The 57,671-nt window shown below is 68.5% G+C and carries 51 protein-coding genes, 1 tRNA gene and 3 rRNA genes; 8 read left to right on the top strand and 47 right to left on the bottom strand.

The window, feature by feature from the left end:
- Nucleotides 1-20 precede the first annotated feature (20 nt).
- From AC1MEY_RS09040 to AC1MEY_RS09030, 3 genes are read right to left on the bottom strand one after another with little or no spacing between them, the layout of a single operon-like run.
- Nucleotides 21-731: a polyamine aminopropyltransferase gene (locus AC1MEY_RS09040; RefSeq protein ID WP_480230316.1), complete on the bottom strand. Its 711-nt coding sequence runs from the start codon at nt 729-731 to the stop codon at nt 21-23.
- 13 nt (nt 732-744) lie between these two features.
- Nucleotides 745-1,209, bottom strand: a complete 465-nt coding sequence (locus tag AC1MEY_RS09035) for an SRPBCC family protein (protein ID WP_480230315.1) — start codon at nt 1,207-1,209, stop codon at nt 745-747.
- Nucleotides 1,210-1,257: 48 nt separating this feature from the next.
- Complete coding sequence (locus AC1MEY_RS09030; protein WP_480230314.1) at nt 1,258-1,824, bottom strand: dihydrofolate reductase family protein; 567 nt, start codon at nt 1,822-1,824, stop codon at nt 1,258-1,260.
- Between the two features lie 165 nt (nt 1,825-1,989).
- Between AC1MEY_RS09030 and AC1MEY_RS09025 the strand changes: the two genes are divergently transcribed.
- Together AC1MEY_RS09025 and AC1MEY_RS09020 are read left to right on the top strand one after the other, a co-directional pair.
- Nucleotides 1,990-2,379, top strand: coding sequence for a nitroreductase/quinone reductase family protein (locus tag AC1MEY_RS09025; RefSeq protein WP_480230313.1), 390 nt, complete (start codon nt 1,990-1,992; stop codon nt 2,377-2,379).
- 558 nt (nt 2,380-2,937) lie between these two features.
- Nucleotides 2,938-4,350 carry an ATP-binding protein gene (locus tag AC1MEY_RS09020; protein WP_480230312.1) on the top strand — a complete coding sequence of 471 codons (1,413 nt, stop codon included), beginning with the start codon at nt 2,938-2,940 and terminating at the stop codon, nt 4,348-4,350.
- Here the strand turns inward: AC1MEY_RS09020 and AC1MEY_RS09015 are convergent, their stop codons facing one another.
- Together AC1MEY_RS09015 and AC1MEY_RS09010 are read right to left on the bottom strand one after the other, a co-directional pair.
- Nucleotides 4,351-4,488, bottom strand: a complete 138-nt coding sequence (locus AC1MEY_RS09015; protein WP_480230311.1) for a hypothetical protein — start codon at nt 4,486-4,488, stop codon at nt 4,351-4,353.
- Nucleotides 4,489-4,756: 268 nt separating this feature from the next.
- Nucleotides 4,757-5,002: a hypothetical protein gene (locus AC1MEY_RS09010; RefSeq protein ID WP_480230310.1), complete on the bottom strand. Its 246-nt coding sequence runs from the start codon at nt 5,000-5,002 to the stop codon at nt 4,757-4,759.
- A gap of 270 nt (nt 5,003-5,272) precedes the next feature.
- On the opposite strand from AC1MEY_RS09010, the gene AC1MEY_RS09005 reads away from it, so the two are divergent.
- Nucleotides 5,273-5,542 (top strand): hypothetical protein, encoded by a 270-nt coding sequence (locus AC1MEY_RS09005; protein WP_480230309.1) that lies wholly within the window; start codon nt 5,273-5,275, stop codon nt 5,540-5,542.
- Nucleotides 5,543-6,488: 946 nt separating this feature from the next.
- Here the strand turns inward: AC1MEY_RS09005 and AC1MEY_RS09000 are convergent.
- Entirely contained in the window at nt 6,489-6,866 is a 378-nt protein-coding gene (locus tag AC1MEY_RS09000) for a hypothetical protein (protein ID WP_480230308.1), read from the bottom strand.
- A 53-nt stretch (nt 6,867-6,919) separates the two neighbouring features.
- Here AC1MEY_RS09000 and AC1MEY_RS08995 point away from each other — a divergent pair, with 53 nt between their 5' ends.
- From AC1MEY_RS08995 to AC1MEY_RS08985, 3 genes are read left to right on the top strand one after another with little or no spacing between them, the layout of a single operon-like run.
- Nucleotides 6,920-7,336, top strand: a complete 417-nt coding sequence (locus AC1MEY_RS08995; protein WP_480230307.1) for a site-specific integrase — start codon at nt 6,920-6,922, stop codon at nt 7,334-7,336.
- 58 nt (nt 7,337-7,394) lie between these two features.
- On the top strand, nt 7,395-7,547 hold the full coding sequence (locus AC1MEY_RS08990) for a hypothetical protein (RefSeq protein ID WP_480230306.1): 153 nt from the start codon (nt 7,395-7,397) through the stop codon (nt 7,545-7,547).
- Between the two features lie 41 nt (nt 7,548-7,588).
- Nucleotides 7,589-8,053: a hypothetical protein gene (locus tag AC1MEY_RS08985; protein WP_480230305.1), complete on the top strand. Its 465-nt coding sequence runs from the start codon at nt 7,589-7,591 to the stop codon at nt 8,051-8,053.
- Between the two features lie 118 nt (nt 8,054-8,171).
- On the opposite strand, the gene AC1MEY_RS08980 is transcribed toward AC1MEY_RS08985, so the two are convergent.
- Nucleotides 8,172-8,245: transfer RNA gene (locus AC1MEY_RS08980), tRNA-Pro, on the bottom strand.
- Between the two features lie 111 nt (nt 8,246-8,356).
- Here AC1MEY_RS08980 and AC1MEY_RS08975 point away from each other — a divergent pair.
- Nucleotides 8,357-9,847, top strand: a complete 1,491-nt coding sequence (locus AC1MEY_RS08975) for a cryptochrome/photolyase family protein (RefSeq protein ID WP_480230304.1) — start codon at nt 8,357-8,359, stop codon at nt 9,845-9,847.
- Between the two features lie 9 nt (nt 9,848-9,856).
- Here AC1MEY_RS08975 and AC1MEY_RS08970 read toward each other — a convergent pair whose 3' ends face one another.
- The 28 genes from AC1MEY_RS08970 to AC1MEY_RS08835 form a co-directional block, all read right to left on the bottom strand.
- Complete coding sequence (locus AC1MEY_RS08970; RefSeq protein WP_480231383.1) at nt 9,857-10,624, bottom strand: sulfite exporter TauE/SafE family protein; 768 nt, start codon at nt 10,622-10,624, stop codon at nt 9,857-9,859.
- Nucleotides 10,625-10,674: 50 nt separating this feature from the next.
- Nucleotides 10,675-11,601 (bottom strand): sulfite exporter TauE/SafE family protein, encoded by a 927-nt coding sequence (locus AC1MEY_RS08965; protein WP_480230303.1) that lies wholly within the window; start codon nt 11,599-11,601, stop codon nt 10,675-10,677.
- 259 nt (nt 11,602-11,860) lie between these two features.
- A complete protein-coding gene (der, locus tag AC1MEY_RS08960; RefSeq protein WP_480230302.1) occupies nt 11,861-13,267 on the bottom strand; it encodes a ribosome biogenesis GTPase Der in 1,407 nt (468 codons plus the stop codon).
- Entirely contained in the window at nt 13,264-13,965 is a 702-nt protein-coding gene (gene cmk, locus AC1MEY_RS08955; protein ID WP_480230301.1) for a (d)CMP kinase, read from the bottom strand. The genes der and cmk overlap by 4 nt, the downstream gene beginning before the upstream one ends.
- Nucleotides 13,962-14,708 (bottom strand): pseudouridine synthase, encoded by a 747-nt coding sequence (locus tag AC1MEY_RS08950; RefSeq protein WP_480230300.1) that lies wholly within the window; start codon nt 14,706-14,708, stop codon nt 13,962-13,964. Before AC1MEY_RS08950 ends, cmk begins: the two co-directional genes overlap by 4 nt.
- 1 nt (nt 14,709) lies before the next feature.
- The gene (scpB, locus tag AC1MEY_RS08945; protein WP_480231382.1) at nt 14,710-15,342 is read right to left on the bottom strand and encodes an SMC-Scp complex subunit ScpB; all 633 of its coding nucleotides are present in this window, start codon (nt 15,340-15,342) and stop codon (nt 14,710-14,712) included.
- Between the two features lie 98 nt (nt 15,343-15,440).
- On the bottom strand, nt 15,441-16,274 hold the full coding sequence (locus AC1MEY_RS08940; RefSeq protein ID WP_480230299.1) for a segregation/condensation protein A: 834 nt from the start codon (nt 16,272-16,274) through the stop codon (nt 15,441-15,443).
- The gene (locus AC1MEY_RS08935) at nt 16,271-17,134 is read right to left on the bottom strand and encodes a ParA family protein (RefSeq protein ID WP_480230298.1); all 864 of its coding nucleotides are present in this window, start codon (nt 17,132-17,134) and stop codon (nt 16,271-16,273) included. Before AC1MEY_RS08935 ends, AC1MEY_RS08940 begins: the two co-directional genes overlap by 4 nt.
- A 181-nt stretch (nt 17,135-17,315) precedes the next feature.
- On the bottom strand, nt 17,316-18,242 hold the full coding sequence (xerD, locus tag AC1MEY_RS08930) for a site-specific tyrosine recombinase XerD (protein WP_480231381.1): 927 nt from the start codon (nt 18,240-18,242) through the stop codon (nt 17,316-17,318).
- A 17-nt stretch (nt 18,243-18,259) separates the two neighbouring features.
- Nucleotides 18,260-18,874 (bottom strand): NUDIX domain-containing protein, encoded by a 615-nt coding sequence (locus tag AC1MEY_RS08925; RefSeq protein ID WP_480230297.1) that lies wholly within the window; start codon nt 18,872-18,874, stop codon nt 18,260-18,262.
- On the bottom strand, nt 18,867-20,606 hold the full coding sequence (locus AC1MEY_RS08920) for a CTP synthase (protein WP_480230296.1): 1,740 nt from the start codon (nt 20,604-20,606) through the stop codon (nt 18,867-18,869). Before AC1MEY_RS08920 ends, AC1MEY_RS08925 begins: the two co-directional genes overlap by 8 nt.
- A 127-nt stretch (nt 20,607-20,733) precedes the next feature.
- Entirely contained in the window at nt 20,734-21,675 is a 942-nt protein-coding gene (locus AC1MEY_RS08915; protein WP_480230295.1) for a copper transporter, read from the bottom strand.
- Between the two features lie 49 nt (nt 21,676-21,724).
- The gene (gene steA, locus AC1MEY_RS08910; RefSeq protein WP_480230294.1) at nt 21,725-22,909 is read right to left on the bottom strand and encodes a putative cytokinetic ring protein SteA; all 1,185 of its coding nucleotides are present in this window, start codon (nt 22,907-22,909) and stop codon (nt 21,725-21,727) included.
- 125 nt (nt 22,910-23,034) lie between these two features.
- Nucleotides 23,035-24,801 carry a DNA repair protein RecN gene (gene recN / locus AC1MEY_RS08905; RefSeq protein WP_480231380.1) on the bottom strand — a complete coding sequence of 589 codons (1,767 nt, stop codon included), beginning with the start codon at nt 24,799-24,801 and terminating at the stop codon, nt 23,035-23,037.
- On the bottom strand, nt 24,801-25,724 hold the full coding sequence (locus AC1MEY_RS08900) for an NAD kinase (RefSeq protein WP_480230293.1): 924 nt from the start codon (nt 25,722-25,724) through the stop codon (nt 24,801-24,803). Before AC1MEY_RS08900 ends, recN begins: the two co-directional genes overlap by 1 nt.
- A complete protein-coding gene (locus AC1MEY_RS08895; protein ID WP_480230292.1) occupies nt 25,721-26,527 on the bottom strand; it encodes a TlyA family RNA methyltransferase in 807 nt (268 codons plus the stop codon). Before AC1MEY_RS08895 ends, AC1MEY_RS08900 begins: the two co-directional genes overlap by 4 nt.
- 6 nt (nt 26,528-26,533) lie before the next feature.
- Complete coding sequence (locus AC1MEY_RS08890) at nt 26,534-26,734, bottom strand: hypothetical protein (protein ID WP_480230291.1); 201 nt, start codon at nt 26,732-26,734, stop codon at nt 26,534-26,536.
- 8 nt (nt 26,735-26,742) lie between these two features.
- Nucleotides 26,743-27,765, bottom strand: coding sequence for an HAD-IIA family hydrolase (locus AC1MEY_RS08885; RefSeq protein WP_480230290.1), 1,023 nt, complete (start codon nt 27,763-27,765; stop codon nt 26,743-26,745).
- A gap of 1 nt (nt 27,766) precedes the next feature.
- Complete coding sequence (locus tag AC1MEY_RS08880; protein WP_480231379.1) at nt 27,767-28,588, bottom strand: proline-rich domain-containing protein; 822 nt, start codon at nt 28,586-28,588, stop codon at nt 27,767-27,769.
- A 179-nt stretch (nt 28,589-28,767) separates the two neighbouring features.
- Nucleotides 28,768-28,880, bottom strand: a 5S ribosomal RNA gene (gene rrf, locus AC1MEY_RS08875).
- Between the two features lie 149 nt (nt 28,881-29,029).
- Nucleotides 29,030-32,155: ribosomal RNA gene (locus AC1MEY_RS08870) — 23S ribosomal RNA — on the bottom strand.
- A 460-nt stretch (nt 32,156-32,615) separates the two neighbouring features.
- Nucleotides 32,616-34,136: ribosomal RNA gene (locus AC1MEY_RS08865) — 16S ribosomal RNA — on the bottom strand.
- The 16S, 23S and 5S rRNA genes sit together here, the layout of an rRNA operon.
- A 384-nt stretch (nt 34,137-34,520) precedes the next feature.
- The gene (gene tyrS, locus AC1MEY_RS08860; protein ID WP_480230289.1) at nt 34,521-35,804 is read right to left on the bottom strand and encodes a tyrosine--tRNA ligase; all 1,284 of its coding nucleotides are present in this window, start codon (nt 35,802-35,804) and stop codon (nt 34,521-34,523) included.
- Between the two features lie 41 nt (nt 35,805-35,845).
- The gene (locus tag AC1MEY_RS08855) at nt 35,846-36,457 is read right to left on the bottom strand and encodes a DNA-3-methyladenine glycosylase (protein ID WP_480230288.1); all 612 of its coding nucleotides are present in this window, start codon (nt 36,455-36,457) and stop codon (nt 35,846-35,848) included.
- Nucleotides 36,458-36,499: 42 nt separating this feature from the next.
- A complete protein-coding gene (locus AC1MEY_RS08850; RefSeq protein ID WP_480230287.1) occupies nt 36,500-37,015 on the bottom strand; it encodes a DUF302 domain-containing protein in 516 nt (171 codons plus the stop codon).
- A 55-nt stretch (nt 37,016-37,070) separates the two neighbouring features.
- Entirely contained in the window at nt 37,071-37,286 is a 216-nt protein-coding gene (locus AC1MEY_RS08845; protein WP_480231378.1) for a Trm112 family protein, read from the bottom strand.
- Nucleotides 37,283-37,858 (bottom strand): hypothetical protein, encoded by a 576-nt coding sequence (locus AC1MEY_RS08840; RefSeq protein ID WP_480230286.1) that lies wholly within the window; start codon nt 37,856-37,858, stop codon nt 37,283-37,285. The genes AC1MEY_RS08845 and AC1MEY_RS08840 overlap by 4 nt, the downstream gene beginning before the upstream one ends.
- Before the next feature lie 81 nt (nt 37,859-37,939).
- On the bottom strand, nt 37,940-40,915 hold the full coding sequence (locus AC1MEY_RS08835; protein WP_480230285.1) for an acyl-CoA synthetase: 2,976 nt from the start codon (nt 40,913-40,915) through the stop codon (nt 37,940-37,942).
- Between the two features lie 123 nt (nt 40,916-41,038).
- Here AC1MEY_RS08835 and AC1MEY_RS08830 point away from each other — a divergent pair, with 123 nt between their 5' ends.
- Nucleotides 41,039-42,787, top strand: coding sequence for an ABC-F family ATP-binding cassette domain-containing protein (locus AC1MEY_RS08830; RefSeq protein ID WP_480230284.1), 1,749 nt, complete (start codon nt 41,039-41,041; stop codon nt 42,785-42,787).
- Nucleotides 42,788-42,796: 9 nt separating this feature from the next.
- Here AC1MEY_RS08830 and argH read toward each other — a convergent pair whose 3' ends face one another.
- The 12 genes from argH to AC1MEY_RS08770 form a co-directional block, all read right to left on the bottom strand.
- Nucleotides 42,797-44,212, bottom strand: coding sequence for an argininosuccinate lyase (gene argH, locus AC1MEY_RS08825; protein ID WP_480230283.1), 1,416 nt, complete (start codon nt 44,210-44,212; stop codon nt 42,797-42,799).
- 94 nt (nt 44,213-44,306) lie between these two features.
- The gene (locus AC1MEY_RS08820) at nt 44,307-45,509 is read right to left on the bottom strand and encodes an argininosuccinate synthase (protein WP_480230282.1); all 1,203 of its coding nucleotides are present in this window, start codon (nt 45,507-45,509) and stop codon (nt 44,307-44,309) included.
- A gap of 39 nt (nt 45,510-45,548) precedes the next feature.
- A complete protein-coding gene (locus tag AC1MEY_RS08815; protein ID WP_480230281.1) occupies nt 45,549-46,046 on the bottom strand; it encodes an arginine repressor in 498 nt (165 codons plus the stop codon).
- A 7-nt stretch (nt 46,047-46,053) separates the two neighbouring features.
- Nucleotides 46,054-46,995, bottom strand: coding sequence for an ornithine carbamoyltransferase (gene argF, locus AC1MEY_RS08810; RefSeq protein WP_480230280.1), 942 nt, complete (start codon nt 46,993-46,995; stop codon nt 46,054-46,056).
- Complete coding sequence (locus AC1MEY_RS08805) at nt 46,992-48,206, bottom strand: acetylornithine transaminase (protein ID WP_480230279.1); 1,215 nt, start codon at nt 48,204-48,206, stop codon at nt 46,992-46,994. Before AC1MEY_RS08805 ends, argF begins: the two co-directional genes overlap by 4 nt.
- On the bottom strand, nt 48,203-49,069 hold the full coding sequence (gene argB, locus AC1MEY_RS08800; RefSeq protein WP_480231377.1) for an acetylglutamate kinase: 867 nt from the start codon (nt 49,067-49,069) through the stop codon (nt 48,203-48,205). The genes AC1MEY_RS08805 and argB overlap by 4 nt, the downstream gene beginning before the upstream one ends.
- Nucleotides 49,070-49,089: 20 nt before the next feature.
- Nucleotides 49,090-50,343 (bottom strand): bifunctional glutamate N-acetyltransferase/amino-acid acetyltransferase ArgJ, encoded by a 1,254-nt coding sequence (gene argJ, locus AC1MEY_RS08795; RefSeq protein WP_480230278.1) that lies wholly within the window; start codon nt 50,341-50,343, stop codon nt 49,090-49,092.
- Nucleotides 50,298-51,344: an N-acetyl-gamma-glutamyl-phosphate reductase gene (argC, locus tag AC1MEY_RS08790; RefSeq protein WP_480230277.1), complete on the bottom strand. Its 1,047-nt coding sequence runs from the start codon at nt 51,342-51,344 to the stop codon at nt 50,298-50,300. Before argC ends, argJ begins: the two co-directional genes overlap by 46 nt.
- Nucleotides 51,345-51,401: 57 nt before the next feature.
- A complete protein-coding gene (pheT, locus tag AC1MEY_RS08785) occupies nt 51,402-53,900 on the bottom strand; it encodes a phenylalanine--tRNA ligase subunit beta (protein WP_480230276.1) in 2,499 nt (832 codons plus the stop codon).
- Nucleotides 53,900-54,922 (bottom strand): phenylalanine--tRNA ligase subunit alpha, encoded by a 1,023-nt coding sequence (pheS, locus tag AC1MEY_RS08780; RefSeq protein ID WP_480231376.1) that lies wholly within the window; start codon nt 54,920-54,922, stop codon nt 53,900-53,902. The genes pheT and pheS overlap by 1 nt, the downstream gene beginning before the upstream one ends.
- Before the next feature lie 67 nt (nt 54,923-54,989).
- A complete protein-coding gene (locus AC1MEY_RS08775; protein WP_480230275.1) occupies nt 54,990-56,453 on the bottom strand; it encodes a sensor histidine kinase in 1,464 nt (487 codons plus the stop codon).
- Nucleotides 56,454-56,506: 53 nt separating this feature from the next.
- Nucleotides 56,507-57,280, bottom strand: a complete 774-nt coding sequence (locus AC1MEY_RS08770; RefSeq protein ID WP_480230274.1) for a response regulator transcription factor — start codon at nt 57,278-57,280, stop codon at nt 56,507-56,509.
- Nucleotides 57,281-57,671: the final 391 nt, after the last annotated feature.

Raw genomic sequence — 57,671 nt, 5'->3', positions numbered from 1 at the left:
TCACCCTCGGCGGTGCGTCCTCACCTCGCGACGTAGACCGTGTTCGTGGAGTGACCGCCGGTGAGCGGATTGGCGAATCGGACGACGGTCGACTCCGACCGGTCGAAGACCGTGGCGAGAACGTCCTCGAACGCCGGGTCGGGCGGATCGTCTGACCATAGCGCGAAGACCCCACCCGGATGGAGGTGCCGGGCGAGTTGCGTCAGGCCGGGAGTCGTGTAGAGCGCGGAGTGGCTCGGATGCAGGACGTGTCGCGGCGTGTGGTCGATGTCGAGAAGCACGGCGTGGAACCGCCGCCCAGGCGTCTCGGAGTCGAAACCGGCGTCACCGGCTGCCAATTCGAAGAAGTCGCCGCGCTGCAGGCGGACCCGTGGGTCCGAGGCGAGTTCGGCGGTGTCGGGCAGGAGCGCGCGCTGATGCCAGTCGATGACCTCGCCGAGGGCCTCCACGACGAGGAGCGATCGCAGACGCGGATCCTCGAGCGCTGCCTGCGCGGTGTAGCCGAGGCCCAATCCGCCGACGACCACGTCCAGGTCGCCGTCCACCGCCTGGGCCAACCCGAGTCGCGCCAACTCGACCTCGGCGACGGTGAACAGGCTGGACATCAGGAACTCGTCGCCGAGTTTGACCTCGTACACGTCGACGTTCAAGGTCGGTTCGAGCCGCCGACGCAGGCTGATGACGCCCAACCGGGTCTCGGTCCAGTCGAGCACCTCGAACCGGGCGCTCATCGCCGCACGCGCGCTAGGACGAGGCGGCGGTTGCGAGCCGTGACAGCGTGTCGTTCAGCTGGTCCTCGGTCACCAGCGGGAACTTGACCTTCTCGAGCAGCTTCTTGTCGGTCACCTTCGACCAGTCGTAGGTATGGCGCACCAGCGTCTCCTTCGGCCCCTGAGACTCCAGTTCCCACAACCATTCCCATCCGGGCGGGTCGGTGCCCTCGGGCGCGGTCTTCCACGCCAGCAGCTTGTCCTTCGCGTACCCGGAGACGTGGTTGTCGGTCTTGTACTCGCCGCCCATGTGGTCGCCCTGCATGTTCATCGTGAACTTCTGACCCACCTCTTGGATGCGGTCGGCATGGTCGACGCTGCGGACGAAGCCCGAGCCGTCGAGTTCCTGATGCCGCTGCGGGTTGGAGAGAATGTCGAAGAGTGCGTCGACCGGCGCGTCGATGGTTCGTTCCACGGTGACCGTTCCGTCGTTGCTCATACCTGCACAGTGCCCCGCGAGGTACGACCGCTAAACCCCGGGGCCCGTTCAGTCGTGTGTCGCCTCGTAGCGAAGCAGGACCGTGCCGCCCGGGAAGATGCGGTTCTCCACCAGTCGCAGTGCGATCCAGGACGGCAGTGTCGGGAAGAAGGGTGTGCCCCCGCCGAGGGCCGTCGGCGCGATCACCAGCCGGTATTCGTCCACCAGTCCGGCGCGGACGATCGGTGCGGCCAGGGTCGCGCCGGCGACCTCGAGATCGCCGTCGGTCTCCGCCTTCAACCTCCCCACCACCTCGACCGGATCGCCGCGTTCCAGGCGGGTGTTCCAGTCGACGGACTCCAGGGTGCGGGAGAACACGACCTTGGGCATGTCGCGCCAGGTGCGCGCGTAGTCGACGATGAAGGGGGTCGCGTCCGGGGCCTCGTCGGCCGTCGGCCAGTACGCCGACATCAGGTCGTAGAGCCGCCGCCCGTACAACGACACCGCAGTCTGCCGCTCGAAGTCGTTCCAGTACTGGTGCAGTTCTGCACTCGGACCGGACCAGTCGATGCTTCCCTTCGCGTCGGCGATGTAGCCGTCCACCGAGACGTTGAATCCATAGATGAGTCTGCCCATGCGGGTAGGACTTCCCCGGCGGCCGGATCTCATCGCGGTACGACGATCACCCGGTGCCCGGCGGAACGGTTCGGTGCATCCTCGAACCACTTCGATCACGACGTGCGACGCTGACCGGGACGCGTGACCGTCACCAGAGTTCACGGCGTCTTGGGAGGTGGGATCGTGAAGCGTCGCTTCCTTCAGCTGCTGAGCCGGACCGTCAACCCGCTGGCCCTGCGGGCGGCACACACGGGACGAGGACCCTTCGCCGAGCTGAGTTACGTCGGGCGTCGCACGGGTAGGACTTATCGGACGCCGCTGATCCTCGCGCGCGTCGACGACGGTTTCGTCGCCGAACTGACCTACGGCGACGGAGTGTCCTGGTACCGCAATCTTCGAGCCAACGGCCGCGGCGAAATCCTGGTGGGTGGCGTCCGATACGAGGTCACCGGCATCGACGACTATCCGGCGGCGGCCGGGTTCGCCGCCTATCCCCTACCTGCCCGAACCATCCTGAAGATCCTGCGCCGTCGGCAGTTTCGCCTCATCCGGGCGAAGCGGGAGCGGCCGTAGCGGCGACACGGTCGCGCCGTCGGGCGCCCGGCCGACACGAGGACTCCGGCTCTCGAGGCGGCAAGGCAGGCGTCGACGCCTACGCACGAAAAAAGGCACCTTCCGAATCTCCGGAAAGTGCCTCTGACCTGCGTCGGGCTGACAAGATTTGAACCTTCGACCACTTGACCCCCAGGCTATCCGGCGACGCCCGCGCGTCCATGCCGAGGCCTCCTTACTCGTCGCTCGATCGCTCTGTTTGCCGAGGTCGTAGAGCGGTTTTTTGGTCTCGGCGGGCACTTACGGGCGTCGGCGGGTGTCGGGAACGTTCGCAACGGTTTTCGACTCGGGTTGTTCATACCGGTTGTCGTGTACCAAACGCTTGTGCGACCGCACCCCGCCACGCGGTTGATCCGCGCCCACCGTCTCGGTGAAGTGACGCAGCATGGAACGGCCTCCTCAGCGGGAGCAGCCAATGACAGTCCATCAACGAGGATGTCAACGTGTGATCGATCCACTCGTAACACTGCCGCACGGCCTACGGCCTGCGCGTCGCCCCCTCGTGTCAGAGTGGCACCCATGAGTTTCGATGTCGTCGAGATCGACGAAGTGGGGCGAACTCAGCTCCTGGCGATCGAGGAGTCGCATATCGCGGACCTCAAGGGCCGTGCGGTTTCGCCAAGCAAGCTGACGAAGGCGCTCTCCGGGTTCGCCAATGCCGAGGGGGGTGAGCTCTACATCGGCATCGAGGAGAACGGACCGGCCAAGGTTCGTGAGTGGCGGGGGTTCGAGGACGTCGAGGCGGCGAACGGTCACATTCAGGCGCTAGAGGCAACGTTCCCGCTCGGCCAATTTGTCGACTACCAGTTCTTGCGGGTATCGGACGCGCCGGGCGATGGCCTCGTCCTCAAGGTCTCTGTGTTGAAGACGCCGGACATTCGTGCGGCGGCGGATGGGACGGTCTACGTTCGCAGAGGAGCGCAGTGCCTTCCAATCTCGGGAGATGCGCTGAAGCGTTTGGAGTACCTAAAAGGTGTCTCAAGCTTCGAGACACAGACGGTCGATGCTCCAATCGACATGGTAAGTGATTCACTCACCGCAACGCAGTTCGTGATGGAGGTCGTGCCATCCGTAGACGCAGTAGAACCTTGGCTCAGTAAGCAGTTGTTGGTGCGGGACGGTAAGCCGACAGTTGCTGCGCTTCTGCTCTTCTCAGATGAGCCGCAAGCCGCACTTCCGAAGCAGTCCGCAGTGAAGTTGTATCGATACGCGACTGCCGATGCGGAAGGCTCGCGCGCGAACCTAGTCGGGCAGCCGCTCACGATCGAGGGTCCTGCCTACGACGTGATCAAGGAAGCTGTCACTATCGCCGTCGACACTGTGCAGGGCATTAGGATTCTCGGGGCCGCGGGGCTTGAGGAGATCTCCTACCCCCAGGTGACCTTGCACGAAATCATCACCAATGCGGTGCTGCATCGTGACTACAGCATTGCCGACGACATCCACGTGCGAATTTTCGATAACCGGGTGGAGGTTGAGAGCCCTGGCGGCCTTCCGGGTCACATCACGCCGGAAAACATTCTCGATCAACGATATTCACGTAACGGCAACATCGTCAGGTGGATCAATAAGTTCCCTGATCCGCCCAACAAAGACGTCGGCGAGGGACTTAACACCGCGTTTCACGCAATGAGCGAGCTCAAATTGAAGCCGCCCGAGGTGGAGGATCGAAAGACGTCGGTTCTTGTGATCATTCGGCACGAACGCCTTGCGTCGCCCGAAGAGATCATCACCGAGTACTTGCAGACCCACGACGAGATAACGAACATGACGGTGCGGCAGCTCACCGGCATCGGTTCTGAGAATCAGGTAAAGCGCATATTTCAGCGCATGATCAAAGCCGGTGCACTCGAATCGATTCCGGGCAGAGCTCTAACGAAATACGGATATAGACTCCCGACCCCTGAGTCCGGTGGCGATGAAGGGTCTTAGCTACAAACGTTGATCGGCCAGCCACCGATCGCCGTCGAGGTCCTGGCAGAAGTCGACATGCCCGGCCGCGGTGACGATTGCCCGGCTCCACCAGTGCGCCACCAGCCCGGCCCGCGCCCACTCGGGCAGTTCTCCCACTGGCACGTCCACGGGCAGCCCGGCGCGCGGCGTCAAGCCATTCGTCAACTCCGGGCGTCACCAGCATGTGCGAAGCGTCAACTTTGGCTTGCCGGAGCAGGGCGACGTAGAGCGCACCGCGGCGTTCGGCTGGGACCGCGTCGCGGGCCACTACGCCGGGTCCCGGCGGCCCCGTGCGGGGTCCCGTCGCGACTGTGCGGGTCCCGGTCTCACCGGGACCGGGCGCGCCCCGAACGTCTTTCGCTCTTCGCGGCGACCGACCCCTGGTTCACACGCGCCAGCAGATCGGCGGCGTTTTTTCATGTAGCCCGATTTCGGCGGCGATCTTGACGACCACCAAGGCGCGGGTCTCGCCGGACATCTCGGTGCGCAGCAGGGCGCGCGACTCCTCGGCACGGTCGGCGGTGGCCGCCGCGCTCGCGATGATCTGCGCTTCCAGTGGCCGCTCTGCATCGGCACCGGCGTGCTCGATGGCACGGGCCATCGCGGCCCGTAGCGTCTCACCTGCGGTCATCGATTGTCCTTTCGGAAGTAGTAAACCAATCCGGCATCGGTCGTAAGGTGATGGGACTCTGGGAGGGAGATCGCCATGACGTTGGAGAGAGTCGCTGTTGCAGCTGCTGCCGTTATGACGTTGACCGGGTGCGGAAGTGGAACTCAGCCAGTCGCATCCACGGTGACGGTGACCGCGACACCTGCCACAGTGACCGTTACGGCCGCTGCGAGTACACCCGTTCCGATGCCCCCGCCAATATCGTCGACGGTCAACGAACCGACCACATCGGTGGCAGCTCAGTATGGAGATGGCGCCTACGCGGTCGGCCAACCCCGTGGTGGCCTGACGCAAGTGATCCCACCAGGGCGCTACCGGATCGAGGGCAAAGAGGGTTCCGGCTTCGTGAAGTTGTGCAGCAGCGTGGTCTGCGACATGACGAACACTGAGAATGTCATCGACTCGACGATCACACAGGAGGGTGCGCCGACGATCATCGACATCGAAGCGAACGTTACCGCGGTGTACCTGTTCTATACGACAGCCACTCCCGTCGGGTGAGGTCAGCGCGCGTTGCACGGCCCGATAGTTCACAGTGCAGTGCACTGTGGCAGGAGGCTATGCTCATCGGCGCGCTGGCGGCCACCAGGGGGGACCCTCCCCAGGGATCGAGGTGACGGCGGCGGCGGCCCCGATTACCGCTCCGTTGGCCAAACTAAACAAGGTTCACTGCCAACAGATTTGATTGAGCAGGATGCCCAACCGTCGCCGCCGTCACGTCTGCGGGATCCCGAATAGGATTCGGCCGCCGCGATCGTGAACGTTCCGATTCGATCGGGCCGGACGACCGTGGGGCCGAATCGCCATGGGGCTTTGAGCAACACGGAGTCTTACGCGACGCGGCGTGCTCGAAGCTCGCCACCTCCGCCGGACCCATGGCACTCACGACGGCGTTGCGATCGAGATCCCCCGGTGTAATCCGGCACGGCCGGGTTCACGATCACCGGCAGGCTTCGCAGGACCTGCTGCGCATCGGTGACTCCGGCGCCGAGGAGACTGGACTTGTATCCGCGTCCATAGGCGCCGAGGCGGTGACATCGGGTGCCCAGGCTTTCGCGCTTGTGACTGATGTCTGAGTGGCCATTCGCCGGCCTTTCAACGGTGGCTGCGGGCACGCTGGCGCCGCTGCACGGTTGCGTTCACGGGCGTCGCCGCCTCCGGCGCGAGCCTGGGACTGGAGTCCGTCGACATAGTCGGCGATCAACTGCGTGAGGACGAATCTCCGGCTGTCGATCTTCACCTTCGTGAGTCGCCCGGTTCGCAGGAGGTCGTCCAACGTGGACTGTCCGATGTTGCCGAGAACGCGGCACGCCTCGGTGTAGTTCAAAATCAGCCGGTCCGTCATCGCGTGTAATGTTGCAGGACAAGTTGCAGAGTGGACAACATTGGAACGCCGTACCAAGTTGGGCCTCGCGCGCGGCGAGTTGGGCTACGGTGCGCTTCACCATCAGACCCGTCCCGCCCGCCGGCCGATTTCCTCGCAGATGAGACGGAGGTCTCGCTCATACCGATCGCCTTGTGAGATCAGCGAATCGACGGAATAAAGGAACGCCCGACCGTCGAGCGGAAGCGGAATAGGCAGGACGGCCGGTACGGCGTTGAGATCCGTCACCCCGGCGCGGGTGGCGAGTTCCGTTCGGACGAAACCCACCAAGCGCGCCTCGGTGTCCCGGGCGGTGACCAGTTGCGCAGTGGTGAGCGCGGTTGGGTCAAGGTTGTCCCGGGAGAGCAGCTCTGCCAAATAGCTCACGTCGTTCTGGAGGACGCGGAATCGGTTGGCCTCCTGAACGGTTCCGTCAGCGCGCGCCCACAGAGTGAACTCCACCTGACCAGAATTGGCCTGCGAGTGCGGGTTGACGGTGAAGGTGAAGCGGCCAGGTGTCGCGCACGGAGGCCAAGTACTTGCCGGCTCCCGACGTCGCCCGCCTACTGGAGGCTGGCACCGGTCTGCGATACCACGCAGCACTCGTAGTGATGGCGACCACGGGCCTCCGCCGGGGGGAGGTTGCCGGCCTCCGGTGGTCCGACGTCGACCTCGGCAAGGGTGAGCTAATGGTCCGGCACACCCTCTCGCGAGTCGACGGGGACCTCGTACTCACCGAGCCGAAGACGCAACGATCCCGCCGCCGAGTGCCGCTGCACGCGGGTGTCGTGACAGTGCTCAAGGGATGGCGGACACAGCAGCTCCAGGAGCGTCTCGCGGTCGGGGATCTGTGGACCGATACGGGCCTGGTGTTCGCCACCGAGTTTGGCTCGATGCTCGATCCCGCAACCTTCTGCGCACCGTGGAACTAGCGGCGCCGAAGGCCGGCATCGGGACGTCGGCGCGCACTCACTCCGTCACAGTGCTGCCGTGGCGTGGCTGGAATCGGGCGTCCACATCAAAGCGACGGCCGACCTGCTCGGGCACTCGTCGATCGCCATCACTGGCGACCTATATGGTCACACCTCCGACGACACGGCGCGAGCAGCGGTCGACGGTTTGGGTAGCGCGCTCGGGCTTTAAGTCGTTGCCCCTAACGCATACTGCAAGGTGTGTGGGCAACTGTGTTCTCAGGGCTGGCTGTCGTTGGAACTATTGTCAACATTCTATACACCCAATGGGCGACGACCCACCGGGACACCGTCAAGTGGCGGCGAGAAGAGCTGCAGAAGCTTGTAAGCAATCTGCTCCAGCTTTCTCGAGACCGGCAGAGTGACCTCGATGACGAGTACGAGGTGTTCGAGTCGAACTTCGGCTCCCGCTTGCCGGGCCGAGAAGAACGCATAACAAGGCAGCATGTCTGGCAGATGGAGCTGATCGTCGAGCAGATTCGGCTGCTCGATAATGGTCTTGCCGAGAGTGCTGGGGCCGTGTGGAAAGCCCACTCTGACGGTGAAAGAGCACTCGCATCGACCCACGAACAGATCGACCCAATGACTGAAATCGAGTTGCTCTCGGCGAAGGGGCTGGACGAGCTTCATCGAACACTCATCGCGGACTTCCGTCGCGTCGCCAAGTTGCCGTCGTAGCGCGTGGGTAGAGCAAGCAAGGCGTGTGAACGCCCGTTCGAACTGGTTTGGGTACGGGGTTTGGGTAAGCAAGGAAAAAGGCACCTCCCGAACTTCCGGAAAGTGCCTCTGACCTGCGTCGGGCTGACAGGATTTGAACCTGCGACCACTTGACCCCCAGTCAAGTGCGCTACCAAGCTGCGCCACAGCCCGCGGCGCTGCCGGGATCGCCGGCAGCGGTCGAAATGCTACCCCACGGTCCGCCGTCTCCCCGAATCGCACGGACCGTGCGTCGTGACCGCCCCACCGGGGTAATACGGACGGGTGACGAAGGTTGGCGATGACACCCCGCTCTGGCTGTTCGCCGACCAGCTCGGCACCTCGACGTACGGCGGCGAGCACGCCCACCGCGAGGTGTTGCTGGTCGAGGCGCAGTCCGCGCTCCGCAAGCGGCGCTACCACCGCCAGAAGCTGCACCTCGTCCTCTCCGCGCTCCGGCACGCCGACAAGGGCCTCGGTGACCGCGCGACGCTGCTGCAGACCGACGACTACACCGACGCCCTCGAGCAGTTCGGCCGACCCGTCCTCGTCTACCAGCCGACGTCGTTCGCCGCCGAACGCTTCGTCAACGAGCTGAGCGAGCAGGGTCTGGTCGCCGACGTGTTGCCCACGCCGACGTTCGCGCTGCCGCGCAGCGACTTCGAGGAGTGGGCCGGCGAGCGCACCCGCTTCCGCATGGAGGACTTCTACCGCGACCAACGCCGCCGCTTCGACGTGCTCATGGAGGGCAAGGACCCCGTCGGCAATCGGTGGAACTACGACGAGGAGAACCGGGGATCACCCCCGAAGAAGCAGAAGACCCTCGGCGTCCCCAAGCCCTATCAGCCGCGCGAGGACGAGATCGACGAACGGGTCCGCGCCGACCTCGACGCGATGGACCTCGACACGGTTGGCGTCGACGGACCGCGCCTGTTCGCAGTGACGCCCCTCGAGGCCAAGCGCGCGCTGGACCGCTTCATCGAGCAGCGTCTGCCGCTGTTCGGCCAGTACGAGGACGCGATGATGGGCGACGACTGGGCCATGTCGCACTCTCTGCTGTCGGTCCCGCTGAACCTGGGCGTCCTGCACCCGCTCGACGCCGTGCACGCCGCCGAACGCGCCTACCGCGAGGACGGTGCACCGCTGTCCGCCGTGGAGGGCTTCATCCGGCAGATCCTCGGCTGGCGCGAGTACATGTGGCACCTGTACTGGCACTTCGGCGAGGAGTACGTCGACGAGAACGAACTCGGAGTTCATCAGCCGCTGCCGGACTGGTGGACCGACCTCGACGCCGATGCAATCACGGCCGAGTGCCTGCGCCAGGCGATGGCAGGTGTCCGGGACCGCGGCTGGACCCACCACATCCAGCGGCTGATGATCCTGGGCAACCATGCGCTGCAACGCGGATACCAACCGCGGGACCTCACCGAATGGTTTTCCACCGCGTTCGTCGACGGCTTCCGCTGGGTGATGCCGACCAACGTCGTGGGCATGAGCCAGCACGCCGACGGCGGCAAGCTCGCCACCAAGCCCTACGCCTCGGGCGGCGCGTACATCAACAAGATGAGCGACCACTGCGGCGACTGCCAGTACGACCCCAAGAAACGCCTCGGCGACGATGCGTGCCCCTTCACGGCCGGCTACTGGCAGTTCGTGCACCGCAACCGCGACCTGCTGGCCGGCAACAACCGCACCCAGCGCGCCGTGTCGTCGATGAACCGGCTCGCCGACCTCGAACCCGTCCTCGAGCAGGAAGCCGAACGCACCCAGTTCTAGCCGCAGCCGCTAGACGGTCACCAACCGGTAGAGCCCGATCAGGCCGACCACCACGATCACGGCGCGCAACGCGTTGGGCGACAGGCGGCGGCCGTAGTGCGCGCCGAGGAACCCACCGATCAGCGATCCGATCGCGATCAGCCCGGCCGCAGCCCAGCTGATGCGGTCGAACGCCACCAGCGTGTACGCCACCGCCGCAACGACGTTGACGATCAGCGACAGCAGGTTCTTGGCGGCGTTCATGCGCTGCATGTCCTCGGGCAGCAGCGCACCCATCACGGCGATGAGCAGGATCCCCTGCGCGGCGGTGAAGTACCCGCCGTAGACGCCGACGGCGAACGTGCCGACCACCAGGGCGGCCATCCGGCCTCGCGAGATGTGCTCCAGTGAGCGGCCGGCGCGCTCCGAGCGCGCCCGGGCCCACGACTGGATCCTCGGCCCGACGAGCACCAGGATCAGCGCGCCGATCAGCAGGATCGGCACGACGGTGATGAACACCTTCTCGGGCAGGTGCAGCAGCAGCCACGCGCCGCCGATCGCGCCGAGGAACGAGCCGGGGATCTGCCACTTCAGCCGATGCCACTGACCCCGCAGTTCCCGGCGATACCCCCAGGTGCCGGAGACGCCGCCGGCCACCAGGCCGACCGCGTTCGACATCGTCGCGGTGACCGGCGGATAGCCGAGCGCGACAAGCGTGGGAAACGTGATCAGGGTGCCGGATCCCACGACCGCGTTGATGGCACCGGCCCCCACGCCCGCGAGGGCGATGAGGATCATGTCGACGACGGGCACCGTCCAGAGGTTAGCGGGTCATCCTGAGCCGACCGTCAGCGAGGATCGTCGACCGTCGCCGTCGGCCGCGCCACGTCCTCGAATTCGCCGGGCACGAACCGCGGCGCCTTCGAGAGCCGCCACGCGAGGTACACGAAGGCCGCCCACGCGACGACGATCCCCCCGTATATCAACGTGGACCACGGACTCCCGACGCCGAAGTACGTCACCAGCTTCTGCGAGTTCGTCAGCACGATGACGCCGCCCACCGCGGTACCGAGCAGCGCGGGGCTGACCCGACTCACCAGCCATGCGGCGAGCGGCGCGGCGATCACGCCGCCGACCATCAGACCCAGCACGATCGGCAGGTTGTCGAAGAACTCCTCGCGCAGCCCGATCAGGAATCCCAGCGACGCCGAGACCGCCACGAGGAACTCCGACGCGCTGACCGAGCCGATCACCGTGCGCGGCGCGGTCTTGCCGCTCGACAGGAGCGTGCTGGTGGTCACCGGACCCCAGCCACCGCCACCGGACGCGTCGATGAACCCGCCGAAGAGCCCGAGCGGGGCCAGGAACTTGGCACCGTGCTTCGTGGTCCCGACCTTGACGGCCGGCGGATGGCGCAGCGAGAAGCGCAGCAGGACGTAGAGACCGATGGCCAGCAGGATCGCGGCCATCACCGGCGCGGCGTCCTCGGTGGACAGGGACGACAGCACCGTCGCACCCGCGAATGCGCCGACCGCACCGGGCACACCCAGCTTCAGCACGATGTGCCAGTCGATGTTCCTGAACTTCCAGTGCGACAGCCCCGACGCGAACGTCGTGCCGACCTCGGCGAGGTGCACGGCGGCGCTGGCCTGGGCCGACGCCACGCCGCTGAGAACCAGCAGCGTCGACGCGGTGACGCCGAACGCCATGCCGAGAGCGCCGTCGACGAGCTGCGCGCCGACGCCGACGAGGGTGAAGATGATGAGCGAACGCATGGGTTCGTCGACTTTCGATGGAGAGGCCGACCGTCACGGTCGACCAGATGAGTGTGAGCGCGTATCAGCTACGCGGACAACACCATTCATCGAAGGCCATCAGACGCCGAGAGGGCCAGAACGGCTCCAGCGCGAACGCCGACGAGGGCGCCGTGCGATGGTCGCTCTCAGCCACCAGCCATCCCCCGTCGTCGAACGTTCCCACCACTGTACGTGCGGCTCGCGCCGACGTGCTCAGCGCGCTAGCGCTTCGCTCCCACTAGCGCTTCGCTCCGCGCTTCTCCCGCACCCGCACGTTGATCCGGATCGGGCTGCCCTCGAAACCGAACGTCTCGCGCAACCTCCGCTCCAGGAACCGGCGGTACCCGGCCTCCAGGAAGCCGGACGTGAACAGTACGAACGTCGGCGGCCGCGACGCCGCCTGCGTCGCGAACAGGATCCTGGGCTGCTTGCCGCCGCGGACCGGCGGCGGCGTCGCGGCCACGATCTCCTTCAGGAACGTGTTGAGCCGCCCGGTCGAGATGCGGGCGTCCCAGGACGCGAGCGCGCCCTCGATCGCCGGCGCCAACCGCTGCAGCGCACGTCCGGTCTTCGCGGAGATGTTGATCCGCTGCGCCCACTGCACCTGCGCGAGTTCGCGGTCGATCTCCTTGTCGAGGGTGTAGCGCCGTTCCTCGTCGACCAGGTCGGCCTTGTTGAACGCCAGCACCAGGGCGCGGCCCGCCTCGATCACCATGGACAGGATCCGCTGGTCCTGCTCGGTCAGCGTCTCCGACGAGTCGATCAGGACGACGACCACCTCGGCGGCGTCGATGGCCCCGCGGGTCCGCACCGAGGCGTAGAACTCGTGCCCGCTGGCCTGGCCCACCTTGCGTCGCAGTCCTGCGGTGTCGATGAAGCGCCACGTCTTGCCGTCGAGTTCGATCAGCGAGTCCACGGGGTCGACGGTGGTCCCGGCCACGTCGTGCACCACCGACCGCTCGTCGCCGGCCAGCCGGTTCAGCAGCGAACTCTTGCCGACGTTGGGCTTGCCGACGAGCGCCACGCGACGCGGTCCCCCGCCGCTGGTCGCGACGGCCGACGCCTCGGGCAGCGCCTCGAGCACCACGTCGAGCAGGTCGGCGACGCCTCGACCGTGCACGGCACTCACCGAGTGCGGCTGGCCCAGTCCCAGCGACCACAGCGCGGCGGCCTCGGACTCGACGCGTTCGGTGTCGACCTTGTTGGCGGCGAGGAACACCGGCTTGCCGGATCGCTGCAGCCGCTTGGCGGCGGCCTCGTCGGCCGTCGTCGCGCCGACCACGGCGTCGACCACGAGGATGATCGCGTCGGCGGTCCGCATCGCGACCGTCGCCTGCTCGGCGACCAGCCCCTGCAGTCCCTTCGCGTCGGGCTCCCAGCCACCGGTGTCCTGCACGACGAACCGGCGTCCGAGCCAGTTGGCGTCGTAGGACACGCGGTCCCTGGTGACGCCCGGGATGTCCTGCACCACCGCTTCGCGACGGCCCAGGATCCGGTTCACCAGCGTCGACTTGCCGACGTTGGGGCGCCCGACCACCGCCACCACCGGCGGTGGTGCGAAGTCCTCCTCCAGATCGACGGTGAACTCCTCGGAGCCCAGCTCCCAATCACTCTCGTCGGCCCACGTGCCGTCGTCGTCGCTCATCTGTTCCTCACTCCGGCCCCCTGCTGGGCGGCCCTCTGCTGGACGAGCTCCACGAGGTGCGCCACCACCTCGGACTCCGTCATGTCACTGGAATCGACCACCACCGCGTCGTCGGCCGCGCGCAGCGGCGACGTCGCACGGGTGGAGTCGAGGTGGTCGCGGCGGCGCACGTCGGCGAGCACCGTCTCGTAGTCGCCCGGCAGGCCGTTGGCCACGTTCTGGTCGTCGCGACGCTTGGCGCGTTCCTCCGCCGAGGCGGTCAGGAAGATCTTCAGGTCGGCGTCGGTCAGCACGACGGTGCCGATGTCGCGTCCCTCGACGACGACGCTGCCGGGGCCGTCGGCGAGTTCGCGCTGCCGGCGGACCAGCCGGGTGCGCACGGCCGGGACGGCCGACACCGCCGACACCGCCTTCGTCACGGCGTCGCCGCGGATCTCGGCGGAGACGTCCTCGCCGCCGAGGTAGGACCGGCTGTCGTCCGGGTCGTAGCCGACCGACAGGTCGACGTCACCGGCCACCGCTGCCACCGCGTCGGCGTCCTCGGGATCGACGCCCGCCCGCAGCACCGCGAGCGTGACGATCCGGTACATCGCACCGGTGTCGAGGTAGCGGGCGCCCAGTCGGCGCGCCAAACCCCGTGACACGGAGGACTTTCCGGTACCGGCGGGTCCGTCGATGGCGACGGTCGCGTCACTCACATCCCCACCGCCTTGTACAGTTCGCCGACCTCTTTGCTGGTGAGCACCCGGATGCTGCCCGGACGCTGCTCACCGAGCGTGACGGCGCCGATGTCGGTCCGCACCAGCTCCTGCACGGGGAACCCGACCTCGCCGAGCAGCCGACGCACGATGTGCTTGCGGCCCTCGTGCAGCGTGACCCGCACCATCGACTTGCCGGGCGCGGTGCCGACGACGGCGAAGTCGTCGATCGCAACCGGACCGTCCTCCAATTCGATTCCGGCGCGCAGCTTCTTGCCCAGTCCGCGCGGCACGGCGCCCAGCACCGTCGCCACGTACGCCTTCGGCACCTCGAAGGACGGGTGCATCAGACGGTGTGCCAGTTCGCCGTCGTTGGTGAGGATCATCAGACCCTCGGTGTCCGCGTCGAGCCGGCCGACGTGGAACAGCTTCTGGCTCCCCCGCACCCGGTACTCGACGATGTCGCCGATGCAGGGTCGGCCGCGATCGTCGGACATGGTGGACTGCATGCCCTTCGGCTTGTTCAGCGCGAGGTGGACGAGCGTGTCGTCGAACTTGATCCGAACGCCGTCGACCCGGATGAGGGCGTTCTCGGGATCGACCCGGGTGCCGAGTTCGGTGACGATGTGCCCGTCGACCTCGACGCGGCCGTCGAGGATCATGCGCTCCGCGACGCGGCGCGATGCCACGCCGGCTTGCGACAGCACCTTCTGTAGTCGTACGCCGTCAGTTGACTCGTTCACGTCAGTCCTTGTCCACGTCGAAGGCGAGCGGTTGGCCGGTGGGTGCGGGCACGCCACCGAGCTTCACGAAACGTGGTTCGTCGCTCAGGGTTTGGGTGATGTCGTCGATCACGTCGACATCGGGTAGCAGCGGGGCGATGTCCGGCAGGTCCGCCAGCGACGACAGGCCCAGCCGCTCCAGGAACAGCTCGGTGGTGGCGAACGTCACTGCGCCACTGTCGGAGTCCACGCCCGCCTCGGTGATCAGGCCGCGCGCCACCAGCGTTCGGATCACGGCGTCGACGTTGACGCCGCGGACCGCGCTCACCCGCGCACGGGTGACGGGCTGCCGATAGGCCACCACCGCCAGCGTCTCCAGTGCCGCGCGGGTCAGCTTGGACCGGGTGCCATCGAGCAGGAGTCGCTCGACGTAAGGGGCGTAGCGGTTGCGGGTGTACATCCGCCACCCGCCGCCCGCCTCGCGCAGGTCGATGCCGCTGTCCCGCGCAGTGAGTTCGCCGGCCATCAGGTGCAGCGTGGCCGTCACCCGCTGGGCGGGCTGGTCCACGGCACCCGCGAGGGCGTCGACGGGCACAGGCGTGTCGACCACCAGCAGCAGTGCCTCCAGCGTCGCGACGAGTTCGTCGTCGGACATCTGGGGTGCGTCGGCGGTCTCGGCGCCGAGGTCGGCGACGTCGAGGAGCGCGGGGTCCTCCGTGGACACCGCGTCGTCGGGCTGCCGATCGTCGTCGCTCATGAGTCTTCCTCCACCGCGGCCGCGAGGTCGTCGCTGGACGGCTGGTCGCCGGTCCACGAAACCTGCAGGTTTCCAAGCGGTTCAGGTTGCTCGAATGCTACCGCCCGGGCGCGGTACAACTCGAGCAGCGCCAGGAAGCGGCCCACGATCTCGAGACCGCCCGAGCAGTCGGCCACCAGGTCGGTGAACGACGCCCACTCCCCGATCCCCCGCTGCCTGAGCAACGCCAGCAGCCGCTCCGCTTGTTCCGGCACCGACACCCCGGACACGTGCATGTGGTCCAGCGCCACCGTCGGGATGGGCCGCGGCGTGAACGCGGTCGCGGCGATCTGGGCGAAGTCGTCGGCGTCGACGCCCAGCATCACCTCGGGCAGCAGCTCGGCGAACCGGTCCTCGAGCGCGACGGCGCGCGGGTAGCTCCGCATGGCCGCGGCCTCGAGTTCGGCGAACATCAGGGCGACGTGCTTGAACGCCCGGTACTGCAGCAGGCGGGCGAACAGCAGGTCACGGACCTCCAGCAGTGCGAGGTCCTCCTCGTCGTGGACGTCGCCCGCGGGCAGCAGCCGAGCCGCCTTCAGGTCCAGCAGCGTGGCCGCGATCACCAGGAAGGCGGTGGTCTCGTCGAGTTCGAGCTGACGTCCGATCGTCCGGGTGTAGGCGATGAAGTCGTCGGTGACCTGATGCAGCGCCACCTCGGTGACGTCCATCCGGTGGGCGAAGATCAGCTGGAGCAGCAGGTCGAACGGACCCTCGAAGTTCGTCAGCCGGACCTGGAAACCCGCCTGCGGCGCTGTCTCCTCCGACGTCCGGGCTGCTGTGTCGATCGTCACGCGCCGAACCGGTCGATGACCTCGCGCGCCAGGGACCGGTACGCCAGGGCGCCGCCGGACTTCGGGGCCCACGTCGTGATGGGCTCGCCGGCGACGCTGGTCTCCGGGAAGCGCACCGTGCGGGTGATGACGGTGTCGAACACGAGGTCGCCGAACCGCTCGACGACGCGGGCCATGACCTCGCGGGCGTTGACGGTGCGGGGGTCGTACCGGGTGACGAGGATGCCGCTGATCGACAGTCGCGGGTTGAGCCGGTCGTGCACCTTGTCGACGGTGTCGGTCAGCAGCGCGAGACCGCGCAGCGAGAAGTACTCGCACTCGGTCGGGATGATGACGCCGTCGGCGCACGCCAGCCCGTTGACGGTCAGCAGCCCCAGCGAGGGCTGGCAGTCGATCAGCACGTAGTCGTAGCGGTCCAGCACCGGGTGCAGCGCACGGGCCAGCGACTGCTCGCGGCCCACCTCGTTGACCAGTTGGATCTCCGCGGCGGACAGGTCGATGTTGCTCGGCACCAGGTCGAGACCCTTGACGCGGGTCGTGACCAGCACCTCGTCGATCGAGACGCGCGGTTCCACCAGCAGGTTGTGCACGGTGTGGTCGAGTTCGTAGTGCGGTACGCCGAGTCCCGCGGACAGCGCGCCCTGCGGGTCGAGGTCCACCAGCAGCACCCGGCGGCCGTACTCGGCCAGCGCGGCACCCAGGTTGATGGTGGACGTGGTCTTGCCGACGCCACCCTTCTGGTTGCACATCGCGACGACCTTGGCGGGGCCGTGGCTGGTGCGAGGTTGGGGGTCGGGGATCGTGCGATTGGGGCGTCCGGTGAGGCCGGTGCCGTCGGTCGTGCCGACTTCGTCACTCATGCGCGATCCGCTCCGCTTCTCGCCGTCGTCATGCGCGATCCGCTCCGCTTCTCGCTGGGGCGCTCGCGCGCGGCCCGACGCTGGTCAGGCAACCTCGGGGCATGGCGGACATCCGCACGAGTCTAACGGCGACGACGCGCCCGGAGAGCCAGACCCGCGGGCCCGACCCGGTCCGACGTGCCTACCGGGCCCTCGGATGGGCTCCGGCCCAGACCTCGCGCAGCGCACTCACCGTCACCAGCGTGTAGATCTGCGTCGTCGTGACCGACGCGTGCCCGAGCAGCTCCTGCACCACGCGGACGTCGGCCCCGCCCTCGAGCAGGTGCGTGGCGAAGGAGTGTCGCAGGGTGTGCGGCGACACCGCGGCGGTGATGCCGGCCCGCTGCGCCGAGTCCTGCAGGACCTGCCAGGCGCTCTGCCGGGACAGCCGGCCGCCGCGGGCGTTGAGGAAGATCGCCGGGGTGCCCGTGCCGCGACGGGCGAGGTCGGGTCGGCCGCGCACGAAGTAGGCGTTGAGCGCATTCACCGCGGGCCTGCCGATGGGCACCAGACGCTGCTTGCCGCCCTTGCCGCGCAGCAGCACCGACCGGGACTCCACGTCCACGTCGTCGACGTCGAGTCCCACACCCTCCGAGATGCGGGCCCCCGTCGAGTACAGGACCTCGAGCAGCGCCCGGTTCCGCAGGGACAGGGGTCCGTCGGCCTCGCCGTCGCCACCGGCGCCGTCGAGCAGCGCGAGCACCTCGTCCACCCCGAGGCTCTTGGGCAGTCGCCGACCGGGCGTCGGCGGCTTCACCGCGCGGGCGACGTCGACGTCGGTGAGGCCCTCGGCCGCGGCGAACTTGTGCAGTCCGCGCACCGCGATCAGCGCGCGGGCCGCCGACACCGCGGACAGCGCGGAGGCACCGGCATCGGGATCGCCCTTGCGCAGGGCGACCAGGAATTCGCTGACGTCGGTCTCGGTGATGTCGCGCAGGTCGTGGATCCCCCGCGACTCGAGGTGCGCGGCGTAGCGCCGCAGGTCGCGCCGGTAGGAACTCAGCGTGTTGGCCGCCACGCCACGCTCGATGACGAGGTGGTCGAGGTAGCCCTGCACCTGATCGTCCAGGACGGGCGCGACGGTCGTCACGACTGGCGGGCCCGGAACGCCGTCGACCGGTCCGGCCACGGCGCGTCGACGCCGCGCAGCGCGGTGACGTCCGTCGTGACGGATGCCGCCAGGATTCCGGCCACGGCAAGCGAATTGACGATCTCGCCTGCCAGCACCATGTCGACGGCAGTGCTCAGCGGAATCCGCTGCACGGTCAGGTCGGCTTCCTCGTCGTGTGCCTCGGGACGATCGACCTCGGTCAGGCCGGTCGCCAGGTAGAGCCGCACGCTCTCGTCGCTGAAGCCGGGCGCGGAGATGACGTCGGCCAGCACGTGCCAGGTGTCGGCGGCCAGACCGGCCTCCTCCTGGAGTTCACGGGCGGCGGTGAGATGCGGTGGCTCGTCCCCCATGTCGAGCAGGCCGGCGGGGAGTTCCCAGAGCCGCCGGTGAACGGGGTGGCGGTACTGCAGCACCATCACCACGTTGCGGTCGTCGTCGAGCGCGACGATGCCCACGGCGCCGTAGTGCTCGACGATCTCGCGGCGGGCGGTACCGCCCCCGGGCATCCGCACCTCGTCGGCGCGCAGCGCGAAGATCTTGCCGACGTGCAGCGTCTCGCTCGAGACGGTCTCGAAGTCGTGCTCAGCCACGGGCCGCGGACTCCTCGACGCGCTCGGCGGCGTTCGACCGCTGCTCGGCGATCTCCATCGGAAGCCGTTCGGCCGCCTTGTAGTCCAGCGCCGCACCGACGAACGCGGAGAACAGCGGGTGCGGACGGGTGGGTCGGCTCTTCAGCTCGGGATGCGCCTGGGTGCCGACGACGAACGGGTGCACGGCGGCGTCGTACTCGACGAACTCGACGAGGTGGCCGTCGGGCGAGGTTCCCGAGAACCGCAGGCCGCTCTCGGCGATCCGGTCCCGGTAGGCGTTGTTGACCTCGTAGCGGTGCCGGTGCCGCTCGGAGACGTCGGTGGACTGGTAGGCCTTCGCGACGATCGAGTCGGGCTCCAGGACGGCCGGGTACGCGCCGAGGCGCATGGTGCCGCCGAGGTCGGCCTCGCCGGCGACGATGTGCTCCTGGTCGGCCATGGTCGCGATCACCGGATCCTTGGTGTCGGGGTCGAACTCCGCCGAACTCGCCTCGGTCAGACCCACCGACCGGGCCGCCTCGATGACGATGCACTGCAGTCCGAGGCACAGGCCCAGCACCGGCACGCCCTGCCTGCGGGCGAAGGAGATGGCGCCGATCTTGCCCTCGATGCCGCGGATGCCGAAGCCGCCGGGGATGAGCACGCCGTGCACGTCGTTGAGGGCGGCCGCCGCGCTCGCGTCGGTCTCGCAGTCGTCGGACGCCACCCAGTGGATGTCGACCTTGGCGTGGTGCCAGAAGCCGCCGGCGCGCAGCGCCTCGGCCACCGACAGGTACGCGTCCGACAGGTCGATGTACTTGCCCACCAGCGCGATTCGCACCGTCTCGTTCGGCTCGTGCACCCGCTCCAGCAGGTCGTTCCACTGCGTCCAGTCGACGTCGCGGAACGGCAGGTTCAGCCGGCGGACCACGTAGGCGTCGAGTTCCTCGCGGTGCAGCACCTTCGGGATGTCGTAGATCGACGGCGCGTCGGGGGTCGAGATGACGCCGTCGATGTCCACGTCGCACATCAGGGCGATCTTGTTCTTCATCGGCTCGGGTACGTCCCGGTCGCAGCGCAGGATGAGCGCGTCCGGGGAGATGCCGATGCTGCGCAGGGCTGCGACCGAGTGCTGGGTGGGCTTGGTCTTCAGCTCGCCCGACGGCTTGAGGAAGGGCACCAGCGACACGTGCAGGAAGAAACAGTTGTCCCGGCCCACCTCGTGGCGCACCTGTCGCGCGGCCTCGAGGAACGGCAGCGACTCGATGTCGCCGACGGTGCCGCCGATCTCGGTGATCACCACGTCGGGGCGCGTGCCGTCGGCGTCCGGCTCGGCCATCGCGAGGATGCGGGCCTTGATCTCGTCGGTGATGTGCGGGATCACCTGCACCGTGTCGCCGAGGTACTCGCCGCGGCGTTCCTTGGCGATCACCGTCGAATACACCTGACCGGTGGTGACATTGGCCGACCCGGACAGGTTCCGGTCGAGGAACCGCTCGTAGTGGCCGACGTCCAGGTCGGTCTCGGCGCCGTCCTCGGTGACGAAGACCTCACCGTGCTGGAACGGGTTCATCGTCCCCGGGTCGACGTTGAGGTACGGGTCGAGCTTCTGCATCGTCACCTGCAGACCGCGTGCGGTGAGCAGCTGGCCGAGGCTGCTGGCCGTGAGCCCCTTGCCGAGTGACGACGCGACGCCACCACTCACGAAGAGGTGTTTGGTCGCGGTCTGTGGGTGCTTGCGTAGCGCTGGCAAGGCCTACCTCCGTGGCAACTGGGCAGGTCTTGGTTTCTACGCTGGAAGTCCAGCTCGGGGCCTGCCGACCCACGGAATCTCACCCTAACACCGACGCCGACACGGCGTGGCTGACGCGCCGTGGTCGCTACTGCGGAACGGTCACCGCGGTCGCGCCCTGACCGGTGCCGTACTGCCCCGGCCTGCCGCCGCTCGACAGGTCGGCCAGACCCAGCACCGCGGTCAGCCGGCCCGCCTGGGTGTCGGCGTCGTCGACGGTGGTCACCGCGCCGTTGAGCGCCGGATCCGATCGGACGACGGCGACGGCCGACGTTCCCGTCGCCGACCCGCTGCGCCCCGCGACCACCGTTCCGGTGCCGTGCGGCGCCATGGCGGCGGCGAGGCGTGCCACGGTGGCGCCCTGGTTGCCCGCGTCGTCGGCGAGGGGTCCGCCGGTGACGATGAGCGCGGTGTCGGCGGCGCCGATCCGCTGATCGCCGTAGGTGAGGAACCCGGTGTCGCGCAGGGTGGCGAGGACGGTGTCGCGCTGCGCGTCGTCGACGGCGGCGGACGCGGGGTCCTTGCCGCGCAGCAGCGAGATGCCCAGCAGGTCGCCGGCCTGGGAGCCCTGGTCGATCAGCGTCGTGCTCAGCTGGCGACCGGCGGGCACGATCGGCGAGTTCACCACCGACAGCAGCTTCTCGGCCGAGTTGGCGTCGACGAACTCCTGGGTCAGCGAGACGGTGCCGGTCACGGTGCCGCCGGACGCCCCGACGTAGCGGGTGAGTGCGTCGACGTCGTCGTCGGCGGCGTCGGGGGTGCGGAACACGACGACCGACTTGTCGGTGAACGCGTCGCGCAGGATCCGCGGCGACATCTGGGCGTCGAACTCCCCTGCCGCACTGAGCCGCTCGTTGAGGGCGTTCTTCTGGTCGGTGAGGTCGTCGATCTCGCTCTGCATCTCGTGCTTGTCGTCACGTAGACCCGACAGCAGCGTGTTCGAGAGCAGACCCGACCCCAGCATCACGCCGATGGCGAGTGCCAGGAACACCGCAGCGAGTGATATCGCATGCGATCGAAGGGAAATCACCGGGAGTCTCCTAGATTCGTCTCGTCACGCGGGCGCTCGTCGTCGCGGTCTAGGTGACGAAGCCCTGGACCCACAGCGTGAACTGGTCCCAGTACTCCGAGACCCACTGCAGGACTGCGGCGTCCGCGCGGGAGACCCACAGCGCCACGATCACCGCGACGAGCATCGCGAGCACCAGCAGGGCGATCGCGCCGCCCGAGATGCGGCTGCGGTACAGGGTGGCGACGGCCTTGGCGTCGACCAGCTTCTCGCCGACCTTGAGCCGGGTGAGGAACGTCGACGGGTTGCTGTGCTGACGCGTGCGATCGAAGAACTCCTCGATGCTGGCGCTGTGTCCGGCGGTCACGATCAGCGATGCGCCGTGGTGGTCGCAGAGCAGCAGCGCGAGGTCGGCCGCCGAACCGGCCGCCGGGAACGTCATTGCGCCGACGCCGAGGTCCTGGATGCGCTCGAGGCCCTTGGCGTGTCCGTCCGCGTCGGCGGGCAGCACCACCTGGGCGCCGGAGCGCAGCACCTCGACGCTCATGGTGTCGGGGTCGCCGACGATGAGCGCGGGCCGGTAGCCGGCCTTGCGCAGTACGTCGGCGCCGATCCCGACGCCGACGAGCACCGGCTGGTACTCCTTGATGAACGGCTTGAGCGCCTTCAGATCGTCGGCGGCGCAGGCACCTTCGGCGACGACCACCACGTGCCTGCGGCTGACGTCGACGTCGATGTCCGGGATGCCCATGCCGTCGATCAGCAGCGGGCTCTCGCTGCGGATGAACTCGATCGTGTTGCCGGCGAACGCCTCGAGGTGCGCCACCAGGCCGGTCTTCGCCTCGACCATGAGGTCGTGGATCTCGAGGTCGGTGCGTTCGTGGCCGAGCGCGAGGCGGCGGTCGCCGGTGTAGACGCCGCCGTTGTGCAGCCGGACGCGGGCGCCGTCCTTGATCTTCTTGAAGACCTCGGGGCCGGTCTCGTCGATCAGCATCACGCCGTTGGCGACGAGGACCTCGGGGCCGAGGTTGGGATAGCGGCCGGAGATCGACGGGGACGCGTTGACCACCGCGGCCACCTGCGCCTCGACGAGGGCGTCTGCGGTGATGCGGTCGAGGTCGAGCGCGTCCATCACCACGATGTCACCGGGCCCGACGCGGCGGAGCAGCCGATCGATGTCGCGGTCGACGCGGGCGGTACCTGTGACACCGGGGCGCGCGCCGGTGTTGCGGGAGAGCAGCGCTGACATCTTCATGCGGCCGATTCTGTCGGCCAACCCTCAACTACAGGTGGAGGCGCGCCGTAACACCAGTCACATGAGTTACATCGCGTCACATCTGCAACACGATTCGGCTGCCGTCCGGTGACGCCGTCGGTCGCTCACGCGTCCTGGCGTGACTCCTGACGGGCTGCCTCGAGGAGTTCCCGGGCGTGCGCCCGACCGCTGTCGGACTCCCCGAGACCGGCCAGCATCCGGGCCAGTTCGGCGACGCGGTCGTCGTCGTCGAGTCGGCGCACCTCGCTGGACTTCCCGCGACCGCGCGCACTGTCGACGATCAGGTGGGCATCGGCGTAGGCCGCCACCTGCGGCAGGTGGGTCACGACGATCACCTGGTGCGTCCTGGCCAGCCGGGCCAGCCGGCGGCCGATCTGCACGGCGGCCCGTCCGCCCACGCCGGCGTCGACCTCGTCGAACACCATCGTCGTGCCCTCCGCCGATGCGGCGAGGACCACCTCGAGCGCGAGCATCACCCGCGAGAGCTCGCCGCCCGAGGCGCTCTTCGCGAGCGGCAGGACGTCGGACCCAGAGTGCGGGGTGAAGCCGAACTCGACCGCGTCGACGCCGTCGTGGCCCGCGTGGACGGTGTCCCCGGCGGGCAGGACGAGGGGTGCGGTGTCGTCGGCCCGGGCGGGCAGCGCGGTCACGGTGATCGCGAAGCCGGCGCCCGCCATCGCGAGGCCCGCGAGTTCGGCGGTGACGGCCTTCGCGAGCGCCTTGGCGGCCTTGGTGCGGGCCTTGGTGATGACCGCCGCGGCGGTGACGACCGCCGACTCGAGGTCGGCCACCCGCGACGCGAGCGAGGCCAGCGCCTCCTCCGACACGTCGAGCTGGGCCAACCTGCCGCGCGCGTCGTCGGCCCAGGCGAGCACACCGGTGATGTCCGGGGCGTACTTGCGGGTCAGCGTCCGCAGCTCCGCCTGACGGCTCAGCTTGGTCTCCAGCGTGCTCGCGTCACTCGGCAGTTCGGCCAGGAAGTCGCCGAGCTCGGTGGAGACGTCGCCGATCACCGCCATGGCCTCGGTCAGCCGGTCGGCCAGCGTGCGGAGCGCGTCGTCGTCGGTGCCGGCCAGCGCCGCCTTCGCGTGACCCACGCCGTCGGCCGCCGACGACACGTCAGACGTCGGTTCGTCGAGCGAACCCGACAGCGCGGTGCGTGCCACCGACGCCGCCTCGCGGAGCGCGTCCAGTTCGGAGAGCCGCCGGATCTCCGCGACCAGTCCGTCGTCCTCGCCGGGTTGCGGTGCGAGCGTGTCGATCTCGTTCAGGCCGAACTGCAGGCGGTCGGCTTCCTGAGCCAGTTCGCGGGCGCGCTGGCGACGGTCGGTCAGGTCGCGGCGCGCGTCGAGCCACTGACTGCGGGCCTCCCGGTAGCGCCCGAGCGCCGACTGCACGTCGACGAACCGGTCGAGCGCCGCGAGCTGCTCCTCGGGCCGCATCAGCCGGAGCTGATCGTTCTGGCCGTGCAGCGCCAGCAGCTCGGTGGTGAAGGTGCCCAGCGACTTCGCGGGCACGCTGCGGCCACCGAGGTACGCCCGCGACGGTCCGTCACGGCTGACCGACCGCGCCGCGATGATGCTGCCGTCGTCGTCGCGTTCGGCACCCGACGAGTCGAGTACCTCGTCGATGCGGGTGGCCACCCGCGGGCCCAGGTCATCGGTGGTGAACCGGCCCTCGACGACGGCCCGCTCGGAGCCCGACCGCACCCGGGTGGCATCCGCCCGGGCGCCGCCCAGCAGGTGCAGACCGGTGACGACCATGGTCTTGCCGGTGCCGGTCTCCCCGGTGAGCACCGTCAACCCGCGGTCGAACTCGGCGGTGGCCGCGATGATGGCGCCGAGCGCCTCGATCCTGATCTCGGAGAGCACTACTGACCGCGCCACCCGGTGGTGGGCAACCGGAACTTGCGCACCAGACGATCGGTGAAGGGCGCGCTGTCCAGCCGGACCCACTTCAGCGGCGTACCGCAGCGGCGGACCTCCAGCCGTCCACCCGGCGGCACGACCATCTCGCGGCGGCCGTCGCAGAACACCATCGCGTCGTATCCCCCCGCCTCGGTCTCGATGGCGATCGACGCGTTGGGGCTCGTCACCATGGGACGGGCGAACAGCGCGTGCGCGTTGTTGGGCACCACCAGGATCGACTCGATGTCGGGCCACAGGATCGGTCCGCCGGCCGAGAAGGCGTAGGCCGTCGACCCGGTGGGCGTGGACACCAGCACGCCGTCGCAGCCGAACTCGGAGACCGGACGTCCGTCGACCTCGAGCACCACGCCCAGCACCCCGAGCCGGGGTCCCTTCTCCAGGCTGGCCTCGTTGAGCGCCCAGCCGCGGTGCACGATCTGCCCGTTGACGCGGACGGCGACGTCGAGCGTCATCCGCTCCTCGACGCTGTAGTCGCGCTTCACCACGTGGTCGAGCACGGAGTCGATCGCCTCGGCCTCGGCCTCGGCGAGGAAGCCGACCTTGCCGAGATTCACTCCGAGCACCGGGATCTCGACGTTGCGGGCCAACTCCGCGGCGCGCAGGAACGTGCCGTCGCCGCCGAGGACGAGCACCAGCTCGCAGCCCTCCGCGGCGCGTTCGTCGGCGTCGACGACCTCGATCTCGACGCCCAGCGCCCGCACGCCGTCGGGCGTCGACTGCGCCGAGCCGCGATCCACGGACTCGGCGGCGAGCACCCGCAGCGCGATGCCGTTGTCGCCGAGCACCTTCTCGACGCGACGCGTCGTCTCGTAGACGTCGTCGCGGCCGGTGTGTACCACCAGGAGCACGCATCGTTCGCTGGTCACTGTGGGCCCTCCACGACGGCGCGACGGACGGCGTCGTCGAGTGCGATGCCGTCCAGTGACTCCGGTGTGCGGGTCCGCAACCGGAGGAAGTACTCGACGTTGCCCGACGGTCCCGGCAACGGGCTGGCCGTCACGTCGGCCGCCGGCCAGCCTAGTTGGGCCGCCCGCCGTGCCACCGCTGTGACGGCGTCCACCCGCAGTTCCGGGTCGCTGACGACTCCGCCCGCTCCGACGCGGTCCTTCCCGACCTCGAACTGTGGCTTCACCATGGGAACGATATCGGCGTCGGCGGACGTGCACGACGTCAGCGCCGGAAGCACGGTCGCCAGCGAGATGAACGACAGGTCCGCGACCACGAGGTCCACGGGTCCACCGATGGCGTCCGGGGTGAGCGAACGCACGTTGGTGCGCTCGAGGACCTGGACTCTGTCGTCGGACCGCAGGGACCACGCCAGCTGGCCGTAGCCGACGTCGGCGGCCACCACCACGGACGCCCCCCGGTCGAGCAGCACCTCGGTGAACCCGCCGGTGGACGCGCCGGCATCGAGGCAGCGACGACCGGTGACGTCGATCCCGAAGGCGTCCAGTGCGCCGATCAACTTGTGTGCGCCCCGTGAGACCCACGTGCGCTCGTCGGCGGCCACCGTGAGACGGGCGTCGAGGGACACCGCCGTCGCGGGCTTGGCGGCGGGCATGCCGTCGATGCGGACCCGTCCCGCACCGATCAACTCCGCCGCCTGCTGCCGCGACCGGGCCAGGCCACGCCTGACCAGCTCGGCATCAACCCGGGCACGCCGCGTCACGTCGGGTCACCCGCGGTGCGTCGACGTGGCGACGCCGCCGCCCGCCTGGCCGTGCTCGACCGACTCGAGGGCCCGGACCAGGAGGTCGTTGGCCTGCTCGAGACGGGCTGCGATGACGTTCACGTCGGCGTCCGGCGCATCCGGTGCGGGCAGGCCTGCGAGCAACGCCTCGATCTCGTGGCGGATCTGGTCGGGCTCGGTAGTCATGTCGACGTTCACGCTAGCCGATCGGGGTCCGGCAGCAGCGACCACCGCTGCAGGGCATCGCGAGCCGTCGGGTCACCCGCGCCGATCGTGAAATCCGTGCCGTCGAGGTCCGCGTTCCACACCGCGTGTGCGGTCGCACGCACCACGCTCAACTCGTCGCCGGCGTCCGCACCGGCCGAGTGCACGGTCACCGAGGCATCATCCACGTCGATCCGCCACGCGGGATGCGGTGCGACGCGCAGGGCGTCCGCGTCGTCGTCGAGTGACCGCAGGTCCGCACCGACGTAGTCCGGTCGCTCGGCCGGGATGGCACGCACCATGTCGGCGGCAGTGCTCACGCCGGTGAGGACGAGCAGGCTCGGGAGGTCGGCGGCGGTGGCGCCCGCGATGTCGGTGTCCAGACGGTCACCCACCACCAGCGGCGTCCGGAAGTCGCCGCGGGCCAGCGCGTCCCGGAGCAGGGTCGGCGCGGGCTTGCCCGCCACCTGCGGATCCCGGTCGGTGGCGGTACGCAGCGCACCGACCATGGATCCGTTGCCGGGCAACAGTCCTCGCTCCGAGGGCAGGGTGCGGTCGACGTTCGCCGCTACCCACAGCGCTCCGGCACGGATGGCGAGCGCGGCCTCGGCGAGGATCGCCCACCCGGTGTCGGGTGAGTGACCCTGGACCACGGCGACCGGATCGTCGTCGAAGTTCCGGACCGGCTGCAGGCCCACGTTCGAGACTTCGGCGGCGAGGGAGTCGGTTCCGACGACGAGCACCTTGGCGCCGGGCTGGAGTTGGTCGGCGAGGAGTCGGGCTGCGCTCTGCGCGCTCGTCACCACGTCGTCGGCGGACGCGGTGAAGCCGAGTTCGCGGAGGTGCTCGGCGACGCCCTCGGGCGCGCGGGAGGCGTTGTTCGTGACGTAGAGGGTGCGGGCGCCGATCGACGCGAGGGTCGCCACGGATCCGACGGTGGCCTGACTCCCCCGGAACACCGTGCCGTCGAGGTCGAGGAGGAGACAGTCGTGGTCCTGTGCGAGCGTGCTCACCTCAGGAGAGTTCCGTGATGCGCTCTTCGGCATCGGTCTGGCCTTCGAGATCGGCCGCCGCGGCATTCATGAACCACTGCAACGCATCCGCGGTCCGGTTGAGCGACAGCAGCGTCTCGGCGTACACGTAGAACAGTCGCGCCGCGGTCAGTCCGGTGCGGGTGCGGTCAAGTGGCGGGCTCGACAACGCGGCGAGCGCCTGTTCGTGCTGACCGAGATCCGATCGGGCGCCGGCGATGACGATGCGCAACTCGTCGGCGTCGTCGCCGGTGAGTTCGGCCGCCTCGGCACTGCGTCCGAGTTCGATGGCCTTCTCCGGGCGGCCGACGCCGCGCTCGCAGTCGGCGATCAGGGGAAGGAGGGCGGACTTGCTGCCCATCCGGCGGGCGGCACGGAATTCGGCGAGCGCCTGTGACCAGTCACCGTAGTGATAGGCGGCGATGCCCACGGCTTCGCGGACGGCGGCGATGCGGCCGGCCCGGGTCCGTGCGGCCTGCGCATGCGCCAGCGCAGCCTCCGGATCTTCCTCGAGGAGGTCGCCGGCGGCCACCAGGTGGCGAGCGACGAAGTCGGCGGTCGACTTGTCGAGTGTGAGCAGCTCGCTGCGCACGTCGGGCGCGAGCTGTTTGGCCTCGATCTCGGGAGGGATTGGCGGACCGGACCTTTCGAAGTCCTGGTCGTCGCGCGGCTGAGTGCGTCGAGCACGGTCGGGCCCCGAGGAACGCGGTGCGTTCTGGCCGTTGCGTGCCGGCCGGCGGGGTCCGCCTCCAGTCGATGGTCGCTGTGATCGGCGATCGCCGCCACCATGCCTGTCCTCGGCCACGTTGCGCCTTCCTGATCTCGACACGTCGTCTCGCAAAGGATACGGGCTGGCTGAAGGTTCAGCGAAGACGAACGAATTCATACGACGTCGAATTCACCAAGTCGAATTCAATTCGTCCATTTACCCGATAAAGAGAATCACCCCCCCACAGTGAAGTGGGGGGGTGATTCCTAATGTGTGTTCGGCGGTGTCCTACTTTTCCACCCGTAGGGGTAGTATCATCGGCGCTGGTAGGCTTAGCTTCCGGGTTCGGGATGGGTCCGGGCGTTTCCCTGCCGCTATTACCGCCGTAACTCTATTTTATTGTCAGCCCCAATGGTTTTGGTGTTATTTGGTGGTGGGGTGTGGTCTGTTCGACTCATATGTGGATGCGTGGTTGCGTACGCGTGTTGTGGTGTGACTTACACGTTTTCTTTGAACCCCCGTGTGGGGGTGGTTGTTGTGTGTAAGTTTTCGGCCGGTTAGTGCCAGTTCCCTGCACCCATTGCTGGGCTTCTAGGTCTGGTCTATCAATCCCGTGGTCTGCGGGGGGCCTTATCCCACTTAATGGGTGAGAAGCCTGGTCTTGGAGGGGGTTTCCCGCTTAGATGCTTTCAGCGGTTATCCTGTCCGAACGTAGCTATCCAGCGGTGCCCCTGGTGGGACAACTGGTAGACCAGAGGTTCGTCCGTCCCGGTCCTCTCGTACTAGGGACAGGTTTCCTCAAGCTTCTGACGCGCGCGGCGGATAGAGACCGAACTGTCTCACGACGTTCTAAACCCAGCTCGCGTGCCGCTTTAATGGGCGAACAGCCCAACCCTTGGGACCTGCTCCAGCCCCAGGATGCGACGAGCCGACATCGAGGTGCCAAACCATCCCGTCGATATGGACTCTTGGGGAAGATCAGCCTGTTATCCCCGGGGTACCTTTTATCCGTTGAGCGACACCCCTTCCACTCGGGGGTGCCGGATCACTAGTCCCGACTTTCGTCCCTGCTCGACATGTACGTCTCGCAGTCAAGCTCCCTTGTGCACTTACACTCAACACCTGATTGCCGTCCAGGTTGAGGGAACCTTTGGGCGCCTCCGTTACTTTTTTGGAGGCAACCGCCCCAGTTAAACTACCCACCAGGCACTGTTCCTGAACCGGATATACGGTTCGAGGTTAGAAGCCCAATACGATCAGAGTGGTATTTCAACGATGACTCCACCCACACTGGCGTGCGGGTTTCACAGTCTCCCACCTATCCTACACAAACCGTACCGAGCGCCAATACCAAGTTGTAGTGAAGGTCCCGGGGTCTTTTCGTCCTGCCGCGCGTAACGAGCATCTTTACTCGTAGTGCAATTTCGCCGAGTCTATGGTTGAGACAGTTGAGAAGTCGTTACGCCATTCGTGCAGGTCGGAACTTACCCGACAAGGAATTTCGCTACCTTAGGATGGTTATAGTTACCACCGCCGTTTACTGGGGCTTAAATTCTCAGCTTCACACCCCGAAGGGCATTAACCGGTCCTCTTAACCTTCCAGCACCGGGCAGGCGTCAGTCCGTATACATCGTCTTGCGACTTCGCACGGACCTGTGTTTTTAGTAAACAGTCGCTTCTCACTGGTTTGTGCCACCCCCACCCGCCGGCCGCCGCTAGGGCATGGACGGTATAGGGGTCCCCCTTCTCCCGAAGTTACGGGGGTATTTTGCCGAGTTCCTTAACCATAGTTCACTCGTACGCCTTGGTATTCTCTACCTGACCACCTGTGTTGGTTTGGGGTACGGGCCGTGTCTGCACTCGCTAGAGGCTTTTCTTGGCAGCATAGGATCACCGAATTCGCCTCAATCGGCTATGCATCACCTCTCGGACTATGTGACATCCGGATTTGCCTAGATGTCGTCCTACGGGCTTGCCCCAGTATTACCACTGACTGGTACGGCTACCTTCCTGCGTCACCCCATCGCTTGACTACTACCAGCGAAGGTCCCGCGCAGCCCCACGTTCCCTCACACCCGAAGGTGATCGGTGAACGTGGTTTTGGGCGGTTAGTACCGCTGATTCATCACGGGCGCGCATACACGGGTACGGGAATATCAACCCGTTGTCCATCGACTACGCCTGTCGGCCTCGCCTTAGGTCCCGACTCACCCTGGGAGGACTGGCCTGGCCCAGGAACCCTTGGTCTTTCGGCGGGCAAGGTTCTCACTTGCCTTATCGCTACTCATGCCTGCATTCTCACTCCCACACCCTCCACAGCTCCATCACTAGGCTGCTTCATCGGTGTGCAGGACGCTCCCCTACCCATCCTTGCGGATGCCGCGGCTTCGGCGGTGTGCTTGAGCCCCGCTACATTATCGGCGCACAATCACTTGACCAGTGAGCTATTACGCACTCTTTCAAGGGTGGCTGCTTCTAAGCCAACCTCCTGGTTGTCTTCGCGACTGCACATCCTTTTCCACTTAGCACACGCTTAGGGGCCTTAGCCGGCGATCTGGGCTGTTTCCCTCTCGACGCACGGAGCTTATCCCCCGCCGTCTCACTGCCGCACTGTTGACTTACCGGCATTCGGAGTTTGGCTGACATCAGTAACCTTGTGAGGCCCATCCGCCATCCAGTAGCTCTACCTCCAGTAAGGACCATGCAACGCTGCACCTAAATGCATTTCGGGGAGAACCAGCTATCACGGAGTTTGATTGGCCTTTCACCCCTACCCACAACTCATCCCCTCAGTCTTCAACCTAAGTGGGTTCGGGCCTCCACAACATCTTACTGCTGCTTCACCCTGGCCATGGGTAGATCACTCCGCTTCGGGTCCAGAACACGCCACTACACCACACACTCTTGTGCGGATACGCCCTATTCAGACTCGCTTTCGCTGCGGCTACCCCACACGGGTTAACCTCGCGACATGTCCCTGACTCGCAGGCTCATTCTTCAAAAGGCACGCCATCACCCCACGACGAATCGAAGGCTCTGACGGCTTGTAGGCGCACGGTTTCAGGTACTATTTCACTCCCCTCCCGGGGTACTTTTCACCATTCCCTCACGGTACTAATCCGCTATCGGTCATCAGAAGGTATTCAGGCTTACCGGGTGGTCCCGGCAGATTCACAGCAGATTCCACGGGCCCGCTGCTACTCGGGAACACCACACAAGGCAGACGTCGGGTTTTCACGTACCGGGCTCTCACCGTCTACGGCAGGCCATCCCAAGCCACTTCCGCTAACCACGACATTTTCTCACTGCCCTCCAGTCGGATAGAACTGGAAACATGGGTCCCACAACCCCGCACACACAACCCCTACCCGGTATCACATGCATGCGGTTTAGCCATCCTCCGCTTTCGCTCGCCACTACTCACGGAATCACTTTTGTTTTCTCTTCCTACGGGTACTGAGATGTTTCACTTCCCCGCGTTACCTCCCGCACCCTATGTATTCAGGTACGGGTAACACGACATCACTCGTGCTGGGTTTCCCCATTCGGACATCCTCGGATCAACGCTCGGTTGGCAGCTCCCCGAGGCATATCGCAGCCTCCCACGTCCTTCATCGGCCTCTGATGCCAAGGCATCCACCATGCGCCCTTAAACACTTACAAAGCACAAAACCATAAACAAAGAAAAAATCACACCACAACAAGCCACCACACAGGCGGGGGGCGCCATCCCGAAAGACGGACGTCCCCTCCACGCATGCCAGCTTGATGCTCGCAACCACTATCCACGAATCAAACACCACACCCCACCACCAAAACCTGGGGCAACAACCAAACCACCCGCATCCCTGCGAGCCGGCGCCCCGACCCCACCCCCACACCCTCCCCACACTGGGGACGATGCATTCGGGGTGGCGTACACGCGCCGCGGGCTTGTTGTCTCAAAGCCCAATAGTGTGTTCAGTGATTTCATCGCGGGCCGGCATTTCCCCACCGGTACCCGCATGTCTGCCATGTGCACCAGACCCCCACCCACTACAGGCGAGAGGCCATCCAACGAATCGCCCGGTGCACCGAACCCCCACACGATGTGGGCGGGACCGAGTCTCGTGGTGCTCCTTAGAAAGGAGGTGATCCAGCCGCACCTTCCGGTACGGCTACCTTGTTACGACTTCGTCCCAATCGCCGATCCCACCTTCGACGGCTCCCTCCCACAAGGGGTTAGGCCACCGGCTTCGGGTGTTACCGACTTTCATGACGTGACGGGCGGTGTGTACAAGGCCCGGGAACGTATTCACCGCAGCGTTGCTGATCTGCGATTACTAGCGACTCCGACTTCACGGGGTCGAGTTGCAGACCCCGATCCGAACTGAGACCGGCTTTGAAGGGATTCGCTCCACCTTACGGATTCGCAGCCCTCTGTACCGGCCATTGTAGCATGTGTGAAGCCCTGGACATAAGGGGCATGATGACTTGACGTCATCCCCACCTTCCTCCGAGTTGACCCCGGCAGTCTCTTACGAGTCCCCGCCATGACGCGCTGGCAACATAAGATAGGGGTTGCGCTCGTTGCGGGACTTAACCCAACATCTCACGACACGAGCTGACGACAGCCATGCACCACCTGCACACAGGCCACAAGGGAACCGACATCTCTGCCGGCGTCCTGTGCATGTCAAACCCAGGTAAGGTTCTTCGCGTTGCATCGAATTAATCCACATGCTCCGCCGCTTGTGCGGGCCCCCGTCAATTTCTTTGAGTTTTAGCCTTGCGGCCGTACTCCCCAGGCGGGGTACTTAATGCGTTAGCTACGGCACGGATCCCAAGGAAGGAAACCCACACCTAGTACCCACCGTTTACGGCGTGGACTACCAGGGTATCTAATCCTGTTCGCTCCCCACGCTTTCGCTCCTCAGCGTCAGTTACTGCCCAGAGACCCGCCTTCGCCACCGGTGTTCCTCCTGATATCTGCGCATTCCACCGCTACACCAGGAATTCCAGTCTCCCCTGCAGTACTCAAGTCTGCCCGTATCGCCCGCACGCCCACAGTTAAGCTGTGAGTTTTCACGAACAACGCGACAAACCACCTACGAGCTCTTTACGCCCAGTAATTCCGGACAACGCTCGGACCCTACGTATTACCGCGGCTGCTGGCACGTAGTTGGCCGGTCCTTCTTCTGCACATACCGTCACTTGCGCTTCGTCTGTGCTGAAAGGAGTTTACAACCCGAAGGCCGTCATCCCCCACGCGGCGTCGCTGCATCAGGCTTGCGCCCATTGTGCAATATTCCCCACTGCTGCCTCCCGTAGGAGTCTGGGCCGTATCTCAGTCCCAGTGTGGCCGGTCACCCTCTCAGGCCGGCTACCCGTCGTCGCCTTGGTGAGCCGTAACCTCACCAACAAGCTGATAGGCCGCGGGCCCATCCCACACCGCAAAAGCTTTCCCCCACCAACCATGCAGTCAATGAGGTGTATTCGGTATTAGACCCAGTTTCCCAGGCTTATCCCAAAGTGCAGGGCAGATCACCCACGTGTTACTCACCCGTTCGCCACTCGAGTACCCCGAAGGGCCTTTCCGTTCGACTTGCATGTGTTAAGCACGCCGCCAGCGTTCGTCCTGAGCCAGAATCAAACTCTCCAAACAAAAACAACCCAACCCGAAGATCAGGTGCATCCGAATCAGAAAAATCCGATCACAAAACCAGAACACCAAAACTGGCATCCCAAAAACATCACACCCCTAAACGGGAAAAAAAGGGCATGACCAAACAACAAACAAAAACCACCAAACACACTATTGAGTTCTCAAACAACACACCCGCTCCGACCGCGCACAAACCCCGCGGCGAAAAGCCGCTGAATCGTACTGCGGGCGGATGAGGACCCTCACCGAAGTGCGGGTTTCCCTCTGGGAGTCTGCCGCGCTCCCCGGTCCGAAGTCCGTGTCGCGGCGACTTGGAATAAGTTACGTCAGTGGAAACACGGAGTCAAATCCGCTGGTGAGACGTACTTTTCCTCGCCGTTGTCCCTAGTCAACGCGTCGGACGCCCGCGATGTTCCGCTTGCCACGCCGCACCACGAGCCAGGAGCCGTGCAGGAAGTCGGCATCGGCCGGCGTCCACTCGTCGCTCTCGATCCTCGTGTTGTTGACGTAGACGCCGCCCTCGGCGACGGTCCGTCGCGCCGCTCCCCTGCTCGCGGAGAGTCCGGTGGCCACCAACAGGTCGGTGATCGCATCGTCCCCACCCGGCGCCAGCTCGGCGACCTGGGCGTTGCCGGCCTCCCGCAGCGCTGCGCCCAGCGTCGACTCGTCGAGGTCGGTGAGTTCCCCTCGCCCGAACAGCGCCTGGCTCGCCAGCTCCACGGCGTCGGTCGCCGCTTGTCCGTGCACCAGCGTGGTCAGCTCGCGAGCGAGTCGACGCTGACCCGCGCGTTCGTGTGGCCGCGCCCGGGTCGCCTCGTCGAGGTCGTCCACCTCTTCGCGGGAGAGGAACGTGAACCACTTCAGGTAGGGCACCACGTCGGCGTCCGCGGTGTTCACGAAGTACTGGTACCAGGCGTACGGGCTCGTCATCTCCGGATCCAGCCAGAGGTTCCCACCGCCGGTCGACTTGCCGAACTTCCTGCCCTCGGAGTCCGTGACCAGCGGTGTCGTCATCGCGTGGACGGTCGCGCCCGCCTTCTGGCGCACCAACCGTGCGCCGGCGACGATGTTCCCCCACTGGTCGGATCCACCGATCTGGAGGGCGCAGCCGAACCGTCGATGCAACTCCACGTAGTCGTTGGACTGCAGCAGCATGTAGCTGAACTCGGTGTAGGACATGCCATCACCCTCGAGTCGACGGCGCACGGTGTCGCGGTCGAGCATCACGTTGACCGAGAAGTACTTGCCGACGTCGCGGAGGAACTCGATGGCCGACAGCTCACTTGTCCAGGTGAGGTTGTTCTGGACTACGGCGCCGGTGGGCGACTCGTCGAATTCGACGAACCGCTCGAGCTGGCCCCGGATGCGCGACGCCCAGTCGGCGACGGTGTCCGCGGTGTTCAGCGTCCGCTCGCCGGTCTCGCGCGGGTCGCCGATCATGCCGGTGGCGCCGCCGGCGAGGACAATCGGACGGTGGCCGGCCTGCTGGAATCGACGCAACACCAGCAGCGGAACGAGGTGTCCGGCGTGCAGGCTCGGCGCCGTCGGGTCGAAGCCCGAGTAGAGGGTCAGCGGACCGCCGGCGAGGTCCGCTGCCAGCGCCTCTCGATCCGTCGACTGCGCGATCAGGCCGCGCCAATCCAATTCGGCGAGGATGTCGTTACCCATGCGTCGATCTTCGCGCACCGGCACCCGATGGCCACAACCAGTCAGTCGCTGTCCCCCGGTGCGGGCGCCCGCGGGCTGCGCCGGTACGGCGACACCTCGGGACGGCCACCGACCCAGAAGCGCCACGGCCGGTCGGCCGCCGTGCTCACCCCGACCCTCGGTCCGGTGGACGCCGGCATCGGGTCACCGAGCCGCAGCCGAACCGGACTGTCGTCGTCGAACAGGTCGATTCCGTTGTCCTCCATCAGGATTCCGAGAGCGGAACACAGGTTCCCCGGTCCCCTGGCGAGCTTGACCGGCGGTATGGCCGATCCGCGCCTGCCCGATGCGACGGCGTCACCGTCGTCGACGACGGCCGCCCGGAGGAGCACGGCGCCTGCGACGCCGTCATACCCGCAGACCACGTTCGCGCACACGTGGATCCCGTGGCTGCGATAGGTGTAGAGCCGGCCCGGCGGCCCGAACATGACGGCGTTGCGCGGACGCGGACCGCGGAACGAGTGCGACGCGGAGTCCGGCCACGGTCCGTCGGGTGGACCGCCGTAGGCCTCGACCTCGAGGATCACCGCCGTCACGTCCCGGCCGACGAGTTCGGCGCCGAGAAGTCGCCGACCGGCGTGCAGCGGATCGGCGGGCAGGTCGTCGCTTGACACCGTCCGATTGTGCCGGGCGCCCGCGCGCGAGGTCGACGGCACCTAGCCGTCGTGCCGCAACTCCCCGGGTGCCTCGCCCCCGAGCGTCACCACGAGGTCGCCGAGCAGCGAGTCCAGGTGACGGCCGACGTCCTCGATCTCGGGGCTGCCATAGCTACCGAACAACAGGCTGGGTTGATCCACCGCGAGGTTCGTCGTCCCCCGTGCGTCGACGTAGATCAGTGTGCGCAGAGGTGCGTGCAGCATCACCGACGGGTCGTGGCGGTACATGCGTTCGGCGATGGTGTGGTTGCCCATCAGGTACTGCCGCGCCGACCAGTCGGAGGACGCCGTCGCGAACACCGCGGACAGATCGCCGCCGTAGTACCGCAGGAAACCGTGCGGCGCACGCCGGGCCATCAGGTCGAGGTGTTCCTGCCAGCTGGCGGCGGCGGCGAACGCACCGAGATCGGCCTCCGGGACGACGGTCTCGTAGTGCTCGACGAGGTCGCCGTAGTCGCGAGGGAAGGCGATGACGAGACGGCGGGTGGTGTGCTCGATGAAGCTGTTGGCGGTCATCTTCTAAGTATGGTCAGCCATACCCAGCGGGCGCATGCCGGCTACCCGGAAGATCTCAGCCGGCGAGACCCACCAGCCGGGCGTGCTCGGCGTCGTCGGTGACGTCCGTCGCCTCGTCGACCAGCAGCACGGGCACGTCGCCCTCGATCCGGTAGGCACGACGCAGCCGCGGGTTGTAGAGCACGTGCTCGTCGGCGACCAGCAGCAACGGACCGCGGTCCTGCGGGCAGACGAGGATGTCGAGCAGTCGCTGGTCGAGTGCCACGGTCAGCCCTGCGGGATGTCGAGCGGGCTACCGATGTTGATCGGCTGTCCGCTGCCCGGGGGGATCTGCCCGATGCCGAAGCTGGTGGGGCTCTGCGACTGCTGCATCATGCCGCGCTGCTGCGCGCGACGCTGGTACGACAGCGTCTGCTCGAGCGCGGTGCGCAGCGGCACCTGGTTCGGCCGCTTGGCCAGACCCTCCTGCAGTGCGATGACGTTGCCCTTGGACGGGTAGTAGCCCTGCGATCGGAGCAGCATGACGCTGTGGATCAGCTGCGACACCTGACCGCCACCGTTGCCGGTGTCGTATTCGGCGGCGATGGCCTGCAGCGCAGCGTCACCGGCCTGGGCGTCGTTCGCCATGGCGCCCGCGGCGCTGCCGCCGGGCGTGACCGGGCTGCCGGGGGCCGCCTCCGCAGGCGTGGTGGGGCTCGCCGCACCACCGGGGGTGACCGGTGAGACCGGCTCCGCCAGAGCGGACGGCATCCCCGCGAGCATCCCGGCGACCAGGGCGCCACTGGCGACCGCACCCGTCGTGGCGCGACGCCACCGGGTGTTCGTGCTGTTCAGCGACGTCATGAATCCTCCACGCGAACGGGGCCCTGCGACGCTCTGCCGCCAGCCGGGAGCCTAACAGTGTGGCCAATGTGACGCACGACCTCAGCCGGCCGATTCCTCGCCCAGCATCTCGGCGCGCACCGCAGCCGTGAACCGCTTGTACACCCCTGTGTCGTCGTCCCGGTACCAGGCGTTACGCGACGGCTTTGGCAGGCCGCCGGCCCGTAGCGGACCGAGCAGCGGACGGTAGGACGCGCTGAGCTTGAGGTCGGGGACCACGTGCACCACGTCGGGATGCGCGCCGACCGGCAGCGCGTGCATGCCTTCGTTCAGGTCTGCGGTGGGGACGCTGCCGCCCGGTGCGAGCGCCAGCGCGGTCACCGCCACCGAGCGGTCCCCCACCGTCACCTCGTACGTGGCGGCGAGGTCGACGGCGCCGATGCGCCCGACGGTGTCGTTGACCGCCGCGGCGTACACCGGGCCGCGGTCGGTGCGGATGACGCCGGTGCGGTTGTCGACGAGCCAGAAGTCGCCGTCCTCGTCGCGGCGGAACAGGTACTCCGTCGACACCCAGGTGTCGGCGGGGGCGAAGACGCCGCGCTTGATGGAGGCACGCGGGTCGACGGGTCCGCGCGACTGGGCGAGCAGGACGCCCACCTCACCCGTCTCGGCCACCCGGACGAAGCCGTTGTCCTCCTCGAGGATCAGGTCGTCGTCCACGTCGTAGGCGGCGAGTTCGACGCGTCCGCCGCCCGGGAGCGGGCGGCCCTCGCTGCCGATCTTCGCGCCCGACACGTTGGCCAGCACGGCCTGCCCGTCGGTGGTGGCGAAGAACTCGACGATGTGCGCCGGCGCGAACTCCTCCTCGATGCGCTTCCACAGACCGGTCGGCATGCCGGACCCGATGAACAGCCGGACCGGGTGGGTGCCGTTGAGCACGAAGGACGGATCGTCCACCACGTCGCGCAGCATCGCCCACGTGTAGGACACGACGGTGACGCCGTACTGCCGGAGCTCGTGGACGAACCGGTCGGGCCGCAGCCCGCGCGACAGGGCGATCCGGGTCCCGCCGACCACGGCTCCACCGAGGCTCACCAGCAGCCCGGACTGATGGTGCAGCGGCGTGAGGCAGTAGACGGTGTCGCCGCGCTCGAGGTTCGCGGCCGACGCGGTGCCGAACGCCGACAGCGCCCAGCGGAAGTTGGTGATCTGGCGGGCGACCAGGGTGCCGCCGACCGTCGCGAACGCGACGTAGGCCAGGTCCTTGGCGAAGCCGGGGTTGGGCCGGTACCAGCCGGGCAGGGCGACGACGTCCGGGTCGATCCGCTCCATGTCGACGACGTTGGGGTTGCCCTGCGGGTCCACGTCGCGGTTCTCGCCGCCGCCGAGCACCAGCACGCGCAGCGGGAGTCGGGTCGCCGCGTCGAGGTTGCTCGGGTCGGCGATCACGTCCGAGACGCCGCCGAGCCGTGCGGCCTCGGACAGGTCCGCGTCAGGCGGCATCAGCACCGCCACCGCGCCGAGACGCGACAGCGCGGCGATCGCGACGAGCGCGCTGGGCCGGGTCTCCATCAGCACGCCGACGTGCGCGCCCTGACGCACCCCGACGCTGATCAGACCGCGCACGACGTTGTTGATGCGGCGGTCCACCGCCTCGTAGGTGTGCACCCGCCCGTCGAACAGCAGGAACTCGCCCTCCGGGGTTGCGAGGGCCTGCTCGCTCATGATGCGGCCCAAGGAGATCCGGGTGTGGTCGTTGATCTGTCCCAGACGGGCCAACCTGGGCAGCGTGCGCGCGGTCTCGACGACGAGCGCGCGGGCCGACTTGTTGGCCGTGATGAACGCACCCGCGGCGGAGCGGGCCACGCTGAACGTCAGCTCCGCGGCGGCGCCCGCGCCGTGCACGATGCGCGACGCCAGCGGAACGCCGGTGTCGCTGCCCTGCGCGGGCTGCAGCGCCATCGGGACGACGTCGGGGGGAACGTCGCCGTCGCCGGACAGCCACTTGACCCACCCCGCGACGGTCGGCCACGTCTGCTCGGCCGCCCGTGATCCCACGACTAGACCGAAATGACCTGTGCGGATGAGGTATTCGTAGACGTCGGCCTGCGGCGAGGCACGCTTGATGCCACGCACAGACGCCGGTTGACCAATGTCGTCGACCTCGCCGACGACCGCGAGCACGGGGCAGTCGATGTCGGCGAGCGTGACGAGGTCGCCGCGAATGGCGAAGCCGCCGCTCATCATCCGGTTGTGGGCGATGAACTGCTTGAGCAGCTCCGCGATCGCGGGGCCCGACCACGCGATGTATCCGTCGGAGGCGAGGAAGCGGCGCTGCTGCTCGCGGGGCAGCAGCGCCTCGCGGTCGTGCAGCTGGCGGACGAAGTCGAGACGCGACTGCGCGGTCTTGATCGGGTCGAGCAGCTGAAAACCGGTGCGCGCCATCCACCCCGGGATGTCGATGCGGCTGAACACGTGGTCGGCCATGAAGTCGGCGGCGCCGACCGCGAGTCCGGCGGGGAGGTTCAGCGGCAGTGCGGCCAGGGTGTCGACGGGCGAACCGAACGCGACGATGCTGGCGAGGTCCTTGGACCGGCGGTAGGCGGCGGTCTGATAGCAGAACATGCCGCCCTGCGAGTAGCCCGCGAGGTGCACGTCGCGGTCGGTGACCTTCTTGACCGTGTCGATGGCCTCGCTCAGGGCGACGATGTGGTCGGAGAGGTTGCGCTGCATGCCGCCCTCGACCTGGTCGGGTGATCCGAAGTCGATCACCCACGGGTCGATACCCGCGGCGTGCAGGATGCCGACGGCGCCCTCCGCGCGGGTGACGTCCCACATGTCGGCCGACATCATCATCGGGTGCACCATCAGGACGGGCGGTCCCGGCGGCGTGGCACCCGGACGGACGTCGGGCGGGAAGTACCGGCGCAGCCGGTACATCGGGACGCTCTCCACGATCTGGAACGGCGACGGCAACGCACCGGTCTCGAGCCCGCCGTAGCGCAGCACCTCCAGGCCGTTCTGCGCGGTCGCCATCAACCGCCCCACGGGCCTGGTGAATGCCGACAGGTCGACCATTGTGCTTCCCTTCGTGCTCCCCGGGCCCGCAGTTTGCCGACGTCATCATGGCACAGCGGGCTGAGCGCCCCGTCGGCATCGGGGCGTGGGTGGCGGCGAACCGACGCCTATGATCGGAGGCCGATGGCGAACCTGATCAACGTCGAGCGCGCGAGCGTCGGCTACGGCACCCGCACCCTTCTCGACGGCGTCAGCCTGGGCATCGACGAGGGCGATGCGATCGGTGTCGTGGGCCGCAACGGCGACGGCAAGACCACCCTGCTCCAGATCCTCACCGAGACTCGGCCTCCCGACTCCGGGCGGGTGACGCACACCTCGGGATCGTCGGTCGGATATCTGCACCAGGCCGACGACTTCGCCGCAGAGGCGACGATCCGCGACGTCATCGTGGGTGGCCGCCCCGACCACATCTGGGCCGCCGAGGCCGACACCCGCGCGGTGGTCGAGCACCTGCTGTCGGAGGTGTCACTCGACCAGCAGGTGGTCAACCTCAGCGGTGGTGAACGCCGCCGCGTCGCGCTGGCGGCCGTGCTCCTGGCCGGGCACGACGTGCTGGTGCTCGACGAGCCCACCAACCACCTCGACGTCGAGGTGATCGGCTGGCTGGCCGGCCACCTCGCCGCCAAGCGTTCGCAGGCACTCGTCGTGGTCAGCCACGACCGCTGGTTCCTCGACGCGGTGTGCACCAAGACCTGGGAGGTGCACGACGGGGTCGTCGACGCCTACGACGGCGGATACGCCGCCTACGTCCTGGCGCGGGCCGAGCGCATGCGCATCGCGGCGGGCACCGAGAGCCGTCGCCAGAACCTCATGCGCAAGGAACTGGCGTGGCTGCGCCGGGGCCCGCCCGCGCGGACGTCCAAGCCCAGGTTCCGCATCCAGGCCGCCAACGACCTGATCGCCAACGAGCCACCGGCGCGCGACTCGCTGTCGCTGCAGAAGTTCGCCACGGCGAGGCTCGGCAAGGACGTATTCGATCTGCACCGCGTCGTGCTGGAACTCGGCGGCAAGACCCTGCTGGACAAGCTGGACTGGTCGATCGGGCCGGGTGTCCGCATCGGCCTGGTCGGGGTCAACGGCACCGGCAAGTCGTCGGTGCTCAAGCTGCTCGTCGGCGAACTCCCGCCGACCTCGGGCACCGTAAAGCGCGGTCAGACGCTGTCGATCGGCTACCTGAGTCAGGCGCTCGCCGAACTGAATCCGAACGAACGGGTGCTCGACGCGGTCGAGAGCAAGAAGCGGCTCACCGAGGTGGCGGGCGGCCGTGAGGTCAGCACGTCGACGTTGCTCGAGGACTTCGGCTTCACCGGCGACAAGCTCACCACCCGGCTGGGCGACCTGTCCGGTGGCGAGCGCCGCAGGCTGCAGTTCCTCCGCCTGCTGCTCGACGAGCCCAACGTGCTGCTGCTCGACGAACCGACCAACGATCTCGACATCGACACGCTGACGGTCATCGAGGACTACCTCGACGGCTGGCCCGGCACGCTGATCGTCGTCACCCACGACCGGTACTTCCTCGAGCGCGTCACCGACGTCACCTACGCGCTGACCGGCGGCGGCCACTGCGACCTCCTGCCCGGCGGCATCGAGCAATACCTCGAGGGGCGGATCGCCGCGGAGTCCACGGCGCCGGCGAAGACGGCCGACCGCTCGGAGACCGCGTCCGCCCGGGAGCGGCGGACCGGAAAGGAGCTGTCGCGCATCGAGAGTCAGCTCCGCAAGATCGACGACCGCATCGCCAAGGTGCACGACGCCATGGCCGACGCGGCAGCAGACCACGTCAAGGTCGCCGAACTCAACGACGAACTGCGCGACCTCGCCGCCCGCAAGGACGCACTCGAGGAGGAGTGGCTCGAACTGGCCGACGGCTGACGCCGTGGGTCAGTGGCGCAGCCCCACCCGCAACCGGTCGGCGGTGTCCCGGACGATGCCCAACTGCTTGGCCACCTGGATGGGCGCCGTGCCGCCGCGAGCGTCGCGGGAGTCCACCGAGCCGGCGACGGTGAGCACCTCGCGGACCTCGGCGGTCAGCCCGGGGTGGATGCCCGCGAGTTCGTCGTCGGCGAGCTCCTCGAGCCCGACGCCACGCGCCTCCGCGGCGCGCACCGCTGCACCCGCCGCCTCGTGGGCCACGCGGAACGGGATGCCCTGGCGAACCAGCCATTCGGCGACGTCGGTGGCGAGCGTGTAGCCCAGCGGCGCGAGCTCGGCCATCCGGTCGGTGTCGAAGCGCAGCGTGCCGACCAGACCGGCGACGGCGGGCAGCAGCATCTCGAGCTGGCCGACCGAGTCGAACACCGGCTCCTTGTCCTCCTGCAGATCGCGGTTGTACGCGAGCGGCTGCGCCTTGAGCGTGGCGAGCAGGCCGGTGAGGTTGCCGATCAGACGTCCGGACTTGCCGCGCGCCAGTTCGGCGATGTCGGGGTTCTTCTTCTGCGGCATGATCGAGCTGCCGGTCGACCACGCGTCGTGCAGGGTGACGTAGCCGAACTCCGTGGTGCTCCAGAGGATCACGTCCTCGGCGAGCCGGGACAGATCCACGGCGATCATCGCCAGCACGAACGCCGCCTCCGCGGCGAAGTCCCTGGCCGCGGTCGCGTCGATGGAATTGTCCGCGGCCGCGTCGAAGCCGAGTTCGGCGGCGATGGCGTCGGGGTCCAGGCCGAGCGAGGAGCCCGCGAGCGCCCCGGAGCCATACGGCGACACCGCGGTGCGGGCGTCGAAGTCGAGGATGCGCGAGACGTCGCGCAGCAGCGGATGCGCGTGCGCCAGCAGGTGGTGCGCGAGCAGCACGGGCTGCGCCGACTGCAGGTGCGTCTTGCCGGGCATGATCGCCGTCGGGTGTGCCGCCGCCTGGGTGGCGAGTGCGGCGACCACGTCGAGTGCGCCGTTGCCGACGCGGGTCATGGCGTCGCGCAACCACATCCGGAACAGAGTGGCCACCTGGTCGTTGCGCGAGCGGCCTGCGCGGAGCCTGCCACCGAGTTCGTCGCCGACCCTGTCGATCAGCCCGCGCTCGAGCGCGCCGTGCACGTCCTCGTCGGACGGGGACGGGCCGAAGCTGCCGTCGGCGACGTCGGCCCCCAGGCTGTCCAGGCCGGCGAGCAGGCCGTCGCGCTGCTCCTCGGTGAGCAGTCCGGCGGTGAACAGCACGCGTGCGTGCGCCTTCGAGGCGCGGACGTCGTAGGGCGCGAGCACCCAGTCGAAGTGCGTCGACTTGCTCAGCGCCGCAAGGGCGTCGGACGGTCCGTCGGCGAACCGGCCACCCCACAGCGATCCCTCGTTGGTGGTGCTCACGCCGTCACCCCGCGGGCGCGAGCGTGCGCGAACTCGGGTTCACCAGCGGCGTGTCGCCCGCAAACACGCACGCTCGCCGGAGAAGTTGGGGCACTCACTTGCCCGCCAGGTCCCGCTTCGCGGCGATCTTCGACGACAGGCCGTGCACGTGGACGAAGCCCTTGGCGCTGGACTGGTCGAAGGTGTCGCCCTCGTCGTAGGTGGCGAGGTTGAAGTCGTACAGCGACTCCGCGCTGCGGCGGCCGTTGACGGCGATGTGGCCACCGTGCAGCACCAGCCGGATCTCACCGGTGACGTGCTGCTGGGTGTCCGCCACGAACGACTCCAGCGCGCGCTTCAGCGGCGAGTACCAGAGGCCGTCGTACACCAGCTCGCCCCACTTCTGGTCGGTGTTGCGCTTGAACCGGCCGAGTTCGCGCTCGAGCGTGACGTGTTCGAGTTCGGTGTGCGCGGTGATCAGGACCATGGCGCCCGGCGCCTCGTAGATCTCGCGGCTCTTGATGCCGACCAGGCGGTCCTCGACGACGTCGAGCCGTCCGACGCCCTGGGCGCCCGCGCGACGGTTCAGCTCGACGATGGCCTCGAGCACGCTCACCGGCCTGCCGTCGATCGACACCGGCACGCCCCGCTCGAAGCCGACGACGACCTCGTCGGGACTGCTCCAGTTGACCGTCGGGTCCTCGGTGTAGTCGTACACGTCCTTCGTCGGCGCGTTCCAGAGGTGCTCCAGAAAGCCGGTCTCCACCGCGCGGCCCCACACGTTCTGATCGATCGAGAACGGCGAGCGCTTGCTCACGTTGATCGGGATCGCGTTCTCCTCGGCGAACGCGATCGCCTTCTCGCGGGTCCACGCGTAGTCGCGGACGGGGGCCAGCACCTCGAGGTCGGGCGCCAGCGAGGCGAAGCCGACCTCGAAGCGCACCTGGTCGTTGCCCTTGCCCGTGCAGCCGTGCGCGACGATGCCGCCGCCGTGCTCGCGGGCCGCCTCGACGAGGTGCTTGACGATCAGCGGGCGGCTGATCGCCGACACCAGCGGGTAGCGGTCCATGTACAGCGCGTTCGACTGGATGGTCGGCAGGCAGTACTCCTCGGCGAACTCGTCGCGCGCGTCGACCACCACGGCCTCCACCGCGCCGCAGTCGAGGGCGCGCTGGCGGATGACGCCCATGTCCTCACCGCCCTGCCCGAGGTCGATGGCCACTGCCACGACCTCGCGGCCGGTCTCCTTGCCGATCCAGCTGATCGCCACCGAGGTGTCCAGACCGCCGGAGTACGCGAGGATGACGCGTTCGGACATTGAAAGTCTCCTTCTAGTCACTTCTGAATTGCTGCGTGGTCAAGACGTTCTGGGCTGCGCCCGGTGTGCTTCCTCGAAGCGGTCGGCGAGTTCCGCTCCGGTCATCGGATCGCGAGCGACCACGAGGATGGTGTCGTCGCCGGCGACCGTGCCGACCACGTAGGGCAGCGCCGAACGGTCGATGGCGCTGGCCAGGTAGTGCGCCGCGCCCGGTGGGGTGCGCAGCACCGCGAGGTTACCGCTCGCATCGGTCGACACCAGCAGGTCGCCCAGCAACCGCGACATCCGCTCGGTGCCACCCGACACCCCGCGCACCGGACTGCCGTCCTCGGGCACCACGTAGACGCCGGTCCCGCCGTCGGCGCCCCGCAGCTTCACCGCGCCGAGCTCCTCGAGATCGCGCGACAGGGTCGCCTGGGTGACGTCGATGCCGTCGGCGGCCAGCATGCCGGCGAGTTCCACCTGGCTGCGCACGGAGTTCGACGACAGCAGCGTCACGATGCGGGCCTGCCTGCCCGCCCTGGTCGAGGTGGTCACGGGCACCTCATCCGCGCCGCTCCAGCAGCCACACCAGCAGCGCCTTCTGGGCGTGCAACCGATTCTCCGCCTCGTCCCACACCGCGCTCTGCGGACCGTCGATCACGTCGTCGGTGATCTCGTGCCCGCGGTGCGCCGGCAGACAGTGCAGGACCACGGCGGCGGGGTCGGCGAGTTCCAGCAGCCCGGCGTTCACCTGGAACGGCCGGAACGGTCGCACCCGGTCCAGACCGTCGTTCTCCTGGCCCATCGACGTCCACGTGTCGGTGACCAGGACGTCGGCGCCGTCGGCGGCCGCGCGGGCGTCGGAGGTCACCGAGACGGTCGCGCCGGTGTCGGCGGCCCGCTTCCGGGCGGCCGCGACGAACATCGGGTGCGGTTCGAAGCCTGCGGGTGCGGCGATGGTCACGTCGATGCCGGCCGTGACCCCGCCGAGCATCAGCGAGTGGGCCATGTTGTTGGCGCCGTCGCCGAAGTACGTCATCCGCAGGCCCGCCAGCGCACCGCGCCGCTCCGCCAGCGTCTGGAGGTCGGCCAGCACCTGGCACGGGTGGAACTCGTCGGAGAGGGCGTTGACGATCGGCACGCTCGCCCCGGAGGCCATCGCGGTGAGGCGCTCCTGTGCGAAGGTCCGCCAGACGATCGCGTCGACGTAGCGCGACAGCACCACGCCGGTGTCCTCGAGGGTCTCCTCGCGACCGAGCTGCGTGCTGCGGCCGTCGACCACGACGGCGTGCCCGCCGAGCTGGGCGATGCCCATCTCGAACGAGAACCGGGTGCGGGTCGAGTTCTTCTCGAAGATGACGGCGACGCCGCGCGGCCCCTCCAGCGGTCGCGAACTGAACGGCGCCTTCTTCAGGTCGGCGGCCAGTGCCAGCACCTCGGCCTGCTCGTCGGGCGTCAGGTCGTCGTCGCGCAGGAAGTGGCGGACGGGGTTCTGCGTGGTCACTGTGCCTCCGCGGCGGTCTGGGTGGCGGTGTCGAGGATCGCGGGCAGGGCCGTGACGAACGCGTCGAGTTGAGCCTCGGTGACCACCAGCGGCGGCGCGAGCCGCACGACGTCGGGGGTGGCGGCGTTGATCAGGTAGCCGGCGTCGCGGGCCGCCGTCTCGACGGCCTTGGCGTGCGGGGCGGTGAGCACGATGCCGCGCAGCAGGCCGCGTCCGCGGACGTGGTCGACGAGCGGGTGGCCGTGCGCCTCGATGCCGTGCGCCAGCGTCTTGCCGAGGACGTCGGCGCGGGCGACGAGGTCCTCGTCGGCCAGCGCCGTCAGCACCGCGAGCGCCGCCGCCGTGCACACGGGGTTGCCGCCGAAGGTGCTGCCGTGCATGCCGGGCGTCAGCAGGTCTGCGGCCTCGCCGATCGCGACGCACGCGCCGATGGGCAGCCCGCCGCCGAGCCCCTTGGCGAGGGTGACCACGTCGGGTGTGATGCCGTCCTGCTGGTGGGCGTAGAAGGTGCCGGTGCGGCCGACGCCGGTCTGCACCTCGTCGAGCACCAGCAGCGCGCCGTGCCGGGCGGTGATCTCCCGTGCGGCGACGAGGTACCCGGGTGGCGGCGTCACGACCCCGCCCTCCCCCATGATCGGTTCGAGGAACACCGCGGCCGTCTCGTCGGTCACCGCGGCGGCCAGGGCGTCGGCGTCGCCGTACGGCACGTGGGTGACGTCGCCCGGCAGCGGCGCGAACGGTGCCTGCTTGGCTGGCTGCCCGGTCAACGCCAGCGAGCCCATGGTCCGGCCGTGGAACGCGTTCTCGGCGGCGACGAGCCGGGTCCGCCCGGTCAGCCGGGTGATCTTGAACGCGACCTCGTTGGCCTCGGTGCCGGAGTTCGCGAAGAACACCCGGGCCCGGACGTCGGCGCCGAGGTGGGCGACCAGCGCCTCCGCCAACGCGACGCCCGGTTCGGTGGCGTAGAAGTTCGACGTGTGACCCAGCGTGTTCAGCTGGCGGGTGACGGCCTCGATCACGGCCGGATGCCGATGGCCGAGCACGTTGACGGCGATCCCGCCGAGCAGGTCGACGTAGGACTTGCCGTCGACGTCGGTGACCACCGCGCCGTCCCCGCTGGCGAGTGCGACCGCGGGCGTGCCGTAGTTGTCCATCATCACCGCGCGCCAACGCGATTGCAGCGCTTCGGTGTTCGTCATCGCGGAACTCATCTCGGTACCACCTTGGTCCCCGATCCCTCGTTCGTGAGCAGTTCGACCAGCACGCAGTGTCCGACGCGGCCGTCGATGACGTGGGCGCTCGGCACGCCGCCGGAGACGGCGCGCAGGCACGCCTCGATCTTGGGCACCATGCCCTCCTCGAGCGTCGGGAGCAGCCCCATCAGTTCGGCCACGTCGATCTCGCTGACCAGCGAGCCGCGGTCGGGCCAGTTGGTGTAGAGCCCCTCGACGTCGGTGAGCATCAGCAGCTTCTCGGCGCCGAGTGCCTCTGCGAGGGCGGCGGCCGCGGTGTCGGCGTTGATGTTGTGTACGACGCCGTCCGCGTCGGGCGCGATGGTCGAGACCACCGGGATGCGGCCGGCCCGGATCAGGTCGAGCACTGCGGACGTGTCGACCTTCTCCACGTCGCCGACGAGCCCGATGTCCGTGGCGAGGCCGTCGACGACGACGCTGCGCCGGACGGCGGTGAACAGGTGCGCGTCCTCGCCGGTGATGCCGACCGCGTACGGGCCGTGGGCGTTGATCAGGCCGACGAGTTCGCGGCCCACCTGGCCGAAGAGCACCATGCGTGCCACGTCGAGCACCTCGGGCGTGGTGACGCGGAAGCCGCCCTTGAACTCGCCCGGGATGCCGAGACGCTTGAGCATCGCGCTGATCTGCGGTCCCCCGCCGTGCACGACGACGGGATGGATGCCGCAGTTGCGCAGGAAGACCATGTCGGCGGCGAACGCGGCCTTGAGGACGTCGTCGGTCATGGCGTTGCCGCCGTACTTGACCACGACGACCTTGCCGTTCAGTTCGGTCAGCCAGGGCAGCGCCTCGGCGAACACCGCGGCCTTGGTCGCGGTCGGGATCGTCGCGCTCTCGGCGGCGGTCACGAGGAGTACGCCGAGTTCTCTTCGACGTAGGCGTGCGAGAGGTCGGTGGTGCGGATGGTCGCCGACCCGGACCCGACCCCCAGGTCGACGACGACGTCGACGTCCGCACCCGACAGGTCGACGTCACGGGCGCCCGGCGCGCCGGCGCCGTCGATGCACACCGGAGATCCGTTGAACGACACGCTGATCCGGTCCGGCTCCAGGTCCACCGGCGCCATGCCGACGGCGGCGAGCACGCGGCCCCAGTTGGGATCGGACCCGAACAGCGCCGTCTTCACCAGGCTGTCGCGCGCGATCACCCGGGCCGCGGTCACGGCGTCGTCCTCGGTGGCCGCGCCGGTGACGGTGACGGCGACCCGCTTGGTCACGCCCTCCGCGTCGGCCTGCAGCTGCGCGCACAGGTCGTCGCAGACGGCCAGGATGGCGGCGTCGAGTTCCTCCTGGCTGGGGGTCACCTCGCTGGCGCCCGAGGCGAGCAGCAGCACGGTGTCGTTGGTGGAACAGCTGCCGTCGACGTCGAGCCGGTCGAAGGTGCGTCCCGTCGCGGCGCGCAACGCGTGGTCGAGCGCGTCGGCGTCGACCGCGGCGTCGGTGGTGATGACGCACAGCATGGTCGCCAGCGACGGCGCGAGCATGCCTGCGCCCTTGGCCATGGCGCCGACGGTCCAGTTCTGCGCGTGGTGCAGCGCGACCTGCTTGGGCACGGTGTCGGTGGTCATGATCGCCTGCGCCGCCTCGGTGCCGCCGGTGAGGCCGCCCGCCATCTCCCGGACGACGTCCGTGACACCGGCGAGGACCTTGGTCATCGGCAACCGGTCCCCGATCAGGCCGGTCGAGCAGACCCCGACCTCGATGGCCCCGGTGTCGGAGCCCCAGTCCGACAGCGCGGCGGCGACGGCCTCGGCGGTCGCGTGCGTGTCCTGGAAGCCGCCGGGCCCGGTGCAGGCGTTGGCGCCGCCGGAGTTCAGGATCACCGCACGCAGCCGGCGGGTGGTGATGGCCTGCTGGGTCCACAGCACGGGTGCGGCCTTGACCTTGTTGCGCGTGAAGACCGCCGCGGCGGCGTGATCGGGGCCCTCGTTGAACACCAGCGCGAGGTCGGGTGCGCCGGAGGCCTTGATGCCCGCGGCGATCCCGGTGGCCCGGAAGCCGGCCGGCGCGGTGACGCCCTGCGTGCGGACGAGGTTCTGGGCGCTGGTGCTCGTCACGGTGCCACCCCCACGGTCGACAGTCCTTCCGTCTCCGCCCATCCCAAGGCGAGGTTCATCGACTGCACGGCCGCTCCCCCGGTGCCCTTGACGAGGTTGTCGATCGCGCAGATGGCGACGAGGACGCCGGCGTCCTCGTCGACGGCGATCGCGATCTGGGCGGCGTTGCTGCCGATCACCGAGCCGGTCTTCGGCAGCCGGCCGTCGGGCAGCAGGTGGACGAACGGCTCGTCGCCGTAGGCCTTCTCGTAGGCGGCGCGGATCTCGGACACCGAGGCGGTGGTCCGTGCGGTGCACGTCGCGAGGATCCCGCGTGACGTCGGGATCAGCACCGGGGTGAAGGACACCGTGACGTCGCGGTCGGTGACGCCCCGCAGGCCCTGGGCGATCTCCGGGGTGTGGCGGTGTGCACCGCCGATGTTGTACGCCCGTGCCGAGCCGATCACCTCGGCTCCGAGCAGGTCGACCTTGGCCGCGCGTCCGGCACCGGAGGTGCCGCTGACCGCGACGACCGTCACGGCGGGCTCCACCAGGTCGGCGGCGACGGCGGGCAGCAGCGCGAGCAGCGCGGCGGTGGGATAGCAGCCGGGGACGGCGATGCGCTTCGTGTCGCGCAGGGCGTCGCGTCCGCCGGGCAGCTCGGGCAGGCCGTAGGGCCAGCTCCCGGCGTGGGGGGAACCGTAGAACCGCTCCCACGCCGCCGGGTCGGTGAGCCGGAAGTCCGCGCCACAGTCGACGATCAGGGTGTCGGGTCCGAGCTGCTCGGCCAGCTCGGCGGAATGGCCGTGCGGCAGCGCGAGGAACACCACGTCGTGACCGGCGAGCACGTCGATGCTGGTGGCGTCGAGCACGCGGCCCTCGAGCGGCAGCAGGTGCGGGTGGTGCTCGGTGACGTCGGTGCCCGCACTCGCGGCCGCGGTCAGCGCGCCGATGGTCAGGCGTCCGTCGGCGAGCGCGGGATGGCCGAGCAGCAGGCGCAGGATCTCGCCGCCGGCATACCCGCTGGCCCCGGCCACGGCGACGGTGATCGCCTCAGATGTCATGCACGAAGTCTGCATGTTTATGCAGCGACTTGCAAACTCATTTATACGGGGTGTCGGCTACCCGCGCAGGGTGGCGCCGATCCGCTCGCCCGCGGTCGCCACGGCGGCGTCGCGGGCCGCGCTGGCCTCGTCCTCGGTGAGGGTGCGATCGCCGGCGCGGAACCGCAGGGCGAGGGTGAGCGACTTGCGCCCCTCCCCGATCTGCGGACCGGTGTAGACGTCGAAGAGGCGGACGTCCTCGAGCAGGTCACCCGCTCCGGCGCGGACCGCGTCGACCACGGACTGGGCCGCCACGTCGTCGGCGACGACCAGGCTGACGTCCTGGAACACCGCCGGGAACGGCGACACGGCGGGTGCGGGCAGCCGCTCGGTGACGGGCACGGCGCCGAGGTCCAGTTCGACGGCACAGGTGCCCTTGGGCAGCCCGGTCCGCTCGACCACCGCGGGGTGCAGCTGGCCGGCGTGCCCGACCACCACGTCGCCGAGGAGCACCTCGGCGCAGCGGCCGGGGTGCCACGGCAGGTGCCGGGCCGCGCGGAGGGTGACGTCGACGTTGCAGGCGCGCGCGACGATGCGGACGGCCTCGAACGCGTCGGCCGCCTCGACCGGCCGTCCCGGCCCCCACGGGCCCGCGGGTTCGCGCAGCCCGGTGAGGACGATGCCGACGTGCAGCGGCTGATGCGGCAGCGAGTCGTCGATCGCGGTGATCTCGTCGTCGGTGGGCCGACGGTCGACCGGGATCCGGTCGAGCGACCTGGTCTGCGGGGTGGCGACGACGACCTGCTCGATGCCGAACAGGGCGACGTCGACGGCGCCACGGGACACGTTGCGGCTCAACGCCTCCAGCAGACCGGGCAGCAGCGTCGATGCGAGCCGGGGGCGGTCGGACTCCAGCGGGTTGAGCACGGCCACGGTGGCGCGCCGCGGGTCGTCCACCGGGAGGCCCCAGGCGTCGAAGACCCCGGCGGGCAGGAACGGCGTGGGCAGCACCTCGACGAAGCCGTTGAGCGCCAACGCCCGTCCGATCGCGCGCCGGCGGAACTGGCCGGGCGTGAGTCCGCGGCCGGCGGGCGCCGTGGGCAGTACCGACGGGATGCGGTCGAGGCCCTCCAGTCGGAGGACTTCCTCGACGAGGTCCGCGGGCTGCTTGAGGTCGGGCCGCCAACTCGGCGGCGTGACGGTCAGCAGGCCGTCCGACGTCTCGACCCGACCGCCGATCTGCACGAGCCGACGGACCGCGGCGCCGTCGGGGTAGGTCACGCCCGCGGTGCGGTCGGGCAGGTCGATCGGCATGCTGACCGCCGACGGCGACCAGTCCGTGCGCGGCGGGTCGCCTCGCCAGTCGGTGAGCCTGGGTTCGGCAGTGCCACCGGCGATCTCGGCGAGCAGGGTGGCACAGCGGTCTAGTGCGGCGACCGCGATGGCCGGGTCGACGGTGCGCTCATAGCGGCGGCCCGCCTCGCTGACCAGGCGCAGCCGGCGCTGGGTGCGCGACACCGCGGCGGGATCCCACACCGCGGCCTCGAGCAGCACGTCGGTGGTCGTGTCGCGGACCTCGGTGGTGCCCGCGCCCATGATGCCGCCGATCGCGGCGGTCGCGACGTCGTCGACGATGAGGACGTCGCCGGCGGTGAGCCTGCGCTCGACGTCGTCGAGCGTGACCACGGTCTCGCCCTCCTCGGCGAGGCGCACGTCGAAGCCTCCGGTGATGAGCGTCTGGTCGTGGGCGTGCATCGGCTGACCGAGTTCGAGCATGACGTAGTTGGTCACGTCGACCGCGGGCGAGATGGCACGGATGCCGCTGAGCAGCAGTCGGCGCTGCATCCACCACGGCGAGACCGCCGTCGGGTCGATGCCGGTGACGGGGCGCAGGCCGAAGCGCTGCACGCCGGTCTCGGGCCGCACCACGAGCGGCCACGCCTCGCCCTCGGCGGGCAGCGGCGGGACGTCGGCGGGATCGACGTAGTCGAGGTCGAGCGCACAGCAGATCTCGCGGGCCATGCCGCGCATCGACAGGCAGTAGCCGCGGTCCGGGGTGATGGCGAGGTCGAAGACGACGTCGTCGAGGCCGAGGACGTCGGCCGCCGCGTCACCGGGTTCCGCGGTGCCGGGGGGCAGCACCATGATCCCGCTGTGATCGGCGCCGAGGTTCAGTTCGGCCGCCGAACAGATCATGCCGTCCGACGTGCGGCCGTAGGTCTTGCGCTTGGCGATGGTGAAGTCGCCCGGCAGGGTGGTGCCGGGCAGCGCCACGACCACCAGGTCGCCCACGGCGAAGTTCCGTGCACCGCAGACGATGTCGCGCGGCTCGCCGTCGACGTCGTGCGCGCCGACGTGCACCTTGCAGGCGCGGATCGGCTTCTTGAAGTCGGTGAGTTCCTCGATCTCGACGACCCGGCCGACGGTGAGCGGCCCGGTCACCGGGCCGACCGGCAGGATGCCCTCGACCTCGTGACCGATGTCGATCAGGGTGCGCTCGAGTTCGTCGACGGAGACGTCCCAGTCCGGGACGCCGACCCGGACGACGTCACGGAGCCACTGGTAGGGGAAGCGCATCAGGCACCCACCCCGAACGGCAGCGAGAACCGCACGTCGCCCTCGACCATGTCCCGCATGTCGGGGATGCCGTTGCGGAACTGCAGCGTGCGCTCCAGACCCATGCCGAACGCGAAGCCCGAGTAGTCCGAGGGGTCGATCCCGCACGCGCGCAACACGTTCGGGTTCATCATCCCGCAGCCACCCCACTCGACCCAGCCGGGTCCGCCCTTCTTGTTCTCGAACCACACGTCCACTTCGGCCGACGGCTCGGTGAACGGGAAGAAGTGCGGCCGGAAGCGGGTGCGCCCCTCGGGGCCGAACGTCGCGCGCGCGAACGCGTCCAGGGTGCCCTTCAGATGCGCCATGGTCAGGCCGCGGTCCACCGCCATGCCCTCGACCTGATGGAACACCGGGGTGTGGGTGGCGTCGAGTTCGTCGGTGCGGAAGGTCCGCCCGATCGACACGATGTACACCGGCAGATCGCGCTCGAGCAGCGCCCGCACCTGCACCGGCGAGGTGTGCGTCCGCAGCACCTGGCGCGACCCCTCGGGGGCCACGTGGAACGTGTCCTGCTCACTGCGCGCCGGATGGTCGGGCGGGAAGTTCAGGGCGTCGAAGTTGAACTGTTCGGTCTCGACCTCGGGCCCCTCGGCCAGTTCCCATCCCATCGCGACGAACGTGTCCGCCACGTGCTCGGCGAGGATCGTGATCGGGTGCCGGGCGCCGAGCGGCTGCCGGGTGGACGGCAGGGTCACGTCGATGCGCTCGGCGACCAGCGCGGCGGCATCCCGCTCGACGCGGAGCACCTCGAGGCGCTCGTCGTAGGCGGCCTGGGCACCCGTGCGGGCGACGTTCACCAGACGGCCGGCGTCGGCGCGCTCGGTCTTGGGCAGCGAGCCCAGCGACTGGCGGGCCAGCGCGATCGGCGAGCGGTCGCCGAGATGGTCGGTCTTGGCGCGAGCCAGGGCGTCGAGGTCGGGGGCGGCGTCGAAGGCGCTCCGGGCGGCACCGACCGCGTCGGTCAGGGCCTGCTCGGTCAAACCCGGGGCCTCCGGGGTCTTCTCGCTCGACGGCTCGCTCGACGGCTCTGACACCCGGCGATCATAGCTACGGCGCAGGTGTGACTCGCGCTACCCTCGCGCCCCGATCCGGCGCATCACGCCGTGCGGCGGATTCCCCGGGCAGCCGCACCAGGAACTCGGTGCGACCGGGGCGGGACCGGGCGCCGACGGTGCCACCGTGCGCCTCCACGATCGACGAGACGATCGCCAGGCCCAGGCCGGAGCTGTTCGCGTCCCGTGACCGCGACGTGCTGGCGCGGACGAACCGCCCGAACAGGTCGGGCAACAGCTCGGGGTCCACGCCCGGCCCGTCATCGACCACCGACAGTGCCACCCACTGCTCGGGATCGTCGGAGGACGGCCGCACGGTGGTCGTGACGGTGACGCCGGCCGGGGTGTGGTTGCGGGCGTTGGTCAGCAGGTTGCTCACCACCTGGTGCAGCCGCGCCCGGTCGCCGCCGACCCAGACCGGATCGTCGGGGAGATCGGCCAGGAAGTGATGGTCCGGGGCGGTGACCGCGACGTCGTTGATGGCGTCGACCACCAGCGCGCACAGGTCGAGGGGCTCGATCTCCAGGCCCTGACCCTCGTCCATGCGCGACAGCAGCAGCATGTCGCCGACGAGCGCGGTCATCCGCCGGGACTCCGATTCGATGCGGGCCAGGGCGTACTCGGTGGTGTCGGGCAGCTCGGCACCGTCCTGCCGGGTGAGTTCGGCGTACCCCTGGATGGCGGCCAGGGGCGTGCGGAGTTCGTGGCTCGCGTCGGTGAGGAAGCGCCGCATGCGGCGGTCGGACTCCGCGCGCACCGCCAGCGCGGTGTCCACGTTGGCGAGCAGCCGGTTGAGCGTCTCGCCCACGATGCCGACCTCGTTGTCGGGGTCCGTGTCGGCCCGCCGCACCCGGGTGAAGATGCGGTGCTCGTCGTCGGCGAGCGGCATCCTGGCCGCCCGGGCCGCCGTCGCGGCGACACGACGCATCGGCCGCAACGCCTGACGGACCAGGACCACGGTGCCCCCCGCCGCGAGCAGCGCGGCGACGGCGGTGATGACGGCGACCGCGACGATCTTCTTCGCGATCGCCTCGTTGGCACTCTCCAGGGACACCGCGGAGACCAGGCGGAGACCGTCCCTGGTGTCGGCGCCCGCCACCCGGAAGCCGCCCTCGTCGCCGAGCGCGACCGTCTGCGGCCGGCCCGCGGTCCAGTCGACGCCCTCGAGGTCGGCGACCACGCCGGCCGGCGCACGCGTCGGCCCGTCGTCGTCGAACATGGCCGAGGACAGGACGTCGTCACCGTCCACGATGGCGATCAGCGTGCCGGGCGCCTGGCCGGTGAACCCGGTCAGGTCCGCGGGCCCGCCACCGCGCTCGACGTAGGAGTGCTGGAAGGCGGCGAGCGAGTGCGCCACCTCGGTGTCGCTGATCGCGTCCACGTAGGTGTGCATGGTGTAGACCGACAGCGCGCCGACCGCCAGCACCAGCGTGGTGACCAGCGCGGAGACCCACAGCATCAGTTGCCGGCTGAGGGTCCGCGGCCGCCACCACGGAGTCCTCCGCCGCGCCGTCACCGACTCGACCGGAGTTGGTATCCGACGCCCCGGATGGTGTGGATCATGGGCTCGCGTCCCGCGTCGATCTTCTTGCGCAGATACGAGATGTACAGGTCGACGATGCTGGTACGGCCGCCGAAGGAGTAGTTCCACACCCGCTCGAGGATCTCCTCGCGGGTGAGCGCCCGGCGCGGGTTGCGCATCAGGTAGCGGAGCAGTTCGAACTCGGTCGCGGTGAGGTCGACGCGTTCGCCGTCGCGGGTGACGTCGCGGCTGGCGCCGTCGAGGACGAGGTCCCCCACGCGCAGCGTCTCGTCCTCCACCGGCGTGGTCTCCCCCGCCCGTCGCAGCAGTCCCCGCAGCCGCGCGACGAGTTCCTCGAGGCTGAACGGCTTGGTCATGTAGTCGTCCGCACCGGCGGTCAGGCCCGTGACGCGGTCGGTCACCGAGTCGCGCGCGGTGAGGAACAGCACCGGCGTGTAGTTGCCGGTCGAGCGGACGCGTTCCAGGATCTGCAGGCCGTCCAGGTCGGGCAGCATGATGTCGAGGACGACGACGTCGGGTTCGATGGAGTCGTACTTCGCGATGGCCTCGCGACCGTCGTGCGCCACCTCGACGACCCAGCCCTCGTAGTGCAGGGCCATCTTCACCAGGTTGGTGAGCGCCCGTTCGTCGTCCACCAGCAGCACGCGGATCGGCGACCCGTCGCCGCGCCGGATGGGAGGGAGCTGCCCGAGGATCGCGGGCCTCGGCTGCCGGGTGCGAGGGTTCACGGACATCGTCGTCATGTCACCGATTCTCCGGACCGCACACCGACCTGTCACGGAGCTCATACGCGATTCTCAGAAACCACCGATCTCGGCCGGCGTGGTTTGGGGCTCCTCGCCGCGGGCGGGGACGCGCGGATTGGCCTGTCGATCATCGGGATTCGCCGAGCCCGACGGTACGGGCACGGGTCACGGTCCGCCCGTCGGTGTGACGGCGGCGACATCATGTGCATCGTCTATGGATCGGGTGTTCTTCCTTGACCACGATGTTCGCCGATAAATACTCTGGCACTTGTTGATTGGCTCTTACATCGCCGTAAGACGTTGCCATGCAATCCCTTTGAGAGCCGATACCCGGCATGCCGTGGCATGTCGCGAGCGTCAGGAGTCCGACATCCTTCAGAAAGCGCAA

This window comes from Mycobacterium sp. PTI7 (genome assembly GCF_056679845.1).
The sequence above is the reverse complement of the archived record's forward strand: the minus strand, read 5'-3'. Positions and strand labels throughout refer to the sequence as shown.

Excerpts from the sequence above, each read along its gene's own strand:
- AC1MEY_RS08770 (WP_480230274.1), bottom strand. The coding sequence starts at position 57,280 with ATGACGACGATGTCCGTGAACCCTCGCACCCGGCAGCCGAGGCCCGCG.
- steA (WP_480230294.1), bottom strand. The coding sequence starts at position 22,909 with ATGAAGATGTCAGCGCTGCTCTCCCGCAACACCGGCGCGCGCCCCGGT.
- AC1MEY_RS09035 (WP_480230315.1), bottom strand. The coding sequence starts at position 1,209 with ATGAGCAACGACGGAACGGTCACCGTGGAACGAACCATCGACGCGCCG.
- AC1MEY_RS09040 (WP_480230316.1), bottom strand. The coding sequence starts at position 731 with ATGAGCGCCCGGTTCGAGGTGCTCGACTGGACCGAGACCCGGTTGGGC.
- AC1MEY_RS08820 (WP_480230282.1), bottom strand. The coding sequence starts at position 45,509 with ATGTCCGAACGCGTCATCCTCGCGTACTCCGGCGGTCTGGACACCTCG.
- AC1MEY_RS09020 (WP_480230312.1), top strand. The coding sequence starts at position 2,938 with ATGAGTTTCGATGTCGTCGAGATCGACGAAGTGGGGCGAACTCAGCTC.
- pheT (WP_480230276.1), bottom strand. The coding sequence starts at position 53,900 with ATGCGCTTCCCCTACCAGTGGCTCCGTGACGTCGTCCGGGTCGGCGTC.
- AC1MEY_RS08935 (WP_480230298.1), bottom strand. The coding sequence starts at position 17,134 with ATGAGTGACGAAGTCGGCACGACCGACGGCACCGGCCTCACCGGACGC.
- AC1MEY_RS08970 (WP_480231383.1), bottom strand. The coding sequence starts at position 10,624 with ATGATCCTCATCGCCCTCGCGGGCGTGGGGGCCGGTGCCATCAACGCG.
- AC1MEY_RS08890 (WP_480230291.1), bottom strand. The coding sequence starts at position 26,734 with ATGACTACCGAGCCCGACCAGATCCGCCACGAGATCGAGGCGTTGCTC.
- AC1MEY_RS08840 (WP_480230286.1), bottom strand. The coding sequence starts at position 37,858 with ATGACGTCGCTGAACAGCACGAACACCCGGTGGCGTCGCGCCACGACG.
- AC1MEY_RS09010 (WP_480230310.1), bottom strand. The coding sequence starts at position 5,002 with ATGACCGCAGGTGAGACGCTACGGGCCGCGATGGCCCGTGCCATCGAG.
- AC1MEY_RS08965 (WP_480230303.1), bottom strand. The coding sequence starts at position 11,601 with ATGCGTTCGCTCATCATCTTCACCCTCGTCGGCGTCGGCGCGCAGCTC.
- tyrS (WP_480230289.1), bottom strand. The coding sequence starts at position 35,804 with ATGGGTAACGACATCCTCGCCGAATTGGATTGGCGCGGCCTGATCGCG.
- scpB (WP_480231382.1), bottom strand. The coding sequence starts at position 15,342 with ATGTCCGACGACGAACTCGTCGCGACGCTGGAGGCACTGCTGCTGGTG.
- AC1MEY_RS09030 (WP_480230314.1), bottom strand. The coding sequence starts at position 1,824 with ATGGGCAGACTCATCTATGGATTCAACGTCTCGGTGGACGGCTACATC.
- AC1MEY_RS08850 (WP_480230287.1), bottom strand. The coding sequence starts at position 37,015 with ATGACCGCCAACAGCTTCATCGAGCACACCACCCGCCGTCTCGTCATC.
- argJ (WP_480230278.1), bottom strand. The coding sequence starts at position 50,343 with ATGGGCGGAGACGGAAGGACTGTCGACCGTGGGGGTGGCACCGTGACG.
- AC1MEY_RS08830 (WP_480230284.1), top strand. The coding sequence starts at position 41,039 with ATGGCGAACCTGATCAACGTCGAGCGCGCGAGCGTCGGCTACGGCACC.
- der (WP_480230302.1), bottom strand. The coding sequence starts at position 13,267 with ATGAGCGACGACGACGGCACGTGGGCCGACGAGAGTGATTGGGAGCTG.
- AC1MEY_RS08805 (WP_480230279.1), bottom strand. The coding sequence starts at position 48,206 with ATGAGTTCCGCGATGACGAACACCGAAGCGCTGCAATCGCGTTGGCGC.
- argC (WP_480230277.1), bottom strand. The coding sequence starts at position 51,344 with ATGACATCTGAGGCGATCACCGTCGCCGTGGCCGGGGCCAGCGGGTAT.
- AC1MEY_RS08775 (WP_480230275.1), bottom strand. The coding sequence starts at position 56,453 with ATGCTGTGGGTCTCCGCGCTGGTCACCACGCTGGTGCTGGCGGTCGGC.
- AC1MEY_RS08835 (WP_480230285.1), bottom strand. The coding sequence starts at position 40,915 with ATGGTCGACCTGTCGGCATTCACCAGGCCCGTGGGGCGGTTGATGGCG.